Genomic DNA, 57,671 nt, shown 5'->3' with positions numbered 1-57,671 from the left:
GAAACCATGTTGAGTTTGTTCTCTAAAGTGTTAGTGAAGTTAAGAAACAAATAAAAGCAGGCCGTAATTTGCAGAAGCTGGTTACGGCGAGCAGGATATAGCGGCACTTGTGAAAGTGATGCGATGAAATTCAATAGATCGAATTGATCTTGAATGAACGCGAATCATTTAATGCATCCGAAAAATTATAATAAGATACAAACATCTCGTGGCCATTCCCACTCTCAGCAGGTAGGGAATGGCCTTTTTTGAAACATCATATTTATCCTGATCATTCTATGAGATGACTTGGTTCTATCCATTTAACGTAGTAGAATGACAAAGGGACTGTAACATACATAAACACAGAAGAAATTTGACTTTAAGGAGAAATACGTATGAGTGAGTTATTTACATTTGACACATTTCCACAACTGGAAACAGAGCGATTTGTGCTCCGTGCAGCAGCAGACAGTGACAGCCGGGATTTACTGGCGCTGTACTCGGATGCAACGGTTGTAGAATATATGCCCTTCACGCCCTTCGAATCCGAACAGGATGCGCTGGATGAGATGAGCTGGTATAAGAAGATTTTCAAGGAACATACCGGTCTGCGGTGGATGATTGAAGATAAGGAGTCTCATCGAGTGATTGGAACATGCGGATATCTGGGATATGAGGAGGAACATCACCGGGCAGAGATTGGATATGATCTGCTTTCGTCCTGCTGGGGCAGGGGCGTGATGACAGAGGCTGCCAGAGCTGTACTGGATTTTGGATTCAATCAGATGCAGCTGAACAAAATTGAAGCGAAGGTGGACCCGGGGAACGAGGCGTCCATTCGTTTGCTGCTTAAGCTGGGTTTTCAGCAGGAAGGCCTGCTGCGGCAGCATGAATTTGAGAAGGGCAGGTACGTTGATCTGGCGATCTTCTCGAAGCTGCAGAGCGACAACTAAACCATTTCCGGTCTCCATCCCCAATCATGATGCCTTGTTCCCCAGATTGGGCTCATGTTATATTGGAGAGATGTGAGGAGATGAGACTATGAAGCTGGTGTCCTGGAATGTGAACGGACTTCGAGCGTGTGTGAATAAAGGATTTATGGATTATTATCATCAAAGTGAGGCCGATATTTTTTGTCTTCAGGAGACGAAGCTGCAGGCAGGACAGATCGAGATGGATCTGGGCGAAGACGTCTATCAGTACTGGAATTATGCGATCAAAAAAGGCTATTCAGGTACGGCTGTATTCAGCCGCATCAAACCGCTGTCTGTCCGTTATGGTATGGAAGAGGACAGCGAGCCGGAAGGCCGGATGATTACACTGGAGTACGATGCCTTTTATCTGATTAATGTCTACACGCCTAACGCTAAACGGGATTTGACCCGGCTTCCTTATCGTCTGGAGTGGGAGGATCGGTTCAAGTCTTATGTGCTGCAGCTGGAGCAGTTGAAGCCGGTCGTCATCTGTGGGGACCTGAACGTGGCTCACCAGGAGATCGATCTAAAGAATCCGAAGCCTAATATGGGCAACTCGGGATTTACAGACGAAGAGCGTGGTAAGATGACGGACCTGCTTGCGGCAGGATATACAGATAGCTTCCGTCACCTGCACCCGGATCAAACGGATGTCTACAGCTGGTGGTCCTATATGCCCAAGGTCAGAGAGCGGAACGTGGGCTGGCGGATCGATTATTTTCTCGTTTCCAATCAGCTCGTACCCAGCGTGACCAATGCCTATATCGACTGTCATGTGCTGGGCAGCGACCACTGTCCGGTAGGGCTTGTGCTGGGCAGTTGAATTTAATGGACTGCTTCTGGCTCAAAGATATACTGCATAAAGAATGAATCTGAAAACTCGCTTCCTTTACGGAAACGAGTTTTTTTACGTCCGAAAGAGGCGTAGTCCACATTTGGGGATTTGGCTAATGATATGACCTGAGAGCTGCTGCAGCATGATTCGTACCTGAATTGGGAAAGAAGGGCGTGCGGCATTTCCGTTGCTCCAAAGGAGGGGTCTTTTTTTGATATACACAAAAAGCGGTAGAGGAGAAATACTGGACTTTGGTTGGGGAAAAGGACTGGACTCCGGATTGTTTCAATTCGGCCATTTCTTGGGTAGGATTGAAGCATACATACATATTGTTGAATAGGATTAGTCTCTATAGAACATGAACAATCTGTACATCGAAGGAGGAGGGTTATATGAAAAACATCAGAGTTATCGCCCGATTCCTGTCCATATTTATTGTCAGCTGCCTGTTGTCTTTGAGTGTATTATCGGTATCGGTCCTCTGGATTAAACATACCGTAGATGCTGTACCTGTTATGGAGCAGACACTGGAACTCGACTAAATAAAGGAGGGATGTGCAAGCGCCGTGCAGAGATATCGTTCTGATATAAGAACATGAATAGAAGAAATGACCATATAAGACAACTTGAAGGAGAGATATTTATGGTGAAAAAGAAAACATATCTGCTGGCCTGCGCCGCATTAGCCATGATGGTGGCGTTAAGTGCCTGCAGCACGGCTGCTGACCAGCCAAAGGGCGAGTCCGAGAAGGTAAATAGCGAGGCAGCATCGGGAACAGCTGAGCCAGCGGCTGCAGAAGGCACAAGCGAACCGACGACAGGTACGGATACGGAAGCCTCATCTACACCGGCAGCTTCTGAATCTGCATCAGGCCAAGGTGATACGAACACGGTGGAGGGACTACCGGAGTACCTGCCAAAAGATTTCCCGTTACCGGACGATGCTGCAATTACGACAGCGAATTCCAGAGAAGATGAAGGCAAAAAATCGGCAATGCTGATCTTCACTACCAAGCAGGACATGGAGACGGTATCGAAGATGTACAAAGAGTATTTTGAAGCCAAAAAACTAACCGACTCCGGACAAACAATTGACGCCAAAAATATCATTATACAGGGAACTGAACCGGATACGGAACAGCATTGGTCTCTGATTGGCGGGACACTGGCAAGTAAGGAAGGCACTATTGAACTTACGCTGAGCTGGTCAGAGTCTTAAAAATGATGCATCGTTAAGACAGGCCGATTTTTAATTTTGGAAGAGAAACAGAATCTTTATACATGCTGTTGTTTTTTTATCCATACCCTGCATGGCGCGGCTTTAACGCTGTACCGATGCAGGGTATTTTTGAATTGCATCTGGAAACCGGACAAGCTACATGGTATGTTATATCCTTAGAAAGACCAATAGACAAAAGATTCAGACAGGGAGAGGATTAAAACATGATTAAAGTTGGCATCGTAGGTTACGGTAACTTGGGTAAAGGTGTGGAGAAAGCCATCGCCCAGAATGATGATCTGGAGCTGGTAGCTGTATTTACACGTCGTAACCCGGAGCAAATGGCGGCTGAAGGTACAGAAGCTCGCTTTGAGCATATCTCTGCGGCTGAGCAGTATATAGGCAAAATTGATGTCATGATTTTGTGTGGAGGTTCTGCGACAGATTTGCCAGAACAGACACCTGTCATTGCCAAGCTGTTTAATACGGTAGATAGTTTTGATACTCATGCAAAAATCCCTGAGTTCTACGAGGCTGTGAACGCAGCGGCTGAGCAGGGCGGACATGTAAGTGTGATCTCGACAGGCTGGGACCCAGGTTTGTTCTCCATGAATCGGCTGCTCGCCCAATCCATTCTGCCGGAAGGAAAAGAGTACACATTCTGGGGCAAAGGGGTCAGCCAAGGACACTCGGATGCGATTCGTCGTGTACCAGGTGTTAAAGCCGGTGTGCAGTATACCGTTCCTGTAGAAGAAGTCATTGACCGCATTCGTTCAGGCGAGACGCCGGAATTGTCTACACGCGAGAAACATCTGCGTCAATGTTATGTGGTTGCAGAAGAAGGCGCAAACCAGGATGAAATCCGTGAAACGATTGTATCCATGCCGAACTATTTTGCAGATTACGACACAACAGTGACCTTCATTAGTGAAGAAGAATTGAAATCCAACCATGAAGGCATGCCGCATGGAGGCTTTGTTATTCGCAGCGGCGTTACAGGTAACGGGCAAAAGCAAATCATTGAATTTGGCCTGAAACTCGACAGCAATCCGGAATTCACTGCGAGCGTGCTTGTCGCATATGCCCGGGCAGCACAGCGTTTGAGCAAGGAAGGACATAAAGGGGCGAAGACGGTGTTTGATATCCCGCTGGGCCACCTGTCTCCGAAATCGGCTGCAGACCTTCGTCGTGACCTGCTGTAATCCTGATTTTTCATATCGTTAGAAAAACACCCCGCCCTTCAACCTGAAGGGCGGGGTGTTTGCATGGTGTGTTATTAACGCCAATGGGAAGGTTGATTCAAATGGTCAGGCAGCAGCGTATTCGCATTTCCCACAGCAGCGTTTAACTGAGCTTGCGTCAGAAAAATTCCGCCGCGCAGATCCGCTCCGCCAAGGTCAGTATCCCGCAAGTCTGCGCCAATCCAATCAGCGTTCCGTACATCGGCATTACGCAGATTGGCTGCAATCAGGAGTGCCCCCCGGAAGCTTGCTCCTCGCAAATCAGCGCCCTGAAGATTTGCTCCCAGGAAGTCCATGCCGCTGCGCTTTTTGGTTTTGGACTTCTTATGAGCAGCAGATGCGGCTGACGGAGCGCTGCCGCGGACCAGCTCACTGGCCTGAGTTAGCAGTATGTTCACTTTCGCCCGATGGCTCGTGATATCCAGGTGCAGCAGAGCCGGAGGTTCCAGATCGCTCAGGCGTTCAATGTCAGGATAGACCTTACCCATTGCGGCATGAAGTGAAGATGTATCTGAGCGCATCATGACTTCTCTCATGTAACTGATAAGTTCATGAACCTGGCGCAGTACAGGCAGGCAGTCGAACATTTCACGGGCTGATTCGGGATGAGTCCGCCAGCTTCTGTCCGCATACGTGACCTGTGACAGCTTCTGTCCTGCACCAAAGCAGTCATAAACGGTGCAGCCCTTGAAGCCTTTCTGACGAAGCTGGGTATGAATGCCGCAGCGGTCATCCTCCCGCAGGTTGGGACAGGGGGTGCCGCCGGACTTGTCAAAAGCAAAATCGGAAGATTTGCCATAAGGCAGAGCAACACAGCATAATCCATAACACTGCTCGCAATCTGCGAGCAGATGTGGGGCTGTGCTGCTGAACGTTGGTTGGTTAGACAAAATACACACTTCCTTATCATGTTGAAAAAAAATTCAGCTCAAATTTACGAATAACATCATGTCAGTATTACTTTACCATTGTAGGGAAATGGCTTCAATCCAATGAATGTTATTGATTCATGCCCTGTTCAAATGACATTGGGAAGTGCACATATATGTTAAAATGTAAAACGCATGATAAACAAGAAAAGGTGCGGATGGATCATGTATGGAGGTGTGAGAGTATGGATGGAATTGTAATGCGTCAGGCTGTCCATGCCGATCGGGAGCAGCTGGCAGATTTACGAGCTTTGGTACTGTGCGATGATTTGACACGTTTGGGTCGATATGACGAGATTAAGGTGAGGGAGCGTTTTCGAAACACGTTTCACCCGGAACATACCCGGATACTGGAGCTGGAAGGGATTTTAATCGGTTGTGTGGCGTTAAAACCAAAAGATAAGGAATATTTGCTGGAACACTTCTACATTCATCCGGATTATCAGGGTAGAAAACTCGGTACAAAAGTGCTCAGCCTGCTGCTGGAGCAGGAGGCAGTCAGGAGCAGCCGTGTAACACTGAACGTGCTGCAGGGCAGTCCGGCACAGCGGCTGTACGAACGTTTCGGGTTTACCGTGGATGGGCAGGACGAAGTGGATGTGTTTATGTCTAGGTTCATATCTAGAAATGACCCAGGGATGCGATCCTCCCGCAGCCTTAAGTAAATTACTGCATAATACAAAAAAAGAAGCCTCTCCCCAAGCAGCGCCTGAAAAGGCCGCTGGACGAAGGAAAGGCTTCTTTCTTATCTATCTGCTAAACATGTGCTGAAAAGCACACGAAGGGATTACACGACGCCTTGTGCAATCATAGAGTCGGCTACCTTGAGGAAGCCGGCAATGTTAGCTCCAGCCAGCAGGTTGCCCTCGCATCCGTACTCTTCTGCCGCTTCTACGCAGCTCTTATAAATATTTTTCATAATGTCATGCAGTTTGGCGTCTACTTCTTCAAATGTCCAGGACAACCGCATGCTGTTCTGTGACATTTCAAGAGCGGACACGGCTACGCCACCAGCGTTCGCAGCTTTCGCAGGGCCAAACAGCACTCCGGCACCGAGGAATATATCAATGGCCGCCAGCGTAGATGGCATGTTTGCACCTTCTCCGATGGCCTTCACGCCGCCTTTGACTAGAAGGGCCGCAGATTGTTCATCAATCTCGTTTTGTGTGGCGCAAGGAAGAGCGATGTCACACGGAATAGACCAGATCCCCTCGAACCCTTCGGTATAGGTTGCATGCGGATGTTCTTTGACGTAATCGCTGATCCGCAGGCGTTCAACCTCTTTCAGACGTTTAACCGTATCCAGATTAATCCCTTGTGGATCGTGGATGTAACCGCCAGAGTCGCTGCAGGCTACGACATGGGCACCAAGTTCCTGAGCCTTCTCAATGGCATAGATGGATACATTACCGGAGCCGGAAACTACAACGGTGCTGTCTTTGAAGCTGAGCCCTTTGGAAGCAAGCATTTCATTGACGAAGTATACGCAGCCATATCCTGTTGCTTCTTTTCGAGCAAGACTTCCGCCGTACAGCAGTCCTTTGCCTGTCAATACGCCTGCTTCATGACCGCCGCGAATGCGTTTGTACTGACCAAACATGTAACCGATCTCCCGTGCACCTACACCGATATCGCCAGCAGGTACGTCTGCGTCTGGACCGATATATTTGTACAGCTCTGTCATGAAGCTTTGCGTGAAACGCATGACTTCCTGATCCGATTTTCCTTTTGGATCAAAGTCAGATCCGCCTTTACCGCCACCAATGGGAAGGCCGGTCAGCGCATTTTTGAAAATTTGTTCAAAGCCCAAAAATTTAATGATACCGGAGTACACCGATGGGTGGAAACGAAGTCCGCCCTTGTACGGACCGATGGCACTGTTGAACTGTACCCGGAAGCCGCGGTTCACCTGAACCTTGCCTTGATCATCCACCCAAGGAACACGGAAAGTAATAACTCGTTCCGGCTCAACGAGCTGCTCTAACAGACTGTGATTTCTGTATTTGGGATGTGCTTCGATGACGGGGATCAGTGAATCCAGGATTTCCTTGACGGCTTGATGGAATTCATTCTCATTCGGATTTCTCGCGATAACCGACTCATAGACGGAATGAACATACGCTGCGGCAGCAGCTTTTGATGACGTTGAAGTTTCTTTTGTAATCGTGGACACTTTTTCAATGCACTCCTTTATCGTGTTAAAGTCTGCAGATACCTATTTGTACAAATTGCATAAAAGTTTGTAGTTAAATATACAGGAAAGAAAATAAAAATACGAGACAAAAATCCATAAAATGTTTTTTATGAGGCAATTAAAATGTTCTATGGACCTATCATTAAATGTAAAGAATATCGTTAATTTTTGGATAATAGTCCCAAGATATAGAATAAAACCGCAAGTTAGCCGAATAGATTGGATTAATAAATTCATTTTGGTAAGATGGTAGGGAGGGCTCAACAACTTTGGGCTCTTTTATATATACGAAGGAGGACAACAGGATGATAAGTAACAAGAATCGAATCAACGTGGAGAACAAGGCGTGTATAGGAGGTGAAATCTACTATGAACCGTAGTACTCCACTTCACAATTGTAGAGAACAGCTGGTAAGTCAGCTATTAACCCTGGGCGAAGAGAAAAGAGCTTTTCTTGACGCTTATTTTGACGTGCGTAATGCCGAGCGTGTGCAGCTGGATAAACAGCTGACAGCTTATACGGAACGAGTGGAGCAGCTGCTCGCCGGACCGGATGAGCTTCTGAATTCCGTCGTGCTGATCGGCAGTCAGATTGAACTGGAGTATGTTGATTTCCATACGTCGGATGCGCTAACCATTGTTATGCCGGAGGAAGCAGACCCGGATGCAGGGCAGATTTCATTCCTTTCTCCTGTAGGACGTCAGCTGCTGCTCGGCAGCAAAGGTGAAATAAGAGCAATCTCTACTCCGTCAGGTTCCATGAGGATTCGAATTGTGGACATTCAGTGGGCTTCCGAGTCGAACAAAGGAAAGGTACAGGAAGCCGGACAGATGGACGACCTGAAACCAAATCCGCAGCAAGGTTTCACTCAAGGAGGTGCGAATCATGCACTTTAAAGAGACGGACCTGCCGGGGATCGGACGCAAATTTTGGCTTCACACCCGCAGCGGAGAACATCTTGTTATCGTGGTTCATAATGATGAGCGGCGTGATCTGTTTCATATGGAATCAGGAGATCAGGCAGAAGAACTGGGAGATATGGTTTCGCTGGTGACGCTTGATGACGATGAAGCAAGGGCTGTAGCAGCGATTGTTGGCGGCATGACGTATAAACCCCAGTTTCAGAACGAGCGGGAAGTGATGCTGGAAGGGCTGCTTATCGAATGGCTTCGCATTGAACCCCATGCTGCCTGTGTCGGAAAGACAATCGGGGAATTGAATATCCGGCAGGTAACCGGTGTGGCAATTCTGGCGGCCATCGACAAAGAGAAGGAAAAACAATTTAATCCGGGACCAGAGTACGTGTTTACCAGTGGGGCAACGATCGTTGTTGCGGGTGAACGTGATCAGCTCAAGCAGCTTAAGCAATGGTTGACCGATGGACGGATGTAGCGTATGGATATGCTCATATTCGAAGTGGGGGTTGCCGTTGCGCTAATTACGCTTACAGGATTAATATCTACACGACTACGATTTTCGGTTATTCCATTTTACATTCTAATCGGTATGGCTGTTGGACCGCATGCACCACAGTTTGGCATTGTGGATTTACGATTTATCGAAAGCTCGTCTTTTATCGAATTTATGGGCAGGCTGGGAATCTTATTTTTATTGTTTTATCTGGGATTGGAGTTCTCGGTTTCCCGGTTATTAAAATCGGGTAAAGCGATTCTTACCGGTGGTATATTCTATGTCGGTCTTAATTTTGTCTCAGGCCTGCTGCTCGGCTGGTTCATGAATCTGCCGCTTCAGGAGACGATGGTCGTATGCGGGATCATGACCAGCTCGTCTACGGCCATTGTTGCCAAAGTACTCGTGGATTTGAAGCGGACTGCGAATCCCGAGACAGAGATTATTATGGGTATGATTATGTTTGACGACTTGTTTATTGCTATTCATATTTCCATTCTGACCGGTCTTGTGCTTAGCGGGGCAACTTCGTTTGGAAGTGTACTGCTCGTATCTTTATCTGCTTTGCTGTTTATTGTGCTGTTCCTGATTATTGGCAGGAAGAGTATTAAATATATTGATAAGGCACTTAATATCAAGTCATCGGAGTTATTTCTGCTCACGATTATGACACTGCTGTTCCTGGTGGCGGGTTTCTCGGAGACGCTGCATGTTGCTGAAGCCATCGGAGCGTTAATGATTGGACTTGTTCTCGGTGAGTCCAGACATGTCAGCCGAATTGAACAGCATATTATGCCGTTCAAAGACTTTTTTGGTGCCATATTTTTCTTCAGCTTTGGCCTGACGATTGAGCCATCGACCCTCGGCGGAGCTGTAGGGATGACGGTGATTGCTGTTATTCTGACGATTCTGAGCAACTTTGGTGCGGGCATGATTGCAGGTAAAATGGCTGGGGTATCGAACAAAGCCTCTTTGAATGTTGGTTTTACACTGGTGTCCCGGGGCGAATTCTCGATTATCATGGCCAACATCGGCAAGGCCGGGGGACTTATGGCCTCCATTCAATCCTTCGCCGTGTTATACGTGCTGATACTGGCTGTACTGGGGCCTATTTTGACAAAAGAGTCTCCTAAGCTCTATGCACGTTATGAACGATTCAGGAATCGGACGAAACGTAAAGAGACGGGATAAGCGGGGAATAAATGCTGTTCAAAGATATAAGAGATCTAGAATAGATATACAAAGTGACAAAGATATGAAGATATGAAGAGCAGCAAGATATACAAGAAAGTGAGACGGAATTACAGATATACATGTTCTATATTATAGACATGGTAGGATGGTATCCAATGTGATCCAGGGCAAGAGAGAGGCGTCGTACACTGCTGGAGAATGAATTTTCTCCCGGTTGCGGCGCTTTTTTTATGTGATAAAGCAGGACTTTGGATGTGATTTACCAGAAAAACATTTAAATATTTTATTATTTATGTAAAATAATGTTCTACATTGTCTATGACAATGTAGAAATATATTTTGTATCACAGCCACAATGATAAGGAGGAATCACACTATGAGCAGGAAAAGTAGATTCCAGCGTTTCGGATGGTCTGCCGCAGGTATGCTGCTTGGTCTTATCTTATTTGCGCTCCCAGCATCTGCAGCCTGGAATGATACATATCAAGGATACGCCACCTATACGGGCTCCGGTTACTCAGGTGGTGCTGTGCTGCTTGATCCGATTCCGGCAGACATGAAGATTACAGCACTCAATCCGTATCAGCTCAATTATAACGGGGTCAAAGCAGCTTTAGCTGGAGCCTATCTGGAAGTTCAGGGACCCAAAGGCAAAACTGTAGTATATGTAACGGATCTGTACCCGGAAGGAGCCAGTGGAGCACTGGACCTTTCGCCTAACGCGTTTAACCAGATCGGCGATCCCCAAGCCGGGAAGATCGATGTCAGCTGGAAGGTTGTCAAAGCTCCGATTGAAGGGAATGTATCTTACCGGATCAAGGAAGGCAGCAGTCAGTGGTGGGCAGCCATTCAGGTCCGCAATCATAAATATCCGGTGCTGAAGTTTGAAGTGAAACAGAAGGACGGTTCATGGCTTAGTCTGGAGAAACAAGATTATAACCATTTCCTTGGCACCGGGCTGGGTAAGGAGAAATTAAGTATTCGGATCACCGATATTCGTGGTAAAGTGGTGTATGACACCATTCCGGCTCTGCCGAATGATGGATCGGGTGGTGCAGCCATTGTACCGGGTCACGTACAGTTCCCGGATTAATGGATATGCGGCATAAAATAAGGATGATCATAGATGAATCTTAAAGTCGTACATCGTACGGCTTTTTTTGATGCAGAAAAAGGAGCGCACATATGCGAGATGATTCGCCTTCCTATAAAACAGCACATTGATATTGGAAGGTCAAGTAAACCGATGAATGGGGTAATCATAAATAGAGAAGAGTATGAGAATAACCCATCACAAGTCACTCCATTTCTTAGAAAAGGCAGGGATTTTATATGAAAGCAATTGTGATTGAAGCATTTGGCGGACCGGAACAATTAAAAGAAAAGGAAGTGCAGAAGCCGGCATGCGGTGTGAATCAGGTATTGATCCGCACACATGCAGCGTCTGTGAATCCAGTTGACTTCAAAATAAGACAAGGTCATCTGAAGGAGGCAGCAGATCAGCTGCCAATGATTCTGGGTGGTGACGTGGCAGGTACTGTAGTCCAAGCAGGATCGAACGTTACCCGTTTCAGAGAAGGGGATCGTGTATTTGCCCGCCCGCGTCAATTCGGAACCTATGCGGAATACGTTGCTGTAGATGCAGATATTGTGGCCCGCATTCCTGAGCAGCTGAGCTTTGAAGAGGCGGCGGCCATTCCGCTCGCTGCAATGACAGCTTGGCAGGCGCTGGTTGATCATGGTCGTTTGGGCAAAGGTCAGAAGGTTCTCATTCATGCAGGTGCGGGTGGAGTAGGGACTTATGCGATCCAGATCGCCAAATCTTTGGGTGCTGAAGTGGCTTCTACCGCGAGTGCAGGGAATGAAGATTTATTACGCTCGCTCGGTGTGGACCATTTCATTAACTACAAAGAACAGGACTTCTCTCAAGTTCTCTCCGATTACGATGTTGTATTGGATACGATGGGTGGCGACATCCAGCGGAACAGCTTCAAGGTATTGAAATCTGGCGGGCGTCTGGTCTCTCTTGTGGAACAGCCGGATGAAGAGCTGGCGAAGGAAGAGGGTGTAACGGGCAGCGTGTTTATGATGGAGCCGAAGGGAGACCAGCTTGAACAGTTGGCTGAGCTTGCTGCGGATGGGAAGCTGAGATCGATTATTGATGGAACATATCCACTGACTGAACAGGGCCTGCGTGATGCTCACGAAAAAAGTGAATCGCATCATACACGGGGCAAACTGGTTATAACCGCAAATTAGTTTAATCAAATTACATGAATCACACGCCGTTCTCCACACAGAGAACGGTTTTTCTCTGCTTTTCGCTGTAAGCAGCCTGCTGCACAGCGTAATTTTGTTTGCTGCGGCGGAGAATCAGTCTTATCATGCACTCCCTCTCTACGAAAAGAAAATCATTATGTTCACCAATACGCAGCATTGAGATATAATAGGAGAAATTTATTCCATTCTGCATATGAGGTGAAACAGATGACGAACGAACTTATTCAAGCCATTCAGGTGTTAAAAGAAAAAAAATGGGTAGATCTTACCCATACTTTCGGCCCGGAATCTCCGCATTTCTCTGCTTTTGATGCTGCGCAGTTCGATACACTGTTTAACCATGATCAGGGATTCTTCGCCCAAAGCTTCAAGTTCCCGGGTCAATACGGCACTCATCTGGATGCGCCAATCCATTTCGTGCGTGATACACGCTACCTGGATGAGTTGGGACTCAAGGAGCTTGTGCTGCCTCTCGTCGTCATTGATCAGTCCGAGGCTGTGAAGAACAATCCCGACTTTGCCTTGGAAGTGGAGCACATTGTTGAATTTGAGAAAGAGCATGGCAGAATCGAAGCAGACAGCTTCGTGGCGCTCCGAACCGATTGGAGCAAACGCTGGCCGAACCATCAAGATTTTGACAACAAAGATGCTGACGGGAACAACCATGCGCCGGGATGGTCTGTAGCGGCGTTAACATTTCTGTTCGAGGAACGGAACATTAAAGCGATCGGCCATGAAACGTTTGATACGGATGCTGCAGTCGATTATCAGAAAAATGGGGCTCTATTAGCCGAGTATTATGTGCTTGCTCAGGATACATATCAAGTAGAACTGTTAACGAATCTGGATCAGGTTCCAGCGAAAGGCGCCGTAATCTTCAATATCGTTCCGAAAGCGGAAAAAGCATCCGGATTTCCCGTGCGGTCATTTGCCATTCTGCCCTAATTGTGCATCGATACCAAGCTGTAGTAAATATATGTAGTGAATCAGGGGAGGCTTGTTTGGCCTCCTCTTTCAGTTATGAACGATAAACTCTATTTACTCATGATTCGAAGAGGAATCGGAGCCGAATCGCTCCGAAATACTTTTCTGAATTTTCCGCCGCCGCAACCACCGCTTGAATACACCTTCATCTTTGCGTTCCTGCAATGTTTCCTTCATGCCCTGAATCATGAACTCCGATCGGCGTCTGTCATCACGGCTGATTTTGCGTAATTCCTTAATAAATTTGTCATCCATCATATTATGCCTCGCTCATTCAGTATATAAGCACATTATACCGAACATACGTTCTTTTATCAAGTTTTACCATCTGGACAGGTTCTTGTACTGCTGCTGGTGAGAAGGAGCACAGGATAATGTCTCGGTTTGTGAGAGAATGGGATCACAAGGTGTACGGTTTATCAGTCGGGTAACCAATTTAAAATGGAATAGAAGGGGGCACTCTCATATGACGCAGCGCACAACTCCATCATATCTGCTTGCAGCAATGCATGGTTTGATTGGAATAGGGGCAGTCGCCGGAGGGTTAATGCTGATGATAGATCCATCTGGGAAAATGCTGAACATACCTGCTTCACTGCTGGAAAAATCCCCTTTCACTCATTTTTTAATTCCTGGAATGATCCTGTTTCTGATGCTCGGCGTACTTCCCCTGCTGATTTGTGCTGCTCTCTTACGTCGCTGGTATACCTTGTGAGCAGTGGAGAAGGTGTACTTTGATGAGAACATTAGACATTCTTTTTATATTGACAAAGAAACGTTTGGTCTGCATACTTACGATATAAACTTTATAAAGTACATTAATTAAGTTATAACAGACACATTATGAAAGGAGATCTGCTGTTGACAACCTGGTTTTTAATTATCATCTACTTGGCATTTATCAGTTTGGGGCTCCCGGATTCTCTTTTGGGTTCGTCATGGCCGGTCATATGGCCTGAGATTGAATCTTCGGTTGGCGCTGCAGGCCTGGTCTCTATGATTACTGCTGCTGGAACCATCGTCTCGAGTCTCGCCAGCGGATATATGGTCCGCAAATTGGGCACAGGCAGTATTACCTTATTAAGCTGTTTGCTCACTGCGGTTTCCCTGCTTGGATTCTCCATAGCCCCTTCTCTGGTTTGGTTCATTATATTGGCTGTCCCGCTTGGACTAGGTGCAGGTGCGGTGGATGCGGCGCTGAATCATTATGTGGCAGAGCACTACGGGCCCCATCATATGAACTGGCTGCATTGTTTCTGGGGTGTAGGTGCAGCGACGGGGCCCTTCATCATGGCAGCATCTATTACGGGTCAGCATTCCTGGAGAGGCGGCTACACAGCCGTTGCCCTTATTCAATTCGGTCTCGTAGTGGTGCTTCTGCTGACCCTGCCATTGTGGAAACGTGTGGCGGCGACCCGCTCAAAGCCGGACCTGCCGAGCATCAAGCCAAGGGAGGAAATGGACAAAGTTTTACCGACTAAGCTCCTGAATATAAAAGGGGTTAGACCTACCCTTGTTGTTTTTATGCTCTATTGCGGCGTTGAAATGACTGTTGGGCTGTGGGGAGCCAGCTATCTCGTCGGCACAAGAAATGTATCTGCAGAAACGGCTGCCAGCTGGATATCGCTCTATTATGGGGGGATCACGTTAGGAAGGTTAATTACGGGCTTTATTACATTAAAGATCTCTAATCTCCTGCTCATCCGCTTCGGTCAATGGACGACGATCGCCGGCGGCATTGTTCTGCTGCTTCCCCTGCCTCCGGTGTTCGCTGCAGGTGGACTAATACTGATCGGCCTCGGTCTGGCTCCAATCTATCCCGGACTTCTGCATGAAACTCCCACCCGGTTCGGTAAAGGGAGTGCAGCCAGACTCATGGGTTACCAGATGGCGGTTGCTTATACCGGAACTACGCTGCTTCCGCCGCTGTTTGGACTGCTGGCATCGCATACAGGAACGGCCTCTTTTCCAATGGTTGTCCTGGTCATGTTTGTTCTGATGCTGATCTGTGCAGAGACGGTTAACCGTTTAATCGTGAAACCACAGCAAGCAGGGAGGTGAGAAGGATGGCTTATGTCTTTATGGCCTTCATTATCTGGGCAGGTGTTTATGTGAATATGGCCTTGTCCAAAGAACCGATGGAGGTACAACCTGTACGATCTATAAAGGATCTGTTTGAATGAGCGTTATGTGTTGAAGCGTTGTATTATGTTATGATATGAAAAGGAATATATAACATGAATACGATTGCTTTGGTCTTTTGAACCGGGCTGGAAACGAGAGGCATATGAGAAAAGCTAATGCTACAATGATGAAACACATCAATATGAATAATGTGCGTGAAGTCATGCAGCAGATCGGAACTGCAACGAAACCACAGCTCGCTTCGTTAACCAGTCTCAGCGTGGTCACAATTAACGCACTGATTCAGGAGTTATGCGACGGTGGAGAACTGATTCAGGATAAAATCGTGCCTTCCAATGGCGGTCGTCCTGCCCAGGCATATCGATATAATTTTAACTATAAGCTCGCGCTTGTTCTGTCCATGAAAGAGATGAGAGGTCAGCAGTTAATCTCGGCGTCGGTAATTAATCTTGAGAATGAGGTTGTAATGAAGGAAGAGAGCCTCCTGCCTGTTTTTGATAAAGAGCATGTGCTGCATCTCATTGCACGTTTCACAGCAGCAAATCCTTCCATCCAGATGATCGGCATGGGAATCCCGGGGCAGGCCGTAGATGGGGACATTACCGTGAGCAGTCATGAGGAGCTTATTCACTCCCAATTGATTCGGGAGATTGAGGATAAGTTCCAGATGAAAGTACTCGTAGAGAATGATGTGAATGCCGCGATCAGCGGATATTGTACACAGCATGCTAATCTTCAGGAGCAGAGTGTGGCAGGCATTTATTTTCCGCATCGTTATCCGCCAGGTATGGGGATGGTGCTGAACGGACAGATCATTCGTGGCAAAAATGGCATGTTTGGAGAGATCAAGTATCTTCCGTACTCCCCTGATTGGAAGCAGGAAATGAGTAAGAAGGATTTTATAAACCAGGTATGCCGGACGCTGCACACGGTTAATGCCGTTGCGGCCCCACATCAGATTGTAGTCTATCAGGAACGGGTGGAGAAACAAGAATTGGACTTGGCATGGAGACAGTACACCGAAGAACACACGATGCCGACTCTGCCGGAGATCGTTCATCAGGACGCGTTCCAGGATGATTTTAATACGGGATTAAAAGAAATGGTTCTTCAAACGTTGAAGTCTTCCATTTTATCGGATGCTTTATGATCCGCAGAACGAGTTCTGTGGATTTTTTTGCACTGCAGGAACCGAAAATGAGCTTACGAAAACCCGTTGTTGACATGGAACCAGTTACAAGGAGTACGATCATATCATGAGAGAGACGCCATCTGCACACTTATTAAATATAATTTATAAAGATAAATTATAAAGTGGTGAATGAGCAGGAAGAAACGATTGGTATTACGCTCTCTGTCTGCATCTTTAATTCAATTGGAGGGACACATGATGGATCTGCAGGAACAAGGAATAGATGAGGAGAAGCACAATGCGTGAAGAAGAGAGAATGATGAAGGGCATGTTATTTAATCCGGCTGACCCGGACTTAAAGACAGTAAAGCGGCGGGCTCACGATCTCAGCCAGCGTTACAGTCAGACCTTTGAGGAGCAGACGGAGGAAAGACAGCAGATATTACAGCGGTTGGTGGGGGAAATGGGGGAGGGCGGATATATACAAGGCCCCATATTCTTTCATTACGGCGTGCATACCCGGATTGGCCGCCGCTTCTTCGGTAATTACAATCTGACTATACAGGATGATGCGCAGGTGACGATCGGAGATTACACCAGCTTTGGGCCCAACGTCACCATCGTGACGCCTGTTCATCCTTTGATCGCAAGTGAGCGGAGACAGATGCTGGATCAGCATGGCGAATTGAAATCACTCTGTTACGCCAAACCTGTTACGATTGGTAACGATGTATGGCTGTCCGCGAATGTTACCGTGTGCGGGGGTGTAACCATTGGTGACGGCTGTGTCATTGGAGCAGGCAGTGTGGTTACACGTGATATTCCGCCGCATTCGCTTGCAGCAGGTGTGCCGTGCAGAGTCATGCGCAGCATTACCGAAGCGGACAGCATGCGGAATTACCCCGATATTTTGGCGGACTGCCAAGTGCCGGAATCATAGGAAAAAGGGTGCCACCAGGATCAGTAGAAGATTGATCGGCGGCACCCTTTTGCGTTCAGGTGTTTATTTTGATGTGTTATAGCTGCTCAGGAATTGTTTCACTTTGGCCGGATCAGCTTTCAGTTCGTTTCCGGTTTGAACAAGCGGGCTTACGGTGGAGTAAGCTTTGAGTTTGTTATTTTTGTAGAACTGCAGAATCTCATCCTGATTAATGGAATACAGTACCGCTTTTCTCAGATCACTGCTCTTGGCCACTTCTCGGTTAGCTGTGTTGAACAGCAGATAGGATACGGCATTGCTCGGAATGCTCTGCAGCTGCAGTTTGCTGTCATTCTGGATAATATCATTTTTGGTCTCAGACACCCCGTAGTACAGGTGGATTTCACTGCTGCGAAGCGCAGACAGGGCACTGTCCGGATCAGCGATGAAGCGTACATTAACCTGATCAATCTTCGGAGCGAAGTCCGAACCTTTACGGTATCCCGGGTTTTTCAGAAAGACGCCTTCGTAGTCATTTTTATAAGAAAGGATATAAGGGCCGCTGGTATAAAGTGTGTTGTTATAGCCTGCACCTTCGGTTACGGTATTTTGGTCACCATAAGGAATATCCTTGTTCACATCGAAGGATGCGACATCATATGTGTTGATGCTTTCCACTTGTTTCTTGGATACGATTCCTGCGGATTGGTGGGCCAGATAGTTCAGCACCTGCGGGAACGGTTCAGTGGTGGTCACTTTAACCACCTGGTATTTGCCCGCACCGTTATTGGCTTGTGTTTTATCGCTGACAAGTTCCTTGATATCGCTATCCAGTCCTTGATTCAGAGCTTCGAGCACGGACCCGCTGCCCCCGGATTGTTTAACGGATTCCAAGGCGTTCAAGTCGGTAACCAGCTCTGCCTGCTTGATATGTTCGTGCAGACTGTATGTGCGGTGATCTGGAACGGAGTCTTTATTTCTGGCACGGTCGAGAGAGAAGATCACGTCATCCGCACCTACGCGTTCGCCGGTATCTACTGCTTTCTTGTTCTCAATTTTGGCAAAATTGATGTCGTCACGCAGAACAAAATAGTAATCGGAATTTCCGTCAGCAATTGTAAAATTTCGTGAAAGTGACCCGTCAGCCGTCAGTTGATCATCATCCGTCAAGTTGACGAGACGAACATACAGATTGGTATTAATCTGGTTAATTGAACCATCGTTTCCTTTGATCGGGTCAAGGGAAGTCAGTACGGATGCAGCTTGGGTCAAAATCAATGGATCTTTGCTGTTTTTGGTGCTGTCCTTGAACTCAATCGGCTCCCATGCCAGCGCACGGGATTTGGACAGGCGAACCGTATCGACATTCAGTATGTCTTTGTTTACAGCCTGACTTTTCATAGAGATATACAGCGGAGCGATATATGCCTGATCGGTAACCAGACGGTCTTCCAGCTGTTTATACGTATTTTTGTACGCTTCAGGTGTTTGGGTGGCAGCCTGATCGATGAGCTTGTCGATTTCTTTATCCGCAACGATGCTGTAATCTCCGCCTGTTTTGAAAAGGGAGCGCACCGCATAGTCCGGATTGCCCGTTACCGTTGTCCAGCTGGACAATGCGATATCGTAGTTGCCTGCATCCTGCTGAGATTTGAAGCTGCCGTAATCCGGCTGCAGATTCAACTTCACATTGAAGCCATTTTTGGTCAGTTGGTCGCGGACAATGTTGACATCGCTCTCGGAAGAACTCATGGCAAGCAGCTCGATGTCCACTGCTTTAGGAGCAGTCTGGTCGGTATCGGACGGTTTGTTCTGCTCCTGAGATTCCGTTTTTGTTTTTACACTGCAGCCGGAGATCACAAGCACGAGAATCAGCAGCAGGGTGACAAGTGTACGTTTTTTCATGGGAATACCTCCATTGTATCAATAGATGTGATGTATGATTTTTCTATGGAAATTGAACTAAGAGGTTTACACGGAGCACTCCGATGACAGAGTAACCTGTAGAGTAGCGGTTAACCAGATTTTTTTGATTCCTTTTCGAAAGGGGAAAATCCGGTGATAAAGGCGTGGCATATGCTTCCGATGTAGCTTTCTTGCAGAAAGCTTTTAGCTCCGCTTTTCCAGGTTTTTTCTGTCCTCTCCGTTTCTGTGTAAAAGAATAGTTCAACTTTTAAAATCATGTAAATTAAAATCGATCCGTCACGCTTTCTCCAGTTTGGGATCCAGTGCATCCCGCAATCCGTCACCGAGAAAGTTAAACGAAAGCACAAGCAGAATAATTGCAAGTCCCGGGTAAATCGCCATATACGAATGGGTCTCCAGGTAGGTGCTGCCCAGCTTCAGAATGTTACCCCATTCCGGTATATGCGGTTCTACGCCAAGCCCGAGGTAACTCAAACTGCTGGTTGCAATGACAGCTCCGCCAATGGTCAGTGTAGATTTGATGATCATCGGTGCAAGTGAATTGGGAATGATGTGTTTGAAAATGATCGTACGGTTGTTGTAACCGAGAGCACGTGCTGCCTCCACAAACTCAAAGGTGGATACATAAAGCACACTGGCCCGCATCGTTCGGGCATACGTTGGAATTGAACCCAGACTCAGGGCAATGATCAGATTAACCGTGTTGGCCCCAAAAGCTGCAATGATCGCGATGGCGAGCAGAATCCCTGGAATGGCGTACAAAATATCCAGAAGACGCATGATGATGTTATCCGTATGTCTCCCGTAGAAACCCGAGAAAGCACCCAGTACACCGCCAATCACAACCGGAATCACCGTGGACATCAAACCGACTATCAAGGAAATCCGTGCACCAAACACGATGCGGGAAAACAGACATCGGCCAAAATCATCCGTCCCCAAGGGATAAGCCAGGGAAGGCGGCTGAAGCAGGGCTGCATAATTGTTTTCCACCGCCATGCTGTAGTCGAACGTAAAGAAACTGCAGATGGAGATCGAGAACAGGAAGATGATAAAAAAGAGCCCGGACATCGCCGTCATATTCGGTGCAAGGCGCTCCCACAGGTCATTCCAAAAATTGGTTCCCTGTTTGCCCTGCCTGCGAATTCGGCGAAGGATCGAAATCCCCAGCAGCAGTGCGAAAATATTGCCCGTAATCACGCTAACAATCATCACTATGCCTACAGCTGTCATCCAGCGAGGCAGAGGAGAAGACGCATCATATCGGGATACGATGATGAGTACAACCAGATCCACAATCAGAATACATAATAGTACCGCCATAGAAGGCAGAAAGGTATCGGCCACATAAGGTTTAAACACATTCAACGCGGATACACCAATCACAAATAGCTGTGTCAGCAGTGTATATACGGCGAACGTATACTCAATACTTTTCTGCCGTCGAAGCAGATGGAAAGCGGCTGTTACGATAAAAATATTACCGGTAAAAGCAGCCAGCAGCTGCACCCAGGCCAGTCTGCGCGTCAGAACACTTACAGCTCCTTGCTGCATTAGATCCCGTCTGATTCGAATGACGAGCAGACTTTGCATGAGCGTAAAGAACAGATAGATGCCGGCCGCTGCGGCTGTCAAAGATTTGAACGCCTGCCCGGTCCAGTCATAACTGTTCAGCAGCAGTAACAAGGTCAGCAGAACCGAAGTGATCCATGCGAAGCTGGCTTGACTGTATTCGTGTGAAGACTTGAGCCGGAAACGCATTGTCTGCGTAAGGGAGCTTGATTTTGTCATAATACACCTGCTTTAATATTGTTTCATTTTGGAGCGGACCCTCGGATCGATAAACGCGTAAAACAGGTCAACCACAACATTCACGATAGAGATGGTGATTGCCGTATAGATTACTCCGCCCATAATACTCGGAATATCGGGAATAAATTGTTTATCCACAATGTAACTGCCCAGTCCGCTGATGTTAAACACCTTTTCGGTTACCGCTGCCCCGCCGAGCATGGCCCCGAATTGAAGCCCCACGACTGTAATAATAGGAATAAGGGCATTCCGCAGCGCATGTTTCAGCATGACTTGACGTTTACTTAAACCTTTGGCCCGAGCGGTCATGACATAATCTTCATGAATGACCTCCAGCGTGGATGAACGGGTCATCCGGGCGACAGCTGCGGTTAGTCCTGTACCAAGCACAATGACCGGCATAATCATGGACAGCCAGTTCTGCGGATTAAACGTGGCGGGAAGCCACTGCATTTTAATCGAAAAATTCAGAATAAAGATCAGGCCCTGCCAGAAGTTCGGGATCGACAGCCCGATCAGGGCGATGAACATAAACGTGTAGTCAAACCATGAATTGGGCTTAATTGCAGAAATAATTCCAATCGGCAGCGCGATCACAACAGCGATCAGCAGGGAAATCGCGGCAAGTGTCAGGGTAATCGGAAACTTTCGCGCAATCGTTGCCGTGACATTCTCATTACCCGCAAAAGATTTGCCAAGATCAAACATTGCAACGCCCTTGATATTGTTCCAGAGCTGTGTCAGATAAGGCTGATCCAGACCATACACATGATTAAAAGCTGCAATCTGCTCTTGTGTAGCGGTTACACCGAGAATGTTGGCCGCCGGGTTGAACGGAGATAAGTAAAGTATCGTAAATACGAGCGCTGCTACACCAAGAATGACAAAGATTGTCATGAGTACTCTTTCAAATATGTACTTGAGATACGCATTACCATAGAGAAATAGGATGAGATACATCATACAGCCGGGAATGATGGATAAAACCAAAAACCAGGGCTGCGCAATCAGCGTACCAAATGTATCAGACATTCCGAGGCGACGACGTCCCTGTTCCTGCAGTTTGCGGGACATTCGCTCCTGCAGTTCTTGCTGGAACGTTTCCTCAAGCCAGCTCTCGGCCTGCTGCTTGAATGCTGCCTCGCTGACTTCCTGCCTGAAAAAACGATGTTTGCGTCTCAACTGGTCTTCCAGTTCCAGTCGTTTGAAGTCCCGATAGGAAGTGCTCTGCATTTCCTCTTCAACCGATTGTCTGACAGCCGACCAGTCATCCTGCTTGCGATCGGAGCGCCAGACCATATAAACGATCAGATTGATCGGTAATCCGAGTATGATCAATACATATCGATAAACGGGATGGAGCAGCATTTTACCATAAATAAAGCTTAAATGATCTACCAGACGTGAGCTTCTGTGGGGTACTGCTCTAACAGTCAATCCTGAGATCTCCTTTCACCGAGGTTTAAATTGCATTATTCCGATCAATATAGTATATATTATTTAGGGCGTAAACAATTGTCAAGGTATGGAACTGTATACATATAAAAAGATGGAGAAGCCATGAAAGGAATGGTGTACACATGGAGCCTTTATTAAAAGTAAATGAGTTGTCCGTCTCTTTTTATACAGGAGACAGTGAATTTCAGGCAGTGAGGCAGGTCAGTTTCGAACTGCGGAAAGGCGAGACGCTTGGCATTGTAGGGGAATCGGGCAGCGGGAAAAGTGTGACTGCACGTTCCATTATGAGGCTTCTTGCCTCGCCTCCTTCGCAGATGAAATCGGGTGAGATTCTCTTTAAAGGGGTGGATCTTGCGGGCAAATCACAAAAAGAGATGGAGCATATTCGCGGAAGGGATATCGGCATGATCTTCCAAGACCCGATGAGTTCGCTTAATCCGACCCTTAAAGTTGGTCAACAAATCGCGGAGAGTCTGATTAAACATCAGAAACTGTCCAAAAGGGAAGCGAAGAAACAGGCCATCGCGATGATGGAACGGGTAGGCATCAAACAAAGCGCTATCCGTTACAATCAGTATCCACATGAATTTTCAGGAGGGATGCGGCAGCGGGTGATGATTGGTATCGCCCTTGCATGCCGACCGGAACTGCTGATTGCTGACGAACCGACAACGGCACTGGATGTAACGATTCAGGCTCAGATTCTGAATCTGATGAAGGATATGCAGGAGCAGCTGGATACGTCTATTATTCTCATTACGCATGACTTGGGCGTCGTAGCCGGCATGTGTGATCGGGTTGTCGTAATGAAAGAAGGACAGATCGTGGAGACAGGTACAACGGAGGAAATCTTCGCCAGCCCGAAACATCCGTATACGATTCGTCTGCTGCATGCACTGCCGCGCCTGGATGAGAAGAAGAAACCAAAACCGATATTCCAGGTGTCCAAAGAGCTGCAGGACCATCAGCCGCTCCTTGAGGTCAGATCCCTCAAACAATATTTTAATCTAGGCAAAGGCAATACGTTAAAAGCGGTGAATGATATCAGTTTTCATATTCGTCAGGGAGAGACCCTTGGTGTCGTAGGCGAGTCGGGCAGCGGGAAATCAACGACGGGACGGGCGATACTTCGTTTACATGAACCTACGGGTGGAGACGTGCTGTTTAAAGGCATTCCGCTGCAGCGGCTCACTCCTGCGGAGATGAAAACGATGCGAAGACATATGCAGATCATTTTCCAGGACCCGTATGCTTCATTGAACCCTAAAATGAGGATTATGGATATTATTGGCGAAGCTCTTGATATTCATCAGCTCGCCGGGACTGCAAGGCAGCGGGAAAAAAGGGTAGAGGAACTGCTGGAGCTGGTTGGTCTTGATCCTTCGCATGCACAGCGGTATCCGCATGAGTTCTCGGGTGGACAGCGTCAGCGGATTGGCATTGCAAGAGCGCTTGCGGTAGAACCGGAGTTTATTGTCTGCGACGAGCCGCTGTCTGCCCTGGATGTCTCCATTCAGGCGCAGATCGTACAGCTGCTTGAAGAACTCCAGCAGCGATTGGGCTTAACGTATTTGTTCATCGCACATGATCTGTCTATGGTTAAACATATCAGTGATCGGGTTGCTGTCATGTACAGCGGTAAAATCGTGGAGCTTGCCGAGAGTGAGGAACTGTACGCGAACCCGCAGCATCCCTATACGAGAGCGCTGCTTTCAGCGATTCCGGTTCCTGATCCGGCTGTTGAGAAGAATAAACCGCGTGCGATGGTGACGAACCAGGAGAAGGAAGCGGAAGGCACGAGTGACCGGTATAATCTGGAGCAGTCCAGATGGGTCGAAGTGAAGGAAGGACATTGGGTTGCCTTGTCCGGTTAAACGATTATTTGTATAGCAAAAGACAACAAAGAACCCCGGCGTGATCGGTTTAGATCGCTGCCGGGGTTTGGTCTTATTTGAATTGAACCGACTTTTTGATGGTGTCGATCTCTGATTTGGATTTTTCGTCTACATACGTGAAGATGAAGTTGAATGCATAACCTTCAATAATGGTGCTGTAGTAGTCCTGTGTAATTGTCGTTCCGTCTCCGGCATCCATCGTAATTTGCATCAGATTCATCTCTTTACCACCGATCGTTTCGGTTGTGAAGTCCTTGTAGGTATAAGGGAAATTGCTGTCTTCCATGAACTTCTTGGTAGCTTTCAGGTAGTCCTCTCCGGTACGAATCCCCTGCAGCAGGCTTACCTTTTCGGCAATGGCCATCGCTGATGGACCTACTTTACCGCCATCCAGCGGATATTGGGATGCCATGAGCAGGTTCAGTGTTTTGGTCTGGGAGAGTTCCATCTGCTTTTTCTTGGCTGCATCATCACCGGCAATCGCTTCAGAGGAAGCACTTGTCAGTTGATTCATGCCCTCGGCGTCCTGGAATTCCCATGCCTCTGGAAATTTAAGGGATACACCGAAATAATCATTTGTGTATGAGCCCTTTTGTGTTGTTCCCAGCTCCACTTTAGATGTGTTATCCGTTTCTTTGCTGTCTTCGCTGGACGCTTCTGATTTGTCGTTTTTATCCGAATCATCGGTTTTGGCTGTGCCGGCATCTGCCCCTGCAGTTGTTTCCGCAGCAGCGGGCTCATTTGATTTTGTATTGTTATCTGCTTTGTCACCGCAGGCGGCGACTGCAAGCATCATCATAATGAGCATGGCAAATAAAGACGTTTTTTTCGTAATAGACATAATACCCTCCTGAGATGTGTGTTATTCTCTCTTCTGTTGTGCGTACAACAATTGTAGCACGTGTGTTCTCTTTTTCCACCTATAGGATACTATAGGGGTCTTCTATAAATAAGACAAACGGCTGGCCATTGAAACAGCTTCTGTGCTGGACTGAACACCTAATTTGTTGAAAATGACTTTTTTATGATGATTGACGGTACATTCCTTGATCTTTAACTGCAGTGCGATCGCTTTCACCGTCCAGCCTCGGGATATCATCTCCAGAATGGTTAACTGCCGGTTTGTGAATTCGATCTGCTGCTGTTCCTCTGGTTTTGCCGCTTGCTGACTGTGGTAACTGTTCTGCATGTATGCGGGGATCAGCTTGGCAATAGCCTTTAATTCATGCTGCATATCACCATTAATCGTAGATACATCAAGATAACCGAAGTGCTGAGACCCCATATACAGAGGAACGGCATAACAGTGCCAGCTTTGGAAAAACGGGCTTTCATGCTGCTCCGGCAGCAGAAATACAGGCTCGTTGGCCTCCATCGTTCGGGAGATGGCATTGACGCCACAGCTCTTGGCGGCGAAGCTGAGTCCCGGCTGAATAGGGGATTGCTTCACCTCGGATTCCAGGTTAAGGCTGTAGTCCAGAGACAGCAGTACGCCATTAACGTCTGTCAGGAGGAATAGAAAGGTTCCTGTCAAATGCTCTTTAATATCCGAAATGCTGCGGCGGAATGCCTGAATCAGAAAATGATTGATTTTACACAGCCGATCGGTTCCGGTTTGCGTTAAATAATGAAAGTTCGCTGGCGCTGCCGAATGAACTCCAGCACGATAGTGATAAGGCCGTGAGGCCGATGTATGGGCAGACATGTCCTTCCTCCTTGCTTTCCTTCAGTGATCAACCGATCGTTTTGATCACATTGCCTTCTTGATCTGTAATTTGTGTGGGTACAACTTCAATAACAAGCTTGTCCAGAGAAGGAACTACAAAAGAACCGGCCTGCGGACGAAGCTGTCCTGTAATTTCGTCAACTGCCTGCTGATTCACGATCAGCTTGACCTCCTGCTCTGTTTCCGTCAGAGACGGCTGATTCCCGGGTTCAATGATGATACGGACATCCGGTCCAATCAGGGATAAACTTCTTTTCTTGGCGATTCGGCTGCGGAGAATGCTGCCCAGAAGTGCTGTCTGTTTCGCACCAAACTGCAGCTTAGCAGGGATGTTTTTCTGCAGCAGCTTTTTGCGCGGGGACTCCCAGCTCAGTTGTTGTATGAATAAAAAGGCAGTGCTTGAACCGTCGGTTTCAATGCCGCGCTCCGTGGCCTGAATAACCGAAGGGATATCAGCATAGGAATTTCTCATTAGATCGGTTACATACTTGGGCATATAGCTCTCACAGGCGGCTAGAAAACCGCGAGTATTCCAGCTCTGGATCATCTCCAGTTCCCGACAGGTTATGCCGATCATCTGAATAAACTGAACGGAGCCATTAGGGCTGTTTAGTTCATGCAGATCCGGGTCTTCTAGAAAAGCCAGCGCAGTGAGCAGCGTATCCGAGTCCAGGCAAATAGGACCGTTCGCATCCAGATAATCTCCGGGTTGAAACAGATTACCGCTGTTAAAGACATATCGGCCCATGTTTTGTAACAAATTCAGCGCCCATGCCGGCGGTTCCGATTCATCTTCACAGCGGGTCAGGCGAAAGGTAAGCTCGAAACCGTATCCGCTTCTGGATGGATCATCAGATTCTTTGTCATACAATTCCGAGAAACCGTACGTAACAAAGTGCCAGTGAGGCATAGGCGTATCGACAGCGTAAGCGCTGATGCCGTCCAGCGGGTCCGGGCCGCCGAGCATATACGGAATGGCTGTACCGTAATGTTTAGGTTCCTGTTCTCCATACAACTGCTGCATCGCATGATCTATGGCATCCCAGCCGGATGTATTCTCTTCTTGAGTCATTGCTTGATTCCTCCTTGGCTGTTCTTCCCCCTGCAAATCATTTAAAATTAAGTCTACTAGTTACAACAGACGCTGCAAGCGGCTTAAGGATGAATTCTATGAGCTAGGACCTAGGGGTTATACATCTAATGAATGAGGAGGAATATTACATGAGTATGCAAGATACATATTTATCTGAATTTAAGCAGGAGCATTGGGATTCCTTCGTTGAACTGTTTGATGAATGGTATGCTCAATTGCCGAATGACTGGAAAGAAGAAGCACAATTAAAAGGAATTCCAGACGATATAAGCCGGGTACTCTTGTGTGAAATGAAAGACTCTGCGTTAAAGTGGATAAACAAAAAGATTCCGGCTTTAGGTGACAAAAGTCCTGCAAGTTATCTGGAAACGGAGCAGGGAGCCAATGCACTTCGGGCAGCAATCATGCGAATGCCGCGTTAGAAATGAGGTTAGAAATAAGATGTTATCCATTAAAAATCAGCTGTTTTGGTCAGGTGAGGTCAAGTGGCTTGGATCGAATGGTTTTGGTGAATTTGATTTTACAAAATAAATGTGTTACGCTTACAACACAAGAGCAAAACAACAGAATATGTTATAACATCTTTTGATGGATTGTAACTGTGAAGACAGGCAAAACCTAAACTGATGGTGAAATGTAGGCTCCTTTTTTCGGTGCCATTTTACCCTGAGTTTAGGTTTTTCTTGTTTTCTGCTCTGTTTTGGAGCCGCTCTTGCGTATTTGAAAAACCAAAAACCATTTCGAAAAGAGGTTGTTATGATGACCACGGCAAAAAAAGGATTCCCTGAAAACTTCCTGTGGGGCGGCGCTACTGCTGCAAACCAACTGGAAGGCGCATTTGATAAGGACGGTAAAGGTCTTTCCACAGCGGATATGATCGCTCATGTGCCAAAAGAAAAGCGTACAGGCGGACATGCCATGGAAATTTCCTCTTCCCGAATCGAAGAGATTCTTTCTGGCCAAATTGAAGAACGCTTCCCGAAACGTTTTGGTATTGATTTCTACCATCGTTTTAGAGAAGATATTGCATTGTTCGCTGAAATGGGCTTCAAAGTATTCCGTTTGTCTATCCACTGGGCACGTATTTTCCCGAACGGTTACGATCAGGAGCCGAATGAAGCAGGTCTGAAATTCTACGATGAAGTATTTGATGAACTGCATAAATATGGCATCGAACCGCTCGTTACGCTGTCTCACTATGAGACTCCGCTTGGTTTGACGCAAAAATATAATGGCTGGGCCAGCCGTGAAGTGATTGGACACTACGTGCGTTATGCAGAGACAGTATTCAACCGTTATAAAAACAAAGTAAAATACTGGCTGACGTTCAACGAGATTAACGTGATGGTGTTCAGCCCGTACACTGGTGGCGGTATTCTGATTGATAAAGTGGACAATAAGCTGCAAACAACGTATCAAGCACTGCACCATCAATTTGTAGCAAGTGCTATGGTGACGAAGCTTGCACATGAGATTATTCCTGGCTCCCAAGTGGGCTGTATGCTTGCACGTATGGAAACATATCCGGCCACTTGTAATCCGGTTGATGTCCGTCTGGCTCAGCATGAGAACCAGCTTAACCTCTTCTTTACAGACATGCATGCTCGCGGTAAATACCCGAACTACATGGCGCGTTATTTCGAAGAGAATAATATCGTGATTCAAAAAGAAGCAGGCGATGACGAAATGCTGCTGAACAACACGGTAGATTTCATCTCGTTCAGTTACTACATGTCCGTAACCAAATCGGCTTCCGCCGATGCGGCTGAGACATCGGGCAACCTCACAGGCGGCGTGAAAAACCCTTATCTCGAAGCATCCGACTGGGGCTGGGAGATCGACCCGATCGGTCTGCGCGTAACGTTGAATAACTTCTGGGATCGTTACCAGAAGCCGCTCTTTATCGTAGAGAATGGTCTGGGTGCGTATGACAAAGTCGAAGAGGATGGTTCGATCCATGACTCTTATCGTGTGGATTATCTTAAAAAGCACATCGAGCAGATGAAGGAAGCGATCAAGGATGGTGTCGAACTGATCGGATTTACCGCATGGGGCCCGATTGACCTTGTAAGCATGTCCACGTCCGAGATGTCCAAACGTTACGGCTTCATCTATGTGGATCTTGATGATGAAGGTAACGGTACGCTGGCACGCTCCAAAAAAGATTCATTTGAATGGTACAAAAATGTGATTGCCAGCAATGGTGAGCATTTGTAATTCGATTGTCTTGAACGAACTGAAAAACGTTTAGGATTGTTACCGGATATAAGCGGGCAAAACCTGACTTGAAAAGAGTGATATGAGCTATGTGCATCATACCTTGCTTTTAGTCGGCGTTTGCCCGCTTTTATTTAGGAATCAGCACACATGAAATGACCTGGGAGGGGTTCTGTTTGAAAAGATGGAGTAAAGGCATAAAAAATGTATCCTGTATGTTAGCACTAACGCTTAGTTTGAGTGTAATATGGCCTGGAACAACAGGTGCTGAGCGTGCACAAGTGAAACACATTCAGGCAAACACGTTTGTTGGGGATCCGGGAGAGATGGTTGAATCGTTCGACATCACCGTTGCAGACGTAGAAAAGTACAAGAATCTCAAGGCTTCCGATTTCGATGTTACAGGCAACTACGACGGTTATCCCTTGAATGCTGCTGAAGAGATTGTACAAAACAATTATGAAGACGACGGCATCACATTGACCATGAAGGACGATACCATTCACATGGCTGTGAAGCCTTTCAAATATCCGGGAGGAATGAAATCTGAGTTTGCTGTAACGAGCAAAACGTACCCGGAGCTTTCTTTTGATAAAAAAAGCGTAGACCAAGTGAAAACACGTACTGTGGACGAGTTTGAAAAAGCACAATTCACTGCGAGCAATGGCGTGAAACTGTCCTATAATCTGAAGCACAGTCCTTCCAACGAAGCTAAGCCGCTTGTGGTATGGCTTCACGGTGGCGGTGAGGTTGGAACAGACGGACGTAATCACCTGACCGCGAATCGCGGAGCGGTAGTCTGGACCGAATCGGGGTATGATACATCTGTACTTGCGGTACAGTACCCTGAGAATTACAGCTTCAAAATCTATAATAACGCAGAACAGCTGCCTATCATGCAGGATTATTTCACGGCCCAGTATGAGTTGATTCAGAAGCTCGTCGCAGATGGGAATGTAGACCCTGACCGGATCTATCTGGCGGGTGTATCCAGCGGCGGTGGCGGTGCTTTCCGCTTTATGATTCAGTATCCAGATTTGTTTGCTGGAGCGATCATCGCTGCAGCCAAAGATACCGTTGCGGATTATACAGGTTCCGTTGATGCGTTTAAGAAGGAACTCAAAGGTATTGTAGACGTACCGATCTGGATTATGCATGCCAAAAGCGACCCAACGACAGATAGTCGTACAAGCTCGCTCGCTTATCAGGCATTGACAGAAATGGGAGCGAAAAAGGTTCATTTGGATCTGTACGATGATGCATATATGGATAGTCAACGATTGTACGGAGGCTTGAAACATTGGTCATGGGTACCTGCTTTTAACAATAAAGAGGTAATCGACAGCCTGTTCAAACTCCACAAAGGAACAGTGGAAGAGCAGGGTACAGATGAGGGTGCGTCAGAGCATATTGTAAAGCCGTCTGAACCCGTAACTCGGGCACAAATGGCAGTCGTTCTCGCTGATGCTCTGCAGCTCCCCGAGGTGACGGGAGATTACCCTTATGCAGATCAGGCTCCGGATTGGGCCGCTCAAGCCATTGCGAAAGTGACTAAAGCGGGACTGATGAACGGAATCGGAGCCCAAATGTTTGCGCCGGAGAAGGAAGTAACCCGAGCACAAATGGCAGTTATCACTGATCATATTTTAGCAAGTAAAAAATGGAAGCCTTCGGCGAATTCCACCTTGCCCGCGTTCAAAGATACCACCAGCAAACACTGGGCGTACACAGCAGTTCAGAACAGTGTTCTTGCAGGTGTGATGACAGGGATGAGCAAAGATCAATTTGGTGTGACACAGCCTGTAACAGGTGAGCAGCTTGAACGAATGATAGCGCAGCTGCAGGAACTTGGAGCCAAATAGACCAATCAATCATGAGAGGATGGATGAATGTGACAACACCATTTCCGAAAGACTTCCTCTGGGGCGGCGCAGTAGCGGCTAACCAGCTTGAAGGAGCATATAATACCGATGGCAAAGGTCTGTCTGTACAGGATGTGATGCCGGGTGGCATTAAAACACCTAGAACGGAAGGACCTACAGAAGATAACCTGAAACTGATCGGCATTGATTTTTATAACCGTTATAAAGAGGATGTTAAGCTGTTTGCCGAGATGGGATTCAAAGTGTTCCGTACATCCATCGCCTGGTCACGCATTTTCCCAAAAGGTGATGAGCTTGAGCCGAACGAGAAAGGGCTCCAGTTTTATGATGATCTATTCGACGAGTGCCATAGATACGGGATTGAACCGCTAGTAACGATCTCTCACTACGAGACGCCGCTGCATCTGTCCAAGACCTACGATGGCTGGGTGAACCGCAAAATGATTGAATTCTACGAGCGTTATGTTACAGTCCTGTTTAACCGTTTCAAAGGTAAAGTGAAGTACTGGCTGACGTTTAATGAAATTAACTCCATTCTGGAGGAGCCGTTCATGAGCGGAGGTATTTATACGCCAAAAGAAGAATTGTCCAAGCAGGATCTGTATCAAGCGATTCACCATGAACTTGTCGCAAGTGCTCTTGCGGTCAAATTGGGTCATGAGATCATGCCCGAAGCCAAAATTGGCTGCATGGTGCTGAGCATGCCAACTTATCCGCTTACGCCGAATCCGGATGATGTCGTTGCAGCGATGCATGCAGAGCAGCGCAATGATATTTTTGCCGATATTCACGCTCGCGGTTATTATCCGAAATACATCAATCGTTACTTCAAAGCGAATAACATCAACATCAAGTTTGAGGATGGAGACGCGGAGATTCTTAAACATACTGTAGACTTCATCTCATTCAGCTACTATGTAAGTATCTGTGAGACTGGTGACCCTGAGAAGCGCAAAGAAGGTAAAGGAAACCTGTTTGCAGGTGTACCTAACCCATACTTGAAAGCAAGTGAATGGGGCTGGCAGATTGATCCGCAGGGCCTGCGTGTAACCCTTAATAAATACTGGGACCGATATCAGAAACCGTTGTTTATTGTCGAAAATGGCTTAGGGGCTGTCGATGAATTGATCACTGATGAAAACGGCAATAAAACTGTCAACGATGACTACCGTATTCAATATCTTAACGACCATCTGGTTCAAGTTGGTGAAGCTCTTGAAGACGGCGTAGATGTAATGGGTTATACATCCTGGGGCTGTATTGACCTTGTGAGTGCTTCTACGGCCGAGATGAAGAAACGTTACGGGTTCATCTATGTAGATCGCAATAATGACGGTTCGGGCACACTGGAACGTTACAAGAAAAAGTCGTTTCACTGGTACAAAGAAGTGATTAGTACAAATGGTGCAGCACTTACAAATATTAACGCAAAATCCTGATTCTAAAGTCCTTATTATATGAATGCCTATATGTCGTATTGACGTACATTAAACGCTTTCAGAAAAACATTGTCACATGAAACGCTTTCAGAAAAACATTGTCACATGCAATTTAATATGGTAAGATAGGCCCAAGGCTAATGAATACTGGATTGTTACTGTTCAATCAGGCAAAACCAGAGGCAGGCATACTTCGTGACCTGTTTTGGTTTTGCCTTTTACTACTTTGACGGTGCAAGGTGATGTGAAGAAATGAAAATTGAGAAGGTACTGAACAACAACGTAGTTACTGTAATTGACCCGGGAGGTAACGAACTGGTCGTTATGGGGCGTGGAATTGCCTTCAAAAAGCATACAGGTGAATCAGTCGACGAGAGTCTCGTCGAAAAAATATTTTCGCTCGAAAGCAAGGAAGTATCCCAGAAATTGAAGACGCTTCTGTCGGATATTCCGGTTGAATATGTGGAGTGTTCGGATGAAATTATCCGTTACGCCGAGACGGTACTTGGTGAGAGGCTTCATGAAAGCATCTACATTTCACTAACCGATCATATTCATTTTGCCATTGACCGGCATCGTCAAGGATTACAGATTCGTAATGCGCTGTTTTGGGAGATCAAACGCATGTACCGCAAGGAATATGCGATCGGACTCAAGGCACTGCAGATTATCGAAGAGACACTGGGTGTTCTGCTTCCCGAGGACGAATGCGCATTCATCGCTATGCATCTGGTTAATGCCCAGATGAACGGTGAGATGAGAGAAACGATCAGTATTACAAATATCGTAAAAGATATTCTGAACATCGTTCGGCGCAGCTTTGTGATTGAACTCGACGAAGATTCACTGAGCTATTACAGGTTCCTCACCCATCTGAAATTCTTTGCGCAGCGTGTACTGCAGGGCAAGGCCATTGAGGACAAAGAAGAGGATAACCCGCTTCATGATCTGGTGAGCAAACAATATCCTGAAGCACATGCATGTGCAGTCAAGATTAACGATTATACACGTAAAATATATAATCGGGTCTTGTCCAAGGAAGAAGTTCTGTATCTCACCATCCATATTGAACGTGTTGTTCGAAATGAACAGCCAATTGAATAGTTTTGGGATTGTTACTGCAAAAAAGGCAAAACCTAAACGTTGATTGATGATAAGCTCTTATGCTTGGTCATTATTCAGTGTTTAGGTTTTTTTTTAACCTTGAATACACACAAAAGGAGCAAAACATAATGGATAAACAACAATTGTCCAAAGATATTCTGAAATTAGTCGGCGGCGAAGAGAATATTGATCAAGTCACCCACTGCATGACAAGACTCAGATTTAACTTGAATGACAACAAAAAAGCGGATAAAGAAACATTAAAGAACACACCTGGGGTTATGGGTGTTATGGAGAATGGTGGACAGTTCCAGGTCATCATCGGTAACGATGTACCGAAGGTCTACAATGCACTGGTGGGTAACATGTCGAAAGGTGCTAATGCCGGATCTTCTGCAGTTTCTACAGGTGAAAAGAAGAAGAGAAATCCGATAAGTGCCCTGTTCGACTTCATTTCAGGTGTATTTACTCCAATCCTCCCGGCTATTACCGGCGCAGGTATGATCAAAGGGATCATAGCCATCCTTGTTGCGTTCAACTGGCTGTCCGATAAGAGTTCGACTTATATTATTTTATCTGCGATTGGTGATGGTGCTTTCTACTTCCTGCCAATCATCCTTGCCATCAGTGCTGCTAAGAAATTGGGAAGCAATATGTATATTGGAGCAGCGCTTGCGGCCGGGATTATGCACCCAACCATTACAGCTTTGCTGACAGAAGGAGACTCATCGTTCGCGGGGATTAAAGTCGTCGCAGCAACCTATTCTTCAACGGTTATCCCGATTGTTATTGCGATCTGGATTGCTTCTTACGTGGAAAAAGCGGTTGACCGCATTACCCATTCATCAGTAAAACTCATCGTCGTACCAACGGTTACCTTGCTGATCATGGTTCCACTTACATTGATTGCGATTGGACCACTGGGTTCCATTATCGGTAATGGTATGTCTGGCGGTATTGCTTGGTTGTTCGATAATGCGTCCATCCTTGCAAGTATTCTGATTGGTGGAACGATGTCACTGTTAATCATCACAGGTATGCACTATGCCCTGCTGCCGATCATTGTAGGTTCCATGACTACATTAGGTTATGACTTTATTATTCCTTTGATGCTTGCAGCGAACTGGGCTCAAGCGGGTGGAGCGATTGGTGTAGGACTTCGTTCCAAAAATGGACAAACGAAATCTATGGCTTATTCTACAGGTCTGACAGCATTTATGGGGATTACTGAACCAGCGATGTATGGTGTTAATATGAGATACAAAAAACCGTTTGTTGCTGCACTCATCGGTGGGGCAATTGGCGGTGGCTTTATGGGTATTGTGAAGGTTAAAGCATATGTATTGACAGGTCTTGTAGGTTTACCGGGACTTGCAGCATTTATCAGTCCGTCAATCAGTACATTAATATATGGTATTCTTGGTGGTCTCATTGCAATTGCCTCTGCAGCGATAATTACGTACATCTTGGGATTCCAGGAAAATAATACTCCACAAGCTGCAGCTGTAACCGAGCCGGTTAAAGAATCAGCTCCAGTTGTAACGGAAGAAACAAAAGCGCAGGATGAGCAGGTATTCAGCCCGATCACGGGTGAAGTCAGACCGCTGAGCGAAGTTCCGGACCCTGCATTCTCTGAAGAAATTATGGGTAAAGGGTACGCAATTCAACCGTCTGAAGGTCGTGTCGTTTCTCCGATCAACGGTACTGTGTTCTCCCTCTCGAAGAGCGGACATGCCATCGGATTGGTCAGTGACACTGGAGCCGAGATGCTGATTCATATCGGTATTGATACCGTGAAGCTGAAAGGCCAGTTCTTCTCGCCTAAAGTTCAAGCAGGTGCGAAAGTTTCTGTAGGTGATGTCTTGATGGAGTTTGACCGGGAAGAAATTGAAAAAGCGGGCTATACGACGATTACGCCAGTCATTATTACAAACATGCATCAGTATGCATCCATTGAGTCTGCTGGTCGTACAACCGTGAAGGAACAGGAACTGCTGTTCACAGCAAAAGCCTGATTCCATATCATCCGTATAACAAAAGCAGCTGTTTTCCTGAAATGTATCCAGGGAAACAGCTGCTTCTTTTTTTGCTGCATGAGGAAAGCCCTAAGTCATATGTATATTGGACAGAAGAAGGCTCTAACTCAGCTTTTATATATATGATCCGTCAGAAGAATGTTCGTTTATTTGACAACAATTTTGCCTTGTCCTGCGAGCATACGCATCTCCCGGGAAAGGCGGTCCTGATCTTCTTTTTCAACATCAAGCTGCACGCCGTAGTACCATGACATATTTTTCTCCAGCCCCCAGCGGAGTGTGCCCTCGATATATAATAAATCTTCAAACAGCTTCAGGTTGATCACAATACGTATATCGTTATTTTCGACAGGAAGGGAGAGCGGAAAAGCCAGCTGACAGCCGGAACGGCTGATATCAAGCAGCTCGGCCTGAATAGGCTTGGGAGGACCGTCCATGCCATTAATGCTTAGAATGTAAATTTCAAAATTCATAGGCTCCTTCAGCGTATAACGAAAAGGTTCTTTCCTGTTATTAATTGGCATAGATTCCTCCATCAAATTCAAAAAATTCCGTTATCGTTATATCGTCAATTTTGAACCAGAAATGAAGAGTGCTGATGCGATGGTTCGAGAGTTCCATTTTATGTGCGGTACAGGCTTGTTATAATGGAAGGAAGAGAGGGTGATGAGTATGCAGGGAACATTTCAGATGGATACAGATACAGCCACAATGTGCTGCTATGATTTGGCGTCATTAGAGCATCGTCTTGAGGATACATCGGACTGGTGGTCCATCCCGGAGGATGAATTAGGGGAGAGCAACGCGGGCCATTGTTTGTTTTTCAACCTCGGTGAGGACGGTACATACGAAGTGCAGTGGAGTGTGCATGAAGCTGGTTGGCAAGCTGAGGCTGAAATAGCAGAGGGAAACACGTATTATCTGCAAGTTCCTTCTGGCAGGGTTTATATAGGTGCTGCAGATGATGTCAGCGGCGGAGAATTGGAGCCGGATGAGCTGTCTCAGGGGATCTTTATACAACTGGTACCCGGAAATTATGCCTGCACCGTACGCAGAAAAGCAAACCGGATATCCGTTATCATTCAACCTGGTAATCAAGGGAAGAACGCGCTGCACGATCTGATTCGAATATAGACTGCATTACATACTTACTTGATGTTAGGAGAGATGCATATGCAGCATTGGACAGGCACACCAATCATAGATGCCCCTGTTTTGCATCGGCTAATGCGGACACTTGCGGCACTTGATATTATTTTGTCTGAAGAGGAATGGCTCCGCGTACATCGTTATCACAACAACACTCTCCAGTCGGATGCAGCATGGGGAAGTGTGCATAACGGAGCAGGAGATCACCTGCATGTACTGTTTACCAATAAGGGCACATTACTCAAAGGATTTGATCATGAATCTCCGCTCAGTCCACATAACGGTGAAGACGATGAAATCTATCCGGGAATGTACGACGAGGTACCCGAGTGCTTCATGCGTATTCTAGACCAGCATGAAGATGCGCTGGATCGGGATGATGTGACTTTCTGTATATGGCAGGAGAAAGACCAGCTGAATTGGATGACAGGCCGCTGGCTTGAGCTTGCTGCAGCTGAGGAGGATGAATCGGATGCCGAGGGTGGAGCAGCATTTCTGCTCGGTTATATTGAGGAGACCCCTGAAGCGTACATAGATTGGGCTGAAGGATACTACGATATACAGGCGATGTCTTTAGCCGCTGTGACGGAAATATATAACGAAGCACCGATTAGTGCAGAACTGATTCGAAGATTGAATCCGAAGCGTGATGTGTCAGCAGCCCTGGACGAACTGGAGCGGTACGGATACGCTGTGCTGCGAGGCGAAGGAAGTAAATGACTTTGAGTGAGGAGGCGCATTATGGGGTGGGAATACGTAATCGGAACACAAGAGCCCGCGGTGCTGCCCGATATGATTCAGCGACTGGCGGCCTCGCTTACATACGGAAGTATGTACAGCCTGAAGCAGTACAGCGAAGGTTTTATCCTTGAGCGTGACGATGCATCTTGGCCGCGAGCGCTGGAAGTATGGCTGGAGGAAGCGAGTGGTCTGGAAGAAATAGCGGATGGTGAACGATATATCTATTGTCTTTTTCATATCGCGGGAGAAGAAGGACGAGTCTGGAGACAGCAGCTTGAGGGCGTAACCAGTCAGTTTCCTGAAATATTTGAATGGTTTGAATTGTAATGGTGAAAGTGACGAACACGAGGATGGGAGGGGAAGCTGTGGCGAGAACATCCAAAAGCAAAATCCCGGTACTTGCGTACCGATATGAAGGGCCGGAGAGGAACATCGGGTTTACCTTGTCACCTTTGTACATTAACGAAGATGCACATGAGGCACGGCAGGAGGATATGCTGTTTATTTATGATGAGGATTTCAAGTATGTTCGACCCGCGATCAATCACGTTTTTCCGTTAACGGACCCGCGAAGTGGAGAAGAACTGGAGGCATTTGATCCATGCTGGGACAATCCGATTGTGAAAGAGGTATGGCTTAGGATCTTGACCGAGATAGAGCAGGGGCAGCCTGCTGAGCCGGAGCTGCAGTTGTTTTTGCAATCGTTAACGGCCTGGATTCGGAAGGTACTGGAGTCGGCTGACGGTATTGAAGTTACGGGCAATCTTTGAATAGCGTGTGATAAGTGAAGGATAGAAGCTCCGAGAAGTTGAGGCGGAGCTTTTTTTAATGCAAAAAAGAAAAACGATCTGACGCTTTCACCCGTCTTATACCAAAGAGAGAGAAGGAGGGGAAAACGAGTGGATACCGAGACAGGCATGAAGCCATTGATTGGCGTACAGATTGAAGATGAATCTGCATTTGTGCAGTCCGTGATGGAGCATCAGGATACGTTATCTGCTATTGCATACAGTTATCTTCGTAACCAGCAGGATGCGCAGGAAGCAATCCAGGAGATGACCTGCAGAGCCTGGAGTAAACGCCGTACGCTCAAACATGGGAAGGCCTTCAAATCATGGATCATTCGTATTTTGATCTATATCTGTATCGATGAACAGCGCCGCCGGAAGCGTGCTGTACCTCAGGCGGAGGAGAGCATGGAGAATCACGTTCCGGCTTCGTGGATGATCAGTGTGGAGGAAAACCGAATTGCGATGCAGTCTCTTTTGCAGAAAATAAAACCGAAGTACCGGCATGTCCTGCTGCTGAAATACTACAACGATATGACCGTGACTGATATTGCCTTGATTCTTGAAAAACCGGAAGGCACGATCAAGACATGGCAGCATAAGGGGCTCGAACAGCTGCGCAAACTGATGAAGAACAGGAGGGATTGGCATGACCATTAGCCCGGAGGAAAAAGCACTGCTGGCAGATGCCTACGAGGTTAAGAAGGAACAAAGACAATTGAACCCCGCAGATACGACGGCAGCCATTCAACGTGGATTGGCAAAAGCCAGAACGAACAGACCGCGAATAAACAAACGGATGAAATGGATTACAGTCCTATTTGCCATATCACTGGCCATGGTGGGGCTGCTGTTAGGGCCCTTCAAAGACTACGGACAGCAGCAGCAGACGACTTCTCCCGAGCCTTCCGTTCATTGGGGCAAGCTGGAACCTTTTCGCGAATTATTAAGCAAAGATCAAGAACGTATCACTCTTGCATCCGCACTTAAACATGATTATGTACAGCTTATAGATCAGACGGTAAAAAGGGGGAAATACGAGCTTACCGTAGATGCAGTAATGGCCGATGAGAATCGAATCACGATGCTGTACTCGGCCCAAATGGACACTTCTGGTGGAATCTATTCCATTGTGAACACCAAATTAACGGATGCCTCCACAGGATATGTAATAGATAACGGCAGCATCGGCAGTTTACATTACTCGGATGAACATCATATCCTGCGCGGCCGAACCACGTTTGAGCGCAGCCGCAGTCGGTCGCTTCCAGAAAAATTAAATTTTCAATTTCAGCTTTCCTCAGTTGTTCAAGAGAATCCTAAGCGTGTAAATGGAGAAGGACAAGAGAAGCAGGGACCTCAGACGCAGCAGACACAGGAACGAAAGTACGAATTCTCCAAAAAAATGAATATATCGGTTGTGTTGGACCCGAAATTTTCAATTCCTAAAACAGAGATCATTCCTGTGAACCGAACATTCAAATTTGGGGACTATGAAGTATTGGTTGCGGAGGTGGAATTGTCACCGCTGGTTGCAAGAGTGAAATTTGATTATGATCCTACGCAAAAGCTTGACTATGAGACGGAGTCGTTCATTAGCGATATAATTCAGCCCTCGGAGATCATAACGATCTCCAAAAATGGAGAACGGACAAACCTACCCCAAATTGGAGGTAGCGGAACTGGAAATGGGATGACGTATTCGTTCAGCAGCAATATGCTGGATAAACCCGAATCAATTCTATTGAAGGTGCGGGGGAAACCTGGCAAGGCCTATGCTGATTTGAAGGAAGCTGCGGAAGATCAATTCGAAATCAAAGTTAAATAAATGCAGAACATAGACGGGATGAGTTAACGGTCGAGTATAACCGGGGCTCATCTTTCTGTTTTTTCACTATATCTGACCAGCTGTTGCAAAAAAGATAAAATTATTGTCCTTTTGCAGGGAATGTATTGTCACAATGCAGGTTACAAGCTATAATCGAGTTATTTGAAGGAACAAATTACAAAGGATGGTGATATTTTGAAGAAATTTTCATTGCTTTTACTTGCAGTCACACTGATGCTGTTAACGGTTTCGACGGCCCCTGCTTCCTATACCTATGGTGCGGCCGGTTTCCCCAACACGGGTACGAATGGACTAACCGGTTTTGCAGGCAATGCCAAGAATGAGAACGGTGTATCCAAGGCAGCGACGACAGGAGGCAGGAACGGGCAAGTTGTGTATGTCAGCAATCTGAATGATCTGAGAACACATATGGCCGGCTCCACAGCCAAGATTGTCGTTGTTGAACAGAATATTTCTTCCTCCAGCTTGCAAAAAGTTGAATTTGGTTCCAACAAAACGTTAGTAGGTTCTTTTGACAGGCATACCTTAACGAACATTCATTTCAGATCTACTTCAGGATCAAGCAACGTGATCTTTCAAAATCTGACGTTTAACCATTCAGCGAACATCAATGCCAACGATGATATCCAGATGTACATTACTTCCGGCTCGAATTACTGGATTGACCATGTCACATTCTCCGGCCATAACTACAGCTCGGGCGGCAGCGATCTGGACAAACTCTTGTATATTGGTGATCGTGCAGATTATATCACCATCAGCAACTCCAAATTTGCTAATCATAAATATGGCATTATTCTGGGACATCCCAATGATGGTAACAGCAGCTACAACGGTGTGCCGCATGTAACGATGTCCAACAACTATTTCGAGAACCTGTATGTACGCGGGCCTGGGCTTATGCGCTACGGGTACTTCCACATCAAAAACAACTATGCTAACAATTTTAATCAAGCAATTACCATTGGAGAGAAAGCCCGGATTTATTCCGAAAACAACTACTTTGGAGCAGGCGCAGAAAAAGGCGGTATTCTGGACGATAAAGGCAGGGGCGAATTCACAGATACAGGCAGTACACCTGCGCTGAGCAGCAAAGTTTCTCCAAAAACGAACTGGAGACCAAGCTCCAATTACAGCTATCAGGTCGAAAGTGCCAGCTACGCGCGTGAATTTGTTACAAAATATGCTGGATCATCCAATACAACATTGGTATTTGGCAAATAACAGAGGACCGGATTCCTGCTGAATATGAAAGAAAAACAGAGCCTGCTTTGTGTGTAACTGCACATGAGCAGGCTTTTTATTTTGGCATGATATGATATGCAAGCATATTATTTTGCGGATTTTATTTCATTTGCATGAACTGCCGCCGATATATAGTTTAAAGCAGTCGGTGTGTATATTTTTGAAGCTGCATATCTGCCTGCATCCGATTAAACTTACATATTAAACCTACATCAAAGGCGGGGTACACATGAATCGTATGGACGAAATTATCTGGAAAAGAAATAAAATCATCACCATGATGTTATGGATTGTAGTGGCATTTGGAATGAGTATTGCTTTTTCCGCTCCAAAGTTGTTTATTTCCAATAGTATTGTAGTGCTGTATGGCATTTGGCTGATTTATGCTAACACCAAAAAGAAACATATCCATCTGATTCCGTGGATAAACGCCGCTCTTATCATTGCATGCGGTATTTTTGCTAGCTGGGGAACGGTCGATTCAATCATAGCAATCGTTATATCGGCTCTACTGCTCGTGTATCCGGATAAGCGCCTATTTATCAGTGGATTCTCGGTTTTGCTTGCAAACAGCATCCTGCAGCTGCTGATTGTCCCTGTTTCTACTCGTGAGCAGTTTATAGACGATTTAACGAATGTGGTGCTTTTTGCAGTGGCGGGCGTTATTTTGGGCGTTGTGTCTGCGTTAAACCAAAAGCTGTTTCAAGAGAGTGAAAACAGATGGAATGAGGTAGAGAATTCCCGGAAGCGTGTAGAAGAGATGCTTGAACGTGTGAAAAAATCCGTGACAGGGCTTTCCCATTATACGGAACAGCTCAAGCAAAAGGTGGATATGACTGGCTCCATTACGAATGAAGTGACGGTTGGATTCAGCGAAGTTGCCAAAGGAGTAGAGTTTCAAGCATCAAGTATTGCCGAAATTTCCGAGTCTCTTTCTCTGTCTGACCGTCAGATCCAGGATGTGGCCTCCCATTCTTTGCAGATGAAAGAGCTGTCCGCAAGCATGGCTTCAAGCACACAGATGGGAAGTGAACAGATAGATCATTTGAATGTGCAGATGAGGGAATTGTATACCGCTATTCATACGACTGCTGAAGATATGCAGAAGTTCAATGAACAGAGCGAGTCCATGACGATGATGCTGAACAGCATCTCCGATATTGCAACCCAAACGAACCTGCTTGCGCTGAATGCGGCAATTGAAGCAGCGCGTGCAGGAGAGCATGGACGGGGATTTGCAGTTGTGTCAGAGGAAGTACGCAAGCTGGCTGAGAGCTCGGGTCAATCTGCCCACGAGATTACAACGATTCTGACAGGGGTGAGAACACAAACACAGGCGCTGACAAGCAGGTTTGAAGGTATTCGCCAGTCCTTGCAGCAGGGAAGAGAAAGTGTGCAGACAGCCGGTGAAGTATTCCAGTCTATTCATTCCAGTTCACAGGATGTGCTCACGCAGGCTGCAGATATTGAAACAAGTTCGGCAGTCATGAAGGCGTCCTCGACCCGGGTGGTGAATGAAATCTCCGAAATCTCCAGTGTGACACAGCAGTCCAGTGCGGCAGCTGAAGAAATACTGGCGAGCATGGAAGAACAGCGTAATCTGACACAACGTATGGTGGAAAGCTTTGGTGGGCTCGAGAGGCTGATTGTCGATTTAAGCTTATTAGTGTCGGATCATCAGACAACGAGTGAAGCTTCAGACAAGAAAGCTGAGGAAGCGAATCTTAAAGTAAACGCTGCGGCAGTCCAATCCGGCCTGGAAGCGAAGAGCGCTTAGGTCCTGTGGAGAAGCAGCAAGTACAATGAACAAGCAGGTTCAGGTTAAATATGACAAGCTGAAAAGAGCCCGCCAGTGCGTAAATATAACGTGCTGTGCGGGCTTTTAATTATCCACGCAATATAGGGACTAAAAACGAGCCGTTAAAGCGTACATGCCATAAAAGCATATATTTTTTTATACATATTAATTTTATACATAAATTACCGATATACATAAAGTGGTACGAAATGCATGTTTATGAAGTTACTATGTACTATGCTTAGGGTGCCATTATTACCGAATGGTGTATAAGCAGGACTATGGGCCGATATTAAATCTGCAGCGACCACATGTTTTTAAGGGTGTGTCTGAAACGCTGAAGGGAAGAGGTTTTGCCGAATTTTCGTTCCCAACCAGGAAGTTTACCGCAGGCTTGCGGGGGCACGTCAAGAGAAACTGACGCAGCAGGGGGTAAAAAGGGGGGAAAGATGTACTTCAGCGGGTTTCGAGACACGCCCTAGTTTGAAACCTACATAAAGGACGGGGTACGCATGAATCATATTGATGAGATTACTTGGCAAAGAAACAAACTAGTAAGTTACATGATGTGGGCCATTACCGCGATCAGTGCGGGAATAACCATTATTGTCCCCGATCTGTGGCTGTCCACACTAATCTCCATTGTGGTCACTGCAGCTGTGACTGTGTGCAATTTTATGAAAAAAGGTATTCATGTTATCCCATGGTTTGTAACCGCAGCGGTTATTGCGAGCGGAATCTATGTAAGTCGTGACGCAATGAATGCGGTCCAAGGCATTCTAATTGTTTCACCGCTGCTGCTGTATCCGAACAGCAAGCATTATAACATCGCCTTTTCGGCGATGGTGGTTTTTTTCGCGGTCCAACTCGTTCGTGTATCCTCGGCCAGCATTGAACTGCTCTTTGCTGACCTGATCAATTTCAGCATGTATATCGTCACCGGAATTATTATGATTACCGTATCCCGGGTCAACAAAAGATTGTTCTCGGATAGTGAAACACGGCGTGAGCAGGTAGAAGAGTCCAGCATACGCATAGCCATGATGATGGAGCGGGTAAAAGACGCTGTTAACGGACTGTCTCGCTATACCGACCAATTGAAACAAAAAGTGAATGAAACAGGTGCCATCACCAATGAAGTGACAGCAGGATTCAGCGAAGTGGCGAAAGGCGTCGAGTTCCAGGCCACCAGTGTTGCTGAGATTTCCGAATCGTTATCTTTGTCTGATCGTCACATCAAGGATGTGGCCTCTTATTCTCAGCAGATGAAAGAACTGTCCACAAACATGGCTGCAAGCACACAGACCGGCAGCGAACAGATGTCCCAATTAAACATGCAGATGCGTGAGCTGTATGAAACGATTAATACGACAGCGAGCGATATGCAGAAATTCAATGATCAGAGTGAAGCCATGACATTGATGCTGAACAGCATCTCGGATATCGCAACTCAAACGAATCTGCTTGCGCTGAATGCAGCCATCGAAGCAGCGCGTGCAGGCGAGCATGGACGCGGGTTCGCTGTCGTATCGGAGGAAGTTCGCAAGCTGGCTGAAAGTTCCGGTCAATCGGCACATGAGATTACAACGATCCTTACCGGGCTGAGTACGCAAACGCAGGTATTAACCAGCAGGTTCGAAGGAGTTCGTCTGCTGCTGCAGCGTGGAAGAGAAAGTGTTCAGACGGCGGAGGACGTATTCCAATCCATTAATCACAATTCGCATGATGTGCTGAGTCAGGCCACGGATATTGAAACGAGCTCTGCCACGATGAAGGAATCTTCAACACGAGTGGTCAACGAGGTATCCGAGATCTCCAGCGTGACGCAGCAATCCAGTGCAGCAGCCGAAGAGATTTTGGCAAGCATGGAAGAACAGCGTAATCTGACGCAAAATATGGTACAAAGTTTCACTGAGCTGGAGAAGCTTATCGTTAATCTGAATGATCTCGTGTCAGATCACCAGGCATCCGCACCGGATACTCAATTCCAGCGAGAATCTGCCCCTGCATCAGGGGCTGTCCAGACTAAGGCAATACCGGAGTAGTCTGGTGCCCGTCTTCGGGGGACGTGCTTAACCTATTAACCCGCCCAGCAATCCTGTCAGGTCCGTCAGTACGTGGATACGTACTGTACGGGCTTTTTTTGGGCGGCCAAAGGTCCCTTGTAGCTGTCCGTCTTTTTCGATAGAGTAAGATATAAAAGAACGAGTGAGAGAGTCAGCCGCAGAGCGGAATAGACAAGGAGGAACGACATTGAATTGGACAGAGATCAGTAAATCCAAAGATGCAGCACATATTTGTGAAGCGATTGCTTCATGCGTAGTGGATTTGAATGAACGAGATGAACGCGGACGTACACCACTAATGATATTTTTGACGAACCGTACCCCAATTGAAGGAATTCGCTGTTTACTGCAAGCCGGGCCGGATCTGGAAGCGGAAGATAAACGGGGAGATACCGCTTTGAAAAAAGCCGTAAGGTTCAAGCAGCCTGAAGCGATCAGTCTGCTGCTGGAACATGGCGCAAAGCTGGATTCACCTAAGGGGATTCAGGCCACGGCATGGAATCTGGCAAGAGAGCACAATCCGAACATAGCCGACATGCTGCTGGATACACCGGGAGCGGTTCGTTTGAAATTGACAGCGGAGGAACAGCAGATTGTAGATGATATTATCTACGAGGAATCTTCTGACACAGCGTGTGAGAGAATTCGCGCGCTGGATTCTGAAGTGTTGGTGCACGCCGTGGTGAACGAATTCAATTGGGATGACAGTCCGGAACCTATGATTGCAGCAGCTGAGCATCCCAAATGTGCCGAGATTACACGGCTTGATATGATGGAGCTGATGGATGCAGATTATTGGCTGGAAATGGATCTGGAAGAAGTAAATCAAAAAGCAGACGGTCCAGTATATCGGCACCTCGCGGAGTACTTGACACGAAGGAAGGGCTGATTTTGGATGCTGCCTGAACGGTTTCATGAGCAGGCCAGAAAGGTAGAGCTGCTGCAGCAGGAGCTGCGTGCGGCCAACATCGAACATTTTTACATAACAGAGCCTATGCAGCCTCAGAGCCAGCAGCTGGTTTTGGCAGGCAGTTTTGATTTTTCGTATTATCATAATGTGGAGATTACCTTTACGGAAGTGGAGTTTATCCTGTGTCCAGGAAGCGTATTTACTGTGGAGCTGTTCCGACTTGCGAACGAAGAAGAAATCATTCAGTTACATTCAATCATGCATGGCTGTGAACGCAATGGGATCGTTTTTTGTCTGGAAAATGAGTTTGAACAACAGCGGTTTTATATCGTGGCCGAGCAGATGACCTATCATTTTGGCATGGTCTATTACTATGAACGTCCGAATCTGCAGCCAGGGGAGCGAATCGCCGAATTTGTAATCAGACGCAGGGGCGGTCAGGAGTAGAAACGCATTATACATCATGGGGGAATCAGAGATTGGACAATAATAAAGAGGAAGACCGATTTTCCAGCAGCAGGTACGGAGCGGAACATGAGAGTGGGACCAAAGCCAGGCGTGTTCAATTCTATGATTGTAATTCAGTTCAAGAGATGGTCTGGCCAGATACAGAGGATGCGAGGTATGCACGGGCTTATCTGGAACCGATGATGATCCAAGGGACCACTGAATTTATGACCAACGTAAATACGACACTGCTTCTTGCGCGGATCGATGAACTGGTTCTGCCCGTGACGGTGAACGAGGAAGAGTATGATAATGCTTATGTCTGTTCGCCGTACACCCATTATGTGCGGTATGCCAAGCAGGAGCTGATCCTGCTGCAGAAGCCGATGTTGGAAAAGGGGCTCTCCGTACTGCTCAGTTTCATTGGCTGGGGGATGAAGAAGTCCCGGATCAATAAGGTTGTCCATGTGAACAACTGGCTGTTATCGACCAATCTGTATCCTGCTATGACTGGCGAGCAGGCTGTACAGCTGCTGGAAGCGGTCAAGGAGCGCTATCCTGGGCATACGGTGATTTTCCGTTCTTTGAGTGCCGCGCTGCATTCGGAACTTCTCAAGAAATTACAGGAAGAAGGATGCCGCTCTATACCGAGCCGGCAGATTTATTTATATCAGGCGAATGATCCGAACTTTGGCAGTGCCAAGTCGCGCTGGCTGCTTAAACGGGATCGGGCACTGCTGGACAAGCACGGTTATGAGCTGGTGTCTGGTGCAGCGCTCACCGAAGCAGATATCCCGCGAATTGTAGAATTATACCGCATGCTCTATCTGGAAAAGTATTCTTATGACAATCCGCAGTTTAACGAGCATTTCATTGCCGCAGCCAGAGCGAATGGTGCGTTAAACCTGTACGGATTGCGCAGGCAGGGGCAGGAGCGTTTGGATGCAGTGATGGGTTATTTCTGCCGAAACGGCATGATGACTACACCTCTATTCGGCTACGATACAGACATTCCTCAGTCTGTCGGATTGTACCGCATGCTGTCAGCCTGTCTTATTGCCCAAGCCCGTGATCACGGAATGCTGCTTCATGAGAGTGCCGGTGCAGCTCAGTTCAAAAGGAATCGCGGCGCAGTCGCGGATTTCGAATATGCTGCGGTGTATGATCGGCATCTCCCGATGCGCAGACGTTGGTGCTGGGCACTGCTGGATCGTTTGTTAAACCGCATTGGCGTACCGCTGATGCAGCGCATGAAGCTGTAACAGACGGTGCAAGCCGTACGAATTGGTGATGCAGCTTGCGGCTTGCGCACTGCAGCGTTACAACTTTGTACGAATACGATCCGTTGAGCAGCATCATATACACACGTCTTATTCCAGATGCTCGGCAAGCTGCACCTCAAACCCGTCCGGGTCTGCGATATAAATGAAACGCAGGCGTTCATTGGGCTGAATGGGCCCACGCAGGACAGGGACCTGCATGGCTGCCAAACGTTCCATTGCCGATTCGAGTGTCGTTACTTCATAACCGATGGATATCCCCGCTTCCGGTTTCAGTACCTGCTCGCTGCCTTCAATTAGCTCCAGCGAAGTCTCGCTGGTCAGTCCCAAGCCAAGCATGGCGATCTGGCGCCCGCGGCTCTCGAATCTGCGCTGCACCGTAAGTCCGAGCACATGGTGGTAAAAGTGAATGGATGCTTCCAGATTACTTACCCGCAGGGTAATCCAATTGAGTTTGATTAACATGATGGCTATTCCCCTTTTTTAGCTGCTGTGTGTCGATAGATGTTAATTATACGCGAAGAAAGAGATTTGGTCTGAAATTATTGAAAAAATTTACAAAAATATATATGTAAGCGTTATCTAAGTGTGTATAATACAATTAAATTGAGAGGAGGCATGAAATGAAAAAGGTTAAAAAATGGAGTTCAACCCTGCTGGCCGCAGCGCTGGTAATGACGACGGTTCCTTTTCAGCAGACGGCTTTTGCGCAGGAGCAGCAGACTGAGCAGGCAAGCAGCACGGAATCTTCGGTGTCATCGGCGGTGTCCAAACAGAACGTCAATGTGCTGCATGCCGATTTTGAAGATGGGACACTTCAAGGCTGGATTCCTCGCATTGGCAGCGAGAAGCTGACGGTATCACAGCAGGAAGCGCACCAAGGTACATACAGCATGCTGGTCTCTAATAGGGAGCGTTCTTATTACGGGCCTAGTTTGCCGCTGAAAGGCCTGTTAAAACCGAATAAGACGTATAATATATCGGTTTATGTCAAGCTTACGGAGAAGCCTGCTTCAGATCAGACCATTCAGCTTACGGCTTATAAGAAGAACGGGGCGGAGAGCTGGAACATGCTGGACAAGGTCACGATCCCCAAAGATGACTGGCAGCAGTGGCATAAGATTACTGCGACATTCCAATACAGCGATAATCCTGCGGAATTGAATTTGTTTATTGAGACGCCTTATGTCTCTGAGGATGCGGTAGATACGCTGTCATTTTATGTGGATGACGTAACGATTGAGGAGGCAGGGGAGCTGGCTATCGAGACGGATATTCCTTCTTTGCAGGATCTGTACCAGAGCGAGTTTCCGATTGGAGCTGCTGTCTACCGCTGGCAGTTGGAAGGAGCTTATGGGCAGTTATTATCCAAACATTTTAACAGCTTGACGGCAACGTATGAGATGAAACCGAAATTCGTTTCGCCATCCAACGGTGTGTATGATTTCCAAGCATCGGATGAGTATGTTGAATTTGCAGCGAAGCATGATATGGGCTTGCGAGGACATGCCCTGCTCTGGCATATCGATGCAGCGGAATGGATGTTCAAGGACGATCAGGGCAATCCTGCAAGCAGGGAGCTGCTGCTCAGCCGAATTCAGAACTACGTCGATACCGTGATGAAAAGATATAAAGGCAAAATTTATGCCTGGGACGTCGTAAATGAAGCGATTGCGGACAGTAACGGTGATGCAAATGGACTGCGCAAAAGCCCGTTCTACGAGTTGATCGGACCGGATTATATAGAGAAAACCTATGAGTTCGCACGGGCTGCCGACCCGGATGCGAAATTATACTATAACGAGTACTACACCGAAATTCCTGAAAAAAGAGAGCATATGTACCAGCTGGTCAAACGGTTAAAAGAAAAAGGGTTGATTGATGGTGTCGGTCTGCAATCCCACTATAACCTTGAATCTCCGCCCATTGAAGAGATTGAAAAAACAATCAATCTGTTTGCGGGACTTGGACTGGATATCCAGATTACCGAGCTGGATGTAGACAGCGGTATCCCTTTTGGTGAGGAACTGCCTCAGGACGTCGCGGTGAAGCAGGCCTATCGGTATAAAGAATTGTTTGATCTGTACAAGAAACATAGTGACGTGATCTCATCCGTGACCTTATGGGGTCTGCAGGATGAGAAATCGTATAACAATCAAGCCTTTTTATTCGATCAAGCCCTGCAGTCCAAACCGGCCTATTGGGGTTTAGCTGACGAATCAAGCCTGCCAGTTCTGACAAAACGCGCGGTTACACTGTCCGGCACACCACAAACGAAGGCAGCCAAACAAGATCCTCTATGGAACAAAGCCGTGTCGACAGCATTAAAAGGAAATACGGGTGCAGCATCGTTCCGCACCTTGTGGGATAACAAAAATCTGTATGTGCTGATTGATGTTAAGGATACTGTCAAAAATGCAGGCGATAAAGTGGAATTGTTCGTTGATCTGAACAATGGTAAAACACCTGTTTATGAGGCGGATGACCGGCATATTACGATAAGCCGTGCAGGCAAAGTGACAGGGCCTAAACCGCAAGCCTATCGTGTTCGTGAGGGAGCTCACGGCTATCAGGTTGAAGTCTCCATACCGCTGTCTGATGCGCCAGGCATTTCCGCACGTGAGATCGGGCTGGATGTTCGGGTGACAGACGGTGGAAACGGCGGGGGAGAAGAACAGTCTGTTCTATATTGGAATGACAGAACATTATCCCAGGAACAGGATACAAGTAAATATGGTGTAATTCAGTTTGCAAGTATGCCTAAATCAGCCAAAGCGCTGCAGGGGATGGCGACCATTGATGGGGAGAAGGACGCAAAGTGGAATAAAGTCGCTCCATTCCAAGTTACACCTCTGAGTGCGAACGGGGGTGCATCGGCGGAAGCCCGTGCGATGTGGTCTGGTCAGGATCTGTATCTGCTTGTTGATGTCACCGACCCGCAGATTATAACGGACGCCGCCGACCCTTGGGATCAGGATTCAATAGAGATTTTCCTGGATGAAAATCATCAGCGCACTCCGTTCTATCAATATGATGATGCCCAGTTCAGAATTAGTGCAGATAACGTGGCTACTTTTGCAGGCAGTGCTTCCCCGGGCCGCCTTGAAAGTGCAGTCAAGAAAACAGCGAAAGGATATCAGATCGAGGCCAAAATCAGACTGCAGTCCCTCACACCGAAAACAGGTGATGTCATCGGATTCGAACTTCAGATTAACGATAATCAGGGCAATAACAACAAAAGCACGGCGAAGTGGAATGACCTAACCAATGATAGCTGGAAGAACACTTCCCAATACGGCATTCTGACGTTCTCTAATAAGTAGAGGTATAGGATGGTACAGTCTCAAATGTGAGAGTACATTTGTTGTTCTAAACGGAGTTGATCTCGGTTTACAGATGGATCGGAGATGATATATACGTTCGTAAAGAAACCAAAAAGCTGCGAGAACATCTCGGCAGCTTTTTGGGTATTTGTTTGTTTTTTAGCGGGTTCTTCTTACTGGATTAGATTCACAGCGCCCTGTGGTACAAAAGCATCTACGCCATTGTATACAATTACGCCTTCGAGTTCTGTTTTCTTACCGTTCACAAGGGCTGTATTTTTATAAATTTGCAGTTCAAGCTTGGTGCTGCCTTTGGTTACGAGAATCTTCGGATTTTTAACATCCGTCAGATCCAGTTTGTAAGCTGCACCTTTTGCTGTAAATGCCTGCTTGGCAGGTACGAACAACTGCTTGCTTACGCTGTCCAGATCCAGATCGAGTACACGAGCCATATATTTGGCTACATCCGTATTATCAATAACACCGAATGGACGATCATTGTTAGGAGCATACGTGTAGAGTACAACATCTCCGCCTGTATGTCCGCCAGTTGTCCAGCCAATGCCTGCGCGTTTGCTGATCATCGGACCAACAACGTAGTTCAGGCTGCCTGACTCCGCGTCTTTAATCGCAGCGACTTCCTCCGAAGTCAAATCCGTAATGCCGTAGTACTGTTTCATCAACGCTTTGATGTTGGTACGTTTCGCATTCAGCTTCGCTTCTACGCCCTCACCTGTCAGCTTGGCTTTTTTCAGAGGTCCTATAAACGTAGACAACGGCTCTTTATCATACGTGCCTGTTGTGGACGCGTTACCGATGGTCAGTCCGCCGTTCTGGTGGTCGGATACGGCAACAACAACCGTTTCTCCGTCGGATTTGGCGAAATCCATGGCAGCTTTCACGGCATCATCAAAAGCAAGCACGTCACTTATAATACCAATCGGATCATTGGCGTGAGCCGCCCAGTCCACCTTGCTGCCTTCGACCATCAGGAAGAAACCCTTCTCGTTTTTGGACAGCACTTCAATCGCTTTGGACGTCATCTGGGCAAGACTTGGCTGCTTGGCAGGATCACGGTCCATATGGTATGACATGCCTGTCGGAGCAAACATCCCCCACAGCTTGCCCGAAGTTGATGCTTTCATCGCAGCAGGTGTAGTTACGTAATCGTAGCCGAGCGCTTTGATGGAGGCCACGAGGTTGTTGCCATCTTTGCGTCCTGCCGGTTCCAGATATTTGCTGCCGCCGCCGAGTACAACATCAATGCCATTGAATACCTGCTGCTTGCTGAGTGCATCGTAGTTTTTACGGTCAGGATAATGCGCTGAGAAGTCCGCCGGTGTGGCATGCATAATTTCGGATGTAGCTACAATACCGGTTGATTTGCCCGCCAGCTTGGAAGCTTCCAACACGGAAGCCACCGGTTTTCTTTCGTCTCCTGGTGCAATCGCCTTTTGTCCAGGCATCGTGGCCTTGTCCGGCAGTACACCGACATAACCGGTATGGGATTTATGTCCTGTCGCAAAGGCTGTTCCTGCAGGAGCAGAGTCCGCAATCGGAGCATCCGCAGAGTGTGTACGCACCATACCGCTTGCCATGGAATCAATGGTCAGAGAAGAGCCTTTGTACCAACGAGCCAGAGCGGCAGCATCATTAGCCATACCGTCAGGAATGAGGATGATTACATTTTTAATAGGTGAACCAGAAGTGGTTGAAGTACCATCTTCCACAGCCCAAGCTGCGCTGCTGCCTCCCAGCGCAGCGGTAACAATGGTGGTCACCGCGAGCATCATTTTGGCTGCACGGGTACTGAAACGATTTAACATGAACATCCTCCTAAGATATATGTATAGTTTAGTATCCAGAACCCAGTGTATACATCAATTGCTAAACCAGCGTTAGATTGGGGTTAATTAAATGTAAAAATTACGATTATAAGTCAATGCTGTCATAACAAACGAACTGGACAAAAGGATGAGCGCTCTTGTATGTTAAGGAATAAATCGGACTCACAGAAAAAGGGTCCAACGAAGATTTTGGGGTGGTCCATGATGGGGGAATGGTCAGAAGCCATTCAATGGTGGAATAACAACCAAGTGAAACTTATAGATATCCGATACCGAATGCTGCAGCCAGGTCAGGAACTGGCGGAATATATGCTGCCAGCCCGGGCTTTTGTGATGATCAGTAAGGGTGAAGCTGACATTCAGTTTGGAACAAACAGGATTATATCGGATCAGTCGCTCCTGCTGCACGGTGAAAAAGGTATACTGCTGAGTATAGGCAGTGTGAAGCAGCCTCTGCATTTTTTTCTAATCCTGTATAAACCACAATTGAATGCGGTTAGTGCTGACTCATCCCTTAATGTAAACATGCTGGCTGCAGCGGCGTCTTTGCCGGCTGTGTACCATTTTGCACTCTCCTATCCGTTAACGATTTTTCCTATCGTGGAAAAAATGACGGAGTTCTGGACGAGCAGCGAGGAACTGGATCGCCTGCAGGTTACAGGGCTATTTTACCAATTTGTCTATGAGCAATTCCGCCAGTGGAAGATGGCACGTCAGCAGCTGGTTGAATCCATGGAGCTGCCAGAGCAGATTGAAGCCTACATTCAGAAGCACTATGCACATTCCATCTCGATGGAGAATATGGCGGCGCATTTCCATTACAGCACACATTATCTGGCCCGGGTATTTAAGCGCAAATACGGATGCAGTCCGATGGATTATGTCATTCAAACCCGGATCAAACGGGCCCAGACACTGCTGGCAGAGACGGAGTTCCAGATTCGGGAGGTGGCAGAGAGTGTGGGATACAAGGACCTGTACTACTTCAGCCGCATTTTCAAACGAACGACAGGAGAGACGCCGGCACAATACAAAATGCGCAGCCATCGAATCCAAGGTTCAAATCGTACGAACAAGAGGTCGGAATCGTTCATTGCTGACGGTAACTTGTCTCGTTATATTGGTAATAACGATAATCATTATCAATACGACACATGGAGCGTGAACGATTTGAATTTTGGTTTTAAGCCTACATTGGCAGTCAGTTTATTATTTAGTTTATCTCTGCTGCTCGCAGCTTGCGGGGGTGGGGCGGAGACCCCGACTGCAGCAGGTACGGATACAGCAGCAAAATCCATGCGAATGTATACGGATGCTTCAGGAAGAAAGGTTGAGATTCCAGCACAGCCTTCGAAACCTGTCATCATTACCTACGGAGGCTATCTGCTGCCTCTTGGTATGAAACCCGCAGGAGCAAACACGGAAACGCTGGAGCGGTATCCTGAAGAACTCGCAGGTGTGCCGGACATTGGTTCGGGTAACGGTAACGTTGAAATGATCTCAGGCCTGGAACCCGACGTAATCATCGTACCGGACTACACAAGCAAGGAAATTGTAGGCACATACGAGAAGATCGCACCAACGATTACAGTAGCTTGGGGCGGTGATCCGGATGTAATCAATACGCTGAGAACGATGGGCGACATTATGGATCGCAAGGATGAAGCGGAGCAGTGGATTGCGAAGTTTGAGGAGAAGCTGAAGAGCATTCGCAGTGAATTAAACATCAATATTAAACCGGGGACAACTGCGATGTCATTTGTGATCTACAATAAGGAGGTTCTGCTCGGCGGTGAAGGTGGTACATTAGGCAAACTGATCTATGAGGATTTCGGGTTCTCGATGCCTGAGCAGTATAAAGTATACTCTGACGGCGGCACGGTGCTTTCTTTGGAAAAGCTGGCAGACAAGCCCGCAGACTACTTCTTCACTCAGATGGAAGACGAAGAGATGGACCAGATGATGGAACTGTTTGAGGAGCCGGTATACCAGAGCATCCCTGCGATCAAAAATAACCGAATTATTAACGTGTCCCGAAACTACTGGAATTACGGGCCGTATCTGGCGGATAAGGGTCTGGATAGTTTGATTGAGCAGGTGAAGAATCTGCAGCAGTAGGCTGACCCAGACGAGCTGCAGTCATCTGATCTCAACATAGGCTATGGATGAATCCAATAGGATTCGTTCATGGCTTTTTTTGAGGGGAAATTGAAATGGGGGAGATGCTGCAGTATTAGGGATTGCATGATAAAAAGGTATTGCTAGCGCTTTCATTATGTGCTAATATCACGATAATAACAGGATTGTAACCGATCTGAGGGCAAGACCTGTTCCAGTTCATTCGTTGGATCATTCATCAGACGATTGATTGCGTCTATTAAAGTAAGCCAATTTAATACCATACCTCATTATTCTCAGGGTTGTTACGTAATTGCAGGCAAAACCTGAATTGAGGGCGGCAGACCATGCTATAGCACAGTCTGTTTGCCTTTGATTCAGGTTTTTTTATATAAAAAATCGGCCTGAATGTCATAACTGAAAGGGTGCAGCAGTTCATGTCAGCAGAGAGGGGGGCCGCTCTTCCATTCATCCACGAACCAGAAATAGAATGATCCGAACTTTGGAATACTGTACCGAGCGGTGCATAATTTCTAAACTATTTTCCTATCATACACGACTAGACAGCGAGGAGATTAAACCCATGAAAAAAATGAAACGTTCTATTGCAGCAGCAGCGATTCTGAGCATGTGTGTATCTGGTCTACCTGCATTTGCAGCAGGAAATACAGCTCCATCCTTGTCCCCGGCTATGGACAAACTGGTAAAAGCAGAGCTGATTCGCGGGAACGGACAGGGCGTAAATACGGCCTACCTGGATAAACATGCCACACGTATTCAAGCCGCAGTGCTTTACTTGCGTTTATCTGGTCTGGAGAAAGAAGCACTTGCCTATCAAGGAACCGATACGTTTAAGGATGCCGCTCAGGCAGGCAAGGTGCTGCAGCCCGTCGTTGGATACTTGAAGCAGCATCCTTATTTGGCTGGCGTGGTTACGGAACCGGAACGTTTTGCGCCTAACGCTCCACTGACGGCAGAGGAATATGCAGCGCTGCTGCTCAAAGTTCTTGGTTATGAAGCAGGTACGGATTACAAGTCAGGAGAAGCTTCCGCGTTTGCGGCAAACCACGGCATCAAAGCCCTTCAAGGAAAAGGCACGGCACAGCTGACCAATCGTTTGATGGCAGAAGCGACCGCACAGGCATTGCAAGCTCAGCTCAAAAATGGTACAGGTACGCTGGAACAGTTCTGGTCAAAACATAAGCAGGACGGTGCATTTAAACCTCAAACGTTACAGCAAACGAAATATGGTGCCATCGATGGCAAAACTTATGAAGAATATGGCACGCTTGGTTGGCTTGGTGTTCCATATGCGGCACCTCCGGTAGGCGAACTGCGCTGGAAAGCACCGCAAGAACCGAAGGCTTGGACAGGAACAAGAGAAGCCAAAGAGTTCGCGGCAAACAGCCTGCAAATATCCGGTAAAACAACAGCAGGCAGTGAAGATTCCTTATATCTGAACATCTGGCGTCCGAATACAACCAGCACCAAACTGCCGGTTATGGTATTCCTGCACGGCGGTGGTAATATGACCGGATCAGGAAAGGACTTTCAGGGGGAACAGCTAGCACGAAATACGAATAGCATCGTTATCTCGGTGAACTATCGTTTGGGAGCGCTTGGTTTCTTCCAGAATGCTGCGCTGAAAACAGGTAACGCGCTTGACGATTCCGGTAACTACGGCCTGCTGGATGCATTCCGTGCACTAGAGTGGGTGCAGGATAACATTGCAGGTTTTGGCGGCGATACAGGGAATGTGACACTTGCAGGTCAATCTGCTGGTGCACGGGATGTTCTCGCAACACTTATCTCCCCGCTTAGCAAGGGATTGTATCAAAAAGCGATTGCTTTCAGCGGTGGTTTGACGACGGCTTCCTCTGAGGAAGGACAGCAGAAATCCGAGGATGCCATTGTGAAGCTGATTGTCCAAGAAGGCAAAGCTACAAATGAGGATGAAGCCAAAGCTTGGATTAGCAAGCAAACACCTGCACAGCTCGAAAGCTATCTGCGTGCACTGCCTGCGGACAAACTGGTGACGGTATTCGGTGCAACGGCTATCCGCATGCAGCCCTTCCCGCATCT

At 47.0% G+C, this 57,671-nt stretch carries 51 protein-coding genes (1 of these 51 running past the window's edge); 39 read left to right on the top strand and 12 right to left on the bottom strand.

Annotated features, from left to right (window positions below; all coding sequences use genetic code 11):
- Nucleotides 1–377: 377 nt before the first annotated feature.
- The 5 genes from MKY97_RS21510 to MKY97_RS21490 all read left to right on the top strand — a co-directional run bounded on the left by MKY97_RS21510 (nt 378) and on the right by MKY97_RS21490 (nt 4,212).
- Nucleotides 378–935, top strand: a complete 558-nt coding sequence (locus MKY97_RS21510; RefSeq protein WP_342552306.1) for a GNAT family protein — start codon at nt 378–380, stop codon at nt 933–935.
- An 88-nt stretch (nt 936–1,023) separates the two neighbouring features.
- Complete coding sequence (locus MKY97_RS21505) at nt 1,024–1,779, top strand: exodeoxyribonuclease III (RefSeq protein WP_342552305.1); 756 nt, start codon at nt 1,024–1,026, stop codon at nt 1,777–1,779.
- 404 nt (nt 1,780–2,183) lie between these two features.
- Nucleotides 2,184–2,333 (top strand): hypothetical protein, encoded by a 150-nt coding sequence (locus MKY97_RS21500; protein ID WP_342552304.1) that lies wholly within the window; start codon nt 2,184–2,186, stop codon nt 2,331–2,333.
- Nucleotides 2,334–2,434: 101 nt separating this feature from the next.
- Complete coding sequence (locus MKY97_RS21495; protein WP_342552303.1) at nt 2,435–3,010, top strand: hypothetical protein; 576 nt, start codon at nt 2,435–2,437, stop codon at nt 3,008–3,010.
- Between the two features lie 224 nt (nt 3,011–3,234).
- A complete protein-coding gene (locus tag MKY97_RS21490; protein ID WP_342552302.1) occupies nt 3,235–4,212 on the top strand; it encodes a diaminopimelate dehydrogenase in 978 nt (325 codons plus the stop codon).
- A 74-nt stretch (nt 4,213–4,286) separates the two neighbouring features.
- On the opposite strand, the gene MKY97_RS21485 is transcribed toward MKY97_RS21490, so the two are convergent.
- Nucleotides 4,287–5,141 (bottom strand): pentapeptide repeat-containing protein, encoded by an 855-nt coding sequence (locus tag MKY97_RS21485; protein WP_342552301.1) that lies wholly within the window; start codon nt 5,139–5,141, stop codon nt 4,287–4,289.
- Between the two features lie 224 nt (nt 5,142–5,365).
- Here MKY97_RS21485 and MKY97_RS21480 point away from each other — a divergent pair, with 224 nt between their 5' ends.
- Nucleotides 5,366–5,845, top strand: coding sequence for a GNAT family N-acetyltransferase (locus MKY97_RS21480; RefSeq protein ID WP_342552300.1), 480 nt, complete (start codon nt 5,366–5,368; stop codon nt 5,843–5,845).
- Nucleotides 5,846–5,967: 122 nt separating this feature from the next.
- On the opposite strand, the gene gdhA is transcribed toward MKY97_RS21480, so the two are convergent.
- The gene (gene gdhA, locus MKY97_RS21475) at nt 5,968–7,344 is read right to left on the bottom strand and encodes an NADP-specific glutamate dehydrogenase (RefSeq protein WP_342556417.1); all 1,377 of its coding nucleotides are present in this window, start codon (nt 7,342–7,344) and stop codon (nt 5,968–5,970) included.
- Between the two features lie 399 nt (nt 7,345–7,743).
- Here gdhA and MKY97_RS21470 point away from each other — a divergent pair, with 399 nt between their 5' ends.
- The 7 genes from MKY97_RS21470 to MKY97_RS21440 all read left to right on the top strand — a co-directional run bounded on the left by MKY97_RS21470 (nt 7,744) and on the right by MKY97_RS21440 (nt 13,204).
- The gene (locus MKY97_RS21470) at nt 7,744–8,271 is read left to right on the top strand and encodes a GreA/GreB family elongation factor (RefSeq protein ID WP_342552299.1); all 528 of its coding nucleotides are present in this window, start codon (nt 7,744–7,746) and stop codon (nt 8,269–8,271) included.
- Nucleotides 8,261–8,767 carry a cation:proton antiporter regulatory subunit gene (locus tag MKY97_RS21465; protein WP_342552298.1) on the top strand — a complete coding sequence of 169 codons (507 nt, stop codon included), beginning with the start codon at nt 8,261–8,263 and terminating at the stop codon, nt 8,765–8,767. The genes MKY97_RS21470 and MKY97_RS21465 overlap by 11 nt, the downstream gene beginning before the upstream one ends.
- A 3-nt stretch (nt 8,768–8,770) precedes the next feature.
- A complete protein-coding gene (locus tag MKY97_RS21460) occupies nt 8,771–9,976 on the top strand; it encodes a cation:proton antiporter (RefSeq protein ID WP_342552297.1) in 1,206 nt (401 codons plus the stop codon).
- Between the two features lie 379 nt (nt 9,977–10,355).
- A complete protein-coding gene (locus MKY97_RS21455) occupies nt 10,356–11,072 on the top strand; it encodes an expansin EXLX1 family cellulose-binding protein (protein ID WP_342552296.1) in 717 nt (238 codons plus the stop codon).
- Nucleotides 11,073–11,105: 33 nt separating this feature from the next.
- Nucleotides 11,106–11,315 (top strand): hypothetical protein, encoded by a 210-nt coding sequence (locus MKY97_RS21450; protein WP_342552295.1) that lies wholly within the window; start codon nt 11,106–11,108, stop codon nt 11,313–11,315.
- Nucleotides 11,312–12,238 (top strand): NADP-dependent oxidoreductase, encoded by a 927-nt coding sequence (locus MKY97_RS21445; RefSeq protein ID WP_342552294.1) that lies wholly within the window; start codon nt 11,312–11,314, stop codon nt 12,236–12,238. The genes MKY97_RS21450 and MKY97_RS21445 overlap by 4 nt, the downstream gene beginning before the upstream one ends.
- A 228-nt stretch (nt 12,239–12,466) precedes the next feature.
- On the top strand, nt 12,467–13,204 hold the full coding sequence (locus MKY97_RS21440) for a cyclase family protein (RefSeq protein ID WP_342552293.1): 738 nt from the start codon (nt 12,467–12,469) through the stop codon (nt 13,202–13,204).
- 93 nt (nt 13,205–13,297) lie between these two features.
- On the opposite strand, the gene MKY97_RS21435 is transcribed toward MKY97_RS21440, so the two are convergent.
- Entirely contained in the window at nt 13,298–13,501 is a 204-nt protein-coding gene (locus tag MKY97_RS21435) for a hypothetical protein (RefSeq protein ID WP_342552292.1), read from the bottom strand.
- Between the two features lie 208 nt (nt 13,502–13,709).
- On the opposite strand from MKY97_RS21435, the gene MKY97_RS21430 reads away from it, so the two are divergent.
- The 4 genes from MKY97_RS21430 (at nt 13,710) to MKY97_RS21415 (ending at nt 17,460) form a co-directional block, all read left to right on the top strand.
- Nucleotides 13,710–13,958, top strand: coding sequence for a hypothetical protein (locus tag MKY97_RS21430; protein WP_342552291.1), 249 nt, complete (start codon nt 13,710–13,712; stop codon nt 13,956–13,958).
- Between the two features lie 146 nt (nt 13,959–14,104).
- The gene (locus MKY97_RS21425; protein ID WP_342552290.1) at nt 14,105–15,304 is read left to right on the top strand and encodes an MFS transporter; all 1,200 of its coding nucleotides are present in this window, start codon (nt 14,105–14,107) and stop codon (nt 15,302–15,304) included.
- A 226-nt stretch (nt 15,305–15,530) separates the two neighbouring features.
- A complete protein-coding gene (locus MKY97_RS21420; protein WP_342552289.1) occupies nt 15,531–16,538 on the top strand; it encodes an ROK family protein in 1,008 nt (335 codons plus the stop codon).
- A gap of 280 nt (nt 16,539–16,818) precedes the next feature.
- Nucleotides 16,819–17,460 carry a sugar O-acetyltransferase gene (locus MKY97_RS21415; protein ID WP_342552288.1) on the top strand — a complete coding sequence of 214 codons (642 nt, stop codon included), beginning with the start codon at nt 16,819–16,821 and terminating at the stop codon, nt 17,458–17,460.
- Nucleotides 17,461–17,523: 63 nt separating this feature from the next.
- Here the strand turns inward: MKY97_RS21415 and MKY97_RS21410 are convergent, their stop codons facing one another.
- The 3 genes from MKY97_RS21410 to MKY97_RS21400 all read right to left on the bottom strand — a co-directional run bounded on the left by MKY97_RS21410 (nt 17,524) and on the right by MKY97_RS21400 (nt 22,545).
- A complete protein-coding gene (locus MKY97_RS21410; RefSeq protein WP_342552287.1) occupies nt 17,524–19,344 on the bottom strand; it encodes an ABC transporter substrate-binding protein in 1,821 nt (606 codons plus the stop codon).
- 297 nt (nt 19,345–19,641) lie between these two features.
- Nucleotides 19,642–21,156: an ABC transporter permease gene (locus MKY97_RS21405; RefSeq protein WP_342552286.1), complete on the bottom strand. Its 1,515-nt coding sequence runs from the start codon at nt 21,154–21,156 to the stop codon at nt 19,642–19,644.
- Nucleotides 21,157–21,168: 12 nt separating this feature from the next.
- The gene (locus tag MKY97_RS21400) at nt 21,169–22,545 is read right to left on the bottom strand and encodes an ABC transporter permease (RefSeq protein ID WP_342556416.1); all 1,377 of its coding nucleotides are present in this window, start codon (nt 22,543–22,545) and stop codon (nt 21,169–21,171) included.
- A 212-nt stretch (nt 22,546–22,757) separates the two neighbouring features.
- Here MKY97_RS21400 and MKY97_RS21395 point away from each other — a divergent pair, with 212 nt between their 5' ends.
- The gene (locus tag MKY97_RS21395) at nt 22,758–24,509 is read left to right on the top strand and encodes an ABC transporter ATP-binding protein (RefSeq protein WP_342552285.1); all 1,752 of its coding nucleotides are present in this window, start codon (nt 22,758–22,760) and stop codon (nt 24,507–24,509) included.
- Nucleotides 24,510–24,582: 73 nt separating this feature from the next.
- Here the strand turns inward: MKY97_RS21395 and MKY97_RS21390 are convergent, their stop codons facing one another.
- The 3 genes from MKY97_RS21390 to MKY97_RS21380 form a co-directional block, all read right to left on the bottom strand.
- The gene (locus MKY97_RS21390; RefSeq protein WP_342552284.1) at nt 24,583–25,371 is read right to left on the bottom strand and encodes a hypothetical protein; all 789 of its coding nucleotides are present in this window, start codon (nt 25,369–25,371) and stop codon (nt 24,583–24,585) included.
- A 102-nt stretch (nt 25,372–25,473) separates the two neighbouring features.
- Nucleotides 25,474–26,235 (bottom strand): LuxR C-terminal-related transcriptional regulator, encoded by a 762-nt coding sequence (locus MKY97_RS21385; RefSeq protein ID WP_342552283.1) that lies wholly within the window; start codon nt 26,233–26,235, stop codon nt 25,474–25,476.
- A 28-nt stretch (nt 26,236–26,263) separates the two neighbouring features.
- Nucleotides 26,264–27,328 (bottom strand): suppressor of fused domain protein, encoded by a 1,065-nt coding sequence (locus MKY97_RS21380; RefSeq protein ID WP_342552282.1) that lies wholly within the window; start codon nt 27,326–27,328, stop codon nt 26,264–26,266.
- A 149-nt stretch (nt 27,329–27,477) separates the two neighbouring features.
- On the opposite strand from MKY97_RS21380, the gene MKY97_RS21375 reads away from it, so the two are divergent.
- From MKY97_RS21375 to MKY97_RS21350, 6 genes are all read left to right on the top strand, one after another.
- Nucleotides 27,478–27,771: an MbcA/ParS/Xre antitoxin family protein gene (locus MKY97_RS21375; RefSeq protein ID WP_342552281.1), complete on the top strand. Its 294-nt coding sequence runs from the start codon at nt 27,478–27,480 to the stop codon at nt 27,769–27,771.
- Nucleotides 27,772–28,108: 337 nt separating this feature from the next.
- The gene (locus tag MKY97_RS21370) at nt 28,109–29,566 is read left to right on the top strand and encodes a glycoside hydrolase family 1 protein (protein WP_342556415.1); all 1,458 of its coding nucleotides are present in this window, start codon (nt 28,109–28,111) and stop codon (nt 29,564–29,566) included.
- 176 nt (nt 29,567–29,742) lie between these two features.
- Entirely contained in the window at nt 29,743–31,428 is a 1,686-nt protein-coding gene (locus MKY97_RS21365) for an S-layer homology domain-containing protein (protein WP_342552280.1), read from the top strand.
- 23 nt (nt 31,429–31,451) lie between these two features.
- A complete protein-coding gene (locus MKY97_RS21360; protein ID WP_342552279.1) occupies nt 31,452–32,888 on the top strand; it encodes a glycoside hydrolase family 1 protein in 1,437 nt (478 codons plus the stop codon).
- A 252-nt stretch (nt 32,889–33,140) separates the two neighbouring features.
- Nucleotides 33,141–33,992, top strand: a complete 852-nt coding sequence (locus MKY97_RS21355) for a PRD domain-containing protein (protein ID WP_342552278.1) — start codon at nt 33,141–33,143, stop codon at nt 33,990–33,992.
- Nucleotides 33,993–34,120: 128 nt separating this feature from the next.
- On the top strand, nt 34,121–36,007 hold the full coding sequence (locus tag MKY97_RS21350; RefSeq protein WP_342552277.1) for a beta-glucoside-specific PTS transporter subunit IIABC: 1,887 nt from the start codon (nt 34,121–34,123) through the stop codon (nt 36,005–36,007).
- A gap of 167 nt (nt 36,008–36,174) precedes the next feature.
- Here the strand turns inward: MKY97_RS21350 and MKY97_RS21345 are convergent, their stop codons facing one another.
- Nucleotides 36,175–36,552: a PilZ domain-containing protein gene (locus tag MKY97_RS21345; protein ID WP_342552276.1), complete on the bottom strand. Its 378-nt coding sequence runs from the start codon at nt 36,550–36,552 to the stop codon at nt 36,175–36,177.
- 142 nt (nt 36,553–36,694) lie between these two features.
- Between MKY97_RS21345 and MKY97_RS21340 the strand changes: the two genes are divergently transcribed.
- From MKY97_RS21340 to MKY97_RS21285, 12 genes are all read left to right on the top strand, one after another.
- Nucleotides 36,695–37,162 carry a DUF6386 family protein gene (locus MKY97_RS21340; protein ID WP_342552275.1) on the top strand — a complete coding sequence of 156 codons (468 nt, stop codon included), beginning with the start codon at nt 36,695–36,697 and terminating at the stop codon, nt 37,160–37,162.
- 39 nt (nt 37,163–37,201) lie between these two features.
- Nucleotides 37,202–37,897: a hypothetical protein gene (locus tag MKY97_RS21335; RefSeq protein ID WP_342552274.1), complete on the top strand. Its 696-nt coding sequence runs from the start codon at nt 37,202–37,204 to the stop codon at nt 37,895–37,897.
- A gap of 21 nt (nt 37,898–37,918) precedes the next feature.
- Nucleotides 37,919–38,245: a hypothetical protein gene (locus MKY97_RS21330; protein ID WP_342552273.1), complete on the top strand. Its 327-nt coding sequence runs from the start codon at nt 37,919–37,921 to the stop codon at nt 38,243–38,245.
- Between the two features lie 38 nt (nt 38,246–38,283).
- The gene (locus MKY97_RS21325) at nt 38,284–38,688 is read left to right on the top strand and encodes a hypothetical protein (RefSeq protein WP_342552272.1); all 405 of its coding nucleotides are present in this window, start codon (nt 38,284–38,286) and stop codon (nt 38,686–38,688) included.
- Between the two features lie 129 nt (nt 38,689–38,817).
- Entirely contained in the window at nt 38,818–39,366 is a 549-nt protein-coding gene (locus tag MKY97_RS21320; RefSeq protein WP_342552271.1) for a sigma-70 family RNA polymerase sigma factor, read from the top strand.
- Nucleotides 39,356–40,534, top strand: coding sequence for a DUF4179 domain-containing protein (locus MKY97_RS21315; protein ID WP_342552270.1), 1,179 nt, complete (start codon nt 39,356–39,358; stop codon nt 40,532–40,534). Before MKY97_RS21320 ends, MKY97_RS21315 begins: the two co-directional genes overlap by 11 nt.
- Before the next feature lie 234 nt (nt 40,535–40,768).
- Nucleotides 40,769–41,779 (top strand): pectate lyase, encoded by a 1,011-nt coding sequence (locus MKY97_RS21310; RefSeq protein WP_342556414.1) that lies wholly within the window; start codon nt 40,769–40,771, stop codon nt 41,777–41,779.
- Nucleotides 41,780–42,029: 250 nt separating this feature from the next.
- A complete protein-coding gene (locus tag MKY97_RS21305; RefSeq protein ID WP_342552269.1) occupies nt 42,030–43,577 on the top strand; it encodes a methyl-accepting chemotaxis protein in 1,548 nt (515 codons plus the stop codon).
- A 533-nt stretch (nt 43,578–44,110) separates the two neighbouring features.
- Nucleotides 44,111–45,643 (top strand): methyl-accepting chemotaxis protein, encoded by a 1,533-nt coding sequence (locus MKY97_RS21300; RefSeq protein WP_342552268.1) that lies wholly within the window; start codon nt 44,111–44,113, stop codon nt 45,641–45,643.
- A 208-nt stretch (nt 45,644–45,851) separates the two neighbouring features.
- Nucleotides 45,852–46,553: a DUF4274 domain-containing protein gene (locus tag MKY97_RS21295; RefSeq protein ID WP_342552267.1), complete on the top strand. Its 702-nt coding sequence runs from the start codon at nt 45,852–45,854 to the stop codon at nt 46,551–46,553.
- A gap of 6 nt (nt 46,554–46,559) precedes the next feature.
- A complete protein-coding gene (locus tag MKY97_RS21290) occupies nt 46,560–47,021 on the top strand; it encodes a hypothetical protein (RefSeq protein ID WP_342552266.1) in 462 nt (153 codons plus the stop codon).
- Between the two features lie 32 nt (nt 47,022–47,053).
- Nucleotides 47,054–48,283, top strand: coding sequence for a GNAT family N-acetyltransferase (locus tag MKY97_RS21285; protein ID WP_342552265.1), 1,230 nt, complete (start codon nt 47,054–47,056; stop codon nt 48,281–48,283).
- Nucleotides 48,284–48,391: 108 nt separating this feature from the next.
- On the opposite strand, the gene MKY97_RS21280 is transcribed toward MKY97_RS21285, so the two are convergent.
- Nucleotides 48,392–48,766: a VOC family protein gene (locus MKY97_RS21280; protein ID WP_342552264.1), complete on the bottom strand. Its 375-nt coding sequence runs from the start codon at nt 48,764–48,766 to the stop codon at nt 48,392–48,394.
- Between the two features lie 158 nt (nt 48,767–48,924).
- Between MKY97_RS21280 and MKY97_RS21275 the strand changes: the two genes are divergently transcribed.
- Entirely contained in the window at nt 48,925–51,624 is a 2,700-nt protein-coding gene (locus MKY97_RS21275; RefSeq protein ID WP_342552263.1) for an endo-1,4-beta-xylanase, read from the top strand.
- A gap of 173 nt (nt 51,625–51,797) precedes the next feature.
- On the opposite strand, the gene MKY97_RS21270 is transcribed toward MKY97_RS21275, so the two are convergent.
- On the bottom strand, nt 51,798–53,417 hold the full coding sequence (locus MKY97_RS21270) for an alkaline phosphatase (protein ID WP_342556413.1): 1,620 nt from the start codon (nt 53,415–53,417) through the stop codon (nt 51,798–51,800).
- A 195-nt stretch (nt 53,418–53,612) separates the two neighbouring features.
- Here MKY97_RS21270 and MKY97_RS21265 point away from each other — a divergent pair, with 195 nt between their 5' ends.
- Nucleotides 53,613–55,589 (top strand): AraC family transcriptional regulator, encoded by a 1,977-nt coding sequence (locus tag MKY97_RS21265; protein WP_342552262.1) that lies wholly within the window; start codon nt 53,613–53,615, stop codon nt 55,587–55,589.
- A 583-nt stretch (nt 55,590–56,172) separates the two neighbouring features.
- Nucleotides 56,173–57,671, top strand: partial view of a carboxylesterase family protein gene (locus MKY97_RS21260; RefSeq protein ID WP_342552261.1) — the 5' portion only. 745 nt of this gene lie beyond the right edge of the window; the window shows 1,499 of its 2,244 coding nt (coding positions 1–1,499); it begins with the start codon at nt 56,173–56,175; its stop codon lies beyond the right edge, outside the window.

The sequence above is a fragment of the Paenibacillus sp. FSL R7-0652 genome (genome assembly GCF_038595045.1).
Classification (GTDB): Bacteria; Bacillota; Bacilli; order Paenibacillales; family Paenibacillaceae; genus Paenibacillus.
This window is presented reverse-complemented; position numbering and strand designations above follow the sequence as displayed.

What these genes read in the sequence shown, in the direction of transcription:
- MKY97_RS21455 (WP_342552296.1), top strand. Translation starts at nt 10,356, where the DNA reads ATGAGCAGGAAAAGTAGATTCCAGCGTTTCGGATGGTCTGCCGCAGGT.
- MKY97_RS21400 (WP_342556416.1), bottom strand. Translation starts at nt 22,545, where the DNA reads ATGCTGCTCCATCCCGTTTATCGATATGTATTGATCATACTCGGATTA.
- MKY97_RS21460 (WP_342552297.1), top strand. Translation starts at nt 8,771, where the DNA reads ATGGATATGCTCATATTCGAAGTGGGGGTTGCCGTTGCGCTAATTACG.
- MKY97_RS21495 (WP_342552303.1), top strand. Translation starts at nt 2,435, where the DNA reads ATGGTGAAAAAGAAAACATATCTGCTGGCCTGCGCCGCATTAGCCATG.
- MKY97_RS21430 (WP_342552291.1), top strand. Translation starts at nt 13,710, where the DNA reads ATGACGCAGCGCACAACTCCATCATATCTGCTTGCAGCAATGCATGGT.
- MKY97_RS21310 (WP_342556414.1), top strand. Translation starts at nt 40,769, where the DNA reads ATGCTGTTAACGGTTTCGACGGCCCCTGCTTCCTATACCTATGGTGCG.
- MKY97_RS21450 (WP_342552295.1), top strand. Translation starts at nt 11,106, where the DNA reads ATGAATCTTAAAGTCGTACATCGTACGGCTTTTTTTGATGCAGAAAAA.
- MKY97_RS21280 (WP_342552264.1), bottom strand. Translation starts at nt 48,766, where the DNA reads ATGTTAATCAAACTCAATTGGATTACCCTGCGGGTAAGTAATCTGGAA.
- MKY97_RS21490 (WP_342552302.1), top strand. Translation starts at nt 3,235, where the DNA reads ATGATTAAAGTTGGCATCGTAGGTTACGGTAACTTGGGTAAAGGTGTG.
- MKY97_RS21500 (WP_342552304.1), top strand. Translation starts at nt 2,184, where the DNA reads ATGAAAAACATCAGAGTTATCGCCCGATTCCTGTCCATATTTATTGTC.
- MKY97_RS21420 (WP_342552289.1), top strand. Translation starts at nt 15,531, where the DNA reads ATGAGAAAAGCTAATGCTACAATGATGAAACACATCAATATGAATAAT.
- MKY97_RS21415 (WP_342552288.1), top strand. Translation starts at nt 16,819, where the DNA reads ATGCGTGAAGAAGAGAGAATGATGAAGGGCATGTTATTTAATCCGGCT.
- MKY97_RS21265 (WP_342552262.1), top strand. Translation starts at nt 53,613, where the DNA reads ATGTTAAGGAATAAATCGGACTCACAGAAAAAGGGTCCAACGAAGATT.
- MKY97_RS21405 (WP_342552286.1), bottom strand. Translation starts at nt 21,156, where the DNA reads ATGACAAAATCAAGCTCCCTTACGCAGACAATGCGTTTCCGGCTCAAG.
- MKY97_RS21435 (WP_342552292.1), bottom strand. Translation starts at nt 13,501, where the DNA reads ATGATGGATGACAAATTTATTAAGGAATTACGCAAAATCAGCCGTGAT.
- MKY97_RS21315 (WP_342552270.1), top strand. Translation starts at nt 39,356, where the DNA reads ATGACCATTAGCCCGGAGGAAAAAGCACTGCTGGCAGATGCCTACGAG.
- MKY97_RS21290 (WP_342552266.1), top strand. Translation starts at nt 46,560, where the DNA reads ATGCTGCCTGAACGGTTTCATGAGCAGGCCAGAAAGGTAGAGCTGCTG.
- MKY97_RS21270 (WP_342556413.1), bottom strand. Translation starts at nt 53,417, where the DNA reads ATGATGCTCGCGGTGACCACCATTGTTACCGCTGCGCTGGGAGGCAGC.
- MKY97_RS21345 (WP_342552276.1), bottom strand. Translation starts at nt 36,552, where the DNA reads ATGCCAATTAATAACAGGAAAGAACCTTTTCGTTATACGCTGAAGGAG.
- MKY97_RS21370 (WP_342556415.1), top strand. Translation starts at nt 28,109, where the DNA reads ATGACCACGGCAAAAAAAGGATTCCCTGAAAACTTCCTGTGGGGCGGC.
- MKY97_RS21480 (WP_342552300.1), top strand. Translation starts at nt 5,366, where the DNA reads ATGGATGGAATTGTAATGCGTCAGGCTGTCCATGCCGATCGGGAGCAG.
- MKY97_RS21300 (WP_342552268.1), top strand. Translation starts at nt 44,111, where the DNA reads ATGAATCATATTGATGAGATTACTTGGCAAAGAAACAAACTAGTAAGT.
- MKY97_RS21340 (WP_342552275.1), top strand. Translation starts at nt 36,695, where the DNA reads ATGAGTATGCAGGGAACATTTCAGATGGATACAGATACAGCCACAATG.
- MKY97_RS21445 (WP_342552294.1), top strand. Translation starts at nt 11,312, where the DNA reads ATGAAAGCAATTGTGATTGAAGCATTTGGCGGACCGGAACAATTAAAA.
- MKY97_RS21440 (WP_342552293.1), top strand. Translation starts at nt 12,467, where the DNA reads ATGACGAACGAACTTATTCAAGCCATTCAGGTGTTAAAAGAAAAAAAA.
- MKY97_RS21335 (WP_342552274.1), top strand. Translation starts at nt 37,202, where the DNA reads ATGCAGCATTGGACAGGCACACCAATCATAGATGCCCCTGTTTTGCAT.
- MKY97_RS21385 (WP_342552283.1), bottom strand. Translation starts at nt 26,235, where the DNA reads ATGTCTGCCCATACATCGGCCTCACGGCCTTATCACTATCGTGCTGGA.
- MKY97_RS21355 (WP_342552278.1), top strand. Translation starts at nt 33,141, where the DNA reads ATGAAAATTGAGAAGGTACTGAACAACAACGTAGTTACTGTAATTGAC.
- MKY97_RS21275 (WP_342552263.1), top strand. Translation starts at nt 48,925, where the DNA reads ATGAAAAAGGTTAAAAAATGGAGTTCAACCCTGCTGGCCGCAGCGCTG.
- MKY97_RS21305 (WP_342552269.1), top strand. Translation starts at nt 42,030, where the DNA reads ATGAATCGTATGGACGAAATTATCTGGAAAAGAAATAAAATCATCACC.
- MKY97_RS21505 (WP_342552305.1), top strand. Translation starts at nt 1,024, where the DNA reads ATGAAGCTGGTGTCCTGGAATGTGAACGGACTTCGAGCGTGTGTGAAT.
- MKY97_RS21360 (WP_342552279.1), top strand. Translation starts at nt 31,452, where the DNA reads ATGAATGTGACAACACCATTTCCGAAAGACTTCCTCTGGGGCGGCGCA.
- MKY97_RS21470 (WP_342552299.1), top strand. Translation starts at nt 7,744, where the DNA reads ATGAACCGTAGTACTCCACTTCACAATTGTAGAGAACAGCTGGTAAGT.
- MKY97_RS21465 (WP_342552298.1), top strand. Translation starts at nt 8,261, where the DNA reads ATGCACTTTAAAGAGACGGACCTGCCGGGGATCGGACGCAAATTTTGG.
- MKY97_RS21330 (WP_342552273.1), top strand. Translation starts at nt 37,919, where the DNA reads ATGGGGTGGGAATACGTAATCGGAACACAAGAGCCCGCGGTGCTGCCC.
- MKY97_RS21350 (WP_342552277.1), top strand. Translation starts at nt 34,121, where the DNA reads ATGGATAAACAACAATTGTCCAAAGATATTCTGAAATTAGTCGGCGGC.
- MKY97_RS21375 (WP_342552281.1), top strand. Translation starts at nt 27,478, where the DNA reads ATGAGTATGCAAGATACATATTTATCTGAATTTAAGCAGGAGCATTGG.
- MKY97_RS21510 (WP_342552306.1), top strand. Translation starts at nt 378, where the DNA reads ATGAGTGAGTTATTTACATTTGACACATTTCCACAACTGGAAACAGAG.
- MKY97_RS21380 (WP_342552282.1), bottom strand. Translation starts at nt 27,328, where the DNA reads ATGACTCAAGAAGAGAATACATCCGGCTGGGATGCCATAGATCATGCG.
- MKY97_RS21390 (WP_342552284.1), bottom strand. Translation starts at nt 25,371, where the DNA reads ATGTCTATTACGAAAAAAACGTCTTTATTTGCCATGCTCATTATGATG.
- MKY97_RS21410 (WP_342552287.1), bottom strand. Translation starts at nt 19,344, where the DNA reads ATGAAAAAACGTACACTTGTCACCCTGCTGCTGATTCTCGTGCTTGTG.
- MKY97_RS21395 (WP_342552285.1), top strand. Translation starts at nt 22,758, where the DNA reads ATGGAGCCTTTATTAAAAGTAAATGAGTTGTCCGTCTCTTTTTATACA.